This window comes from Streptomyces avidinii, assembly GCF_014650695.1.
Classification (GTDB): Bacteria; Actinomycetota; Actinomycetes; order Streptomycetales; family Streptomycetaceae; genus Streptomyces; species Streptomyces avidinii.
Genome location: NZ_BMVL01000023.1, coordinates 1 through 45,306, shown reverse-complemented (window position 1 = coordinate 45,306; position 45,306 = coordinate 1). Strand labels below are relative to the sequence as shown.

Sequence of the window (45,306 nt, the reverse complement as noted above, 5' to 3'; positions counted from 1 at the left end):
CGCCGCTTTCGTGTCAGGTGCCGCTCCCGCCGGCGCGCACGGTGGGGACGAGGGCGGTGAGTACCTCGACGGCACTGCCTTCGTGGTCGCTGCCGGCGGTCCCGCTGCCGCTCTGCACGTTGGCCGTCCGGTCGATTTCGAGGACCGAGTCGGAGTGCGAGTTGTCGATGACGGTGATCAGGCTCCCGTGGGCGGCGGCGGGTGCGGCGCTGCCGCAGATCAGGGTCATCGCCAGGCAGGCCGCGGCCCGTACCCGGACGCGGGTCATACGCCGGCGCTCTCGCGTGCAGGGGGTACCGGCTGGTGCCGGCCGATGTTCTTCGCCAGGAGCCCGGTGGACTCACCGACGCCGATTTCCCCGTCGCCCTCTGCGGCGGGCAGCCGTCCGTCGGCGAGCCGCAGTTCGGCGAGGGCGGTGTCCATCGCGCGGTGCGCCGCGAAGAGGCAGGGCGTGCTGTAGATGGCCACGTCGACGCCGAGGTCGGTCAGCTCGCTGAGGGAGAGCCGCGGCGACTTGCCGCCGGCGATCTGGTTGAAGAGCAGCGGCTTGGAGCCGACGACGTCACGGATCCGCCGGATCCACTCGACGCTGCGGACACCGTCGACCAGGACGACATCGGCGTCCGTGGCGGCCAGCGCCTCGGCCCGGTGGAGGATGTCGGCCTCCTCGGTGGCGTCCGTGCGGGCGACGACGAGCAGCTCCCTGCGTGTCTCCAGCACCGCGTCCAGCTTCTCCAGGTACTCGGCGAGCGGCAGGACCTGCTTGCCGTCGGCATGCCCGCACCGGCGCGGACGCTTCTGGTCCTCGAGGATGACGCCGGAGGCGCCGATGCGCTCCATGCTCTTCACCACGTGGCAGGCCACCTCCACATCGACGTAACCGTCGTCGATGTCCACCAGCAGGTGGTGCTGCGGGAACGCTCCGCGCAGCCGCTGGACGAAGGCCAGCATGTCGGGCCAGGCGATGAACCCGATGTCGGGCAGTCCGTAGTGGGACGCGGCGAACCCGAAACCGGAGACGAACATCCCGTCGTAGTGCCCGGCCGCGACCGAGGCCGAGTACATGTCGTGCACGCCGATCAGGGGCGTGGTGCCCGGCTCGGCGATCTGGGCCCGCAGTTTGGTCCCGTAACTCATCGTCAGCTCCTTCGAGGGTGCGTGGCGCATGGGGCGGGGAGCGACTGCGACACAAGCAGCGCTTTACCCAAAGCTGATCATTTCCTGGCCATCCACTGATGTGCGACATACCAAGTCTTTACTCACCCCAATGGGGCATCCTGTTCACCACAGAAACGTCACTGGGCGCCGTCCCCCGAGCGGCCCGCCCCGGCCAACCGCCGCTGCGCACACGAGGATGCGCACTCCCCGGCCTCCGCGCACCATGAGCCTGTACCGGTACCGCCGTGAAGGAGATGGCCATGTCCTCGGGTCCCGCGCCCCACGTGACGTCCTCGGCCGCCGACGCGGCGGCCGCATGCCGACTGCTGCTGGTGCGCCACGCGAAGGCCGTGCCGAAGCACGTCGCCGAGGACTACGAACGCGCCCTGAGCGACCGCGGCCGAGCGGACGCGCCGGAGACGGGGCGCTGGCTCGCCGAGTCGGGCTTCGAGCCCCGCCTGGTCCTGTGCTCCCCGGCCCGAAGGACACGGCAGACATGGCAGCTGATCGCCCCGGCCCTCCCGGACGTGCCGCCCGCCGTGTACGACGACAGGCTCTACGACGCGGCCCCGAGCGCGCTGGCCACCGTACTGGCGGAGCGGGGAGCGGGGGTGAGCCACCTGATGCTGGTCGGCCACAACACCGGCATCCACGAGCTGGCCACGGCCCTGTGCGGAACCGGCCCGCCGAATCTGCTGGAGCGGCTGGCGGAAGGGCTCCCCACGTCGGGCGTCGTGGTGGTGGACCTTCCGGGCGGGTGGGAGACCCTCACCCCGGGCGACGGCCACCTGACCGCCTTCTGGGCCCCCGCCCACTGACAGCCGCCGGCCGCCCGCCCGGCAGGGTTCGGCCCCACCGGACCTGCGCGACCCCGCACGCCTGGTGAGGGCTCAAGCCGGGCATGCCTTCTGTGGGAGTCGCGACTCACGAGGGGGCGGGCTGATGACGGCCAATACCGGGCTCGGGCACGGACGTACGGGAAAGGCCGCCGCCGCCGTGCTGCGGTCGGCCTCGGTGGCTGCCGGCGTGGCGGCGGCCGCGCTCCTGGTCGTCGACTTCCGGCTGACCGGCCCGACAGGCCGGCAGGTACTCGTGGTGGCACTGACGGCCGCCTTCGTCAGCGCATGCACAGGGGCGACGTCGAGCCTGACGGCCCTCATGATGCGGCCCTCCCTGCGACGGGCCCAGGGGCTCCTCGCGGAAGAGCCCGACCTCTGGGGCTCGGACCGGGAGTTCTTCGCCCCGATGCGTCGCCTGATGTTCCTCGGCGTGCTGCAGGCCCTGGTCGACCTGCTGGTCCTGCTCACCGTGTATCCGCTCGCACTCTGGGCCGGCGTACGGATCTGCGCCGCCGTGGGACTGCCGGCGCGCCTGACCGGACTGTGGCCGGTCTTCCTCTCGGGGCTGCTGGTGGCGGCCGTCGCCACCACGGCCGCAACCTTCTTCGCCCTGTTCCGCCGCCGCACCGGCCGCGCGGCCGCGCGCTCGCTGGCCGCCGTACTGCTCAATGCCGCGGGCCTCGCGCTCGCCCTGCTCGTGCTGGACGGCGTCCACCTCGACGCCGCGCCGGGGTGGCGGCAGGCGCTCGCCCTGTGCGCTGTGGCGTCCCTCTTCATGCTGCCGCGCATCACGCTGTCGCTGCCCGTACCGGGAATCGCCTCGATCGTCCTCGTCGCCTACCACTGCCTGCTGTTGTGGCTGATCTGCGCGGCCTTCGCGTTCGCGGACCCGGGACTTCACATCGACGGCTTCCGGCAGCTGGCGGGGGCCGCCGCGATCATGTGGGCGGCAGAGTGGCCCGCGCGCCTGGCCGTCCGGCGCGCGCAGGGAGCCGCCGCTCGGCCGGCTCCCCTCCTGCCCGATCCGTTCCCGCCGGACCACGGGTTTCCCACCGGCCCGCTGTACTGAAGCGGCCGCCCCCCGGCTCGCGCGCGTGGGCCCCGTTCACCGGGGCGGCTCGCACCGCGCCCCATGGGCGTGCCCCGGCCGGGGGGTAAGGAGGACCGGGCGCGGGCCTACCGGTGACTCCGGCGGTCCGACCGGCGGCACATGGTCCGGCCCGCACGGGGCACACGGTCGGCACCGACCGAAAGGAGCCCGACCATGCTGGGCATCGCCGCCGCAGTCCTGTTCTTCATCGCGTTCCTCGTCAACGCGGCCGACATCGCCACCAACGAGGTCCTGAGCTCCACCAACTTCATGCTGATCGGTCTCGCGGTACTCGCGCTGCACGTCGCCGGCATCGGCAGCGCGCGGCCTGCCCGCGGATGGGGCCGCAGACGCTGACGGCCACCGGTTGCCCGGCCGTGCGCCGACGGGTCACGTGATCGGCTGCGTGGTCCCGTCGGGCAGCGCGCAGGAGTAGCCGGCGTAGGGGCGCGAGGTGATCTGTCCGCCCGCGGCCGTGCACTCGTCCCTGGTGATGTTCGGAGACGAGGCGGCTGCAGCACCGACAGCGCCGACGGCGCTCGTGCCGGCAACGGTCGCCGCTGCCAGGGCGAGGCCCAGGACTCTCCGCATTCGCATGACTTCCTCTCCTCCCGGGCGCCTCCGTGCGGCCTCCGGGAAGGACAAGTCTCAGGAAACGACGGCGCCCTACTCCTCAGCATGGGCGCTCCGCACGAGGCCCGCGAGGCGGGGTCGGGCGCCGCGAGCGGCGCCCGGTGAAGCCGAACGCGGGGGTGACTTCCCTGCCCCGGAGAGGCATACGACGGCGACCGCCGCCCTCGGCGGTCCCGCTGCCTCACCTGCGTTCCCGGCTTCTCCGCGCCGACGGGGTCACCGGCGGGCGAAGGCACAGGTCGACGGCTGCGTGCTGACCGACCACGAGCCCGATCCCCGACGGGCCGGGCCGCGATCCGGGGCACACCCGCGAAGCCGCCCCGCCGGCAGCGCTCAGCCCGGCAGGCGCACCGTCATCTCCACGGTCACCTCGTCCCCTGCCGCCAGCCCCAGCGGTGTTCGGACGGCGTTCTTGACCGGCAGCAAGTACCCGCCCTCCCTCGGGAAGAGCGACGTCTCGAAGGTGACTTCGCCGATACTCGCCTCCACGGGAACGACCCCCCAGCCGTAGGTGGCGGCCGCTGCCACCTGCCGTACGTCGGCGCACTGCTCTTCCGGCACGGGGACGAAGTGGAACGGCGCGGGCCCACGCCACTCGATCACCTGACTGGCGAAAACCATACGCATGACGGCAGTTCTCCCGGGGACGGCGGCGGAAAGCGTGGCGGTTCGGCCCACCCTACGCGGCAGCCACCCGGCCCGGTCGTGGGAGCGCGCCACACCCCCGGACACCTGCCTGTCGGCCTTCCTCCACCGGGACCCATTCCCGATCGCACACACGTGCGTGGCCTGCGTTAGTCTCTCGGGGCGCAGAGGCGGAACACAGACGTAGACGGGGGAGCAGTGTCCTATTCGGAGCGCTGGCAGGAGCTGTTCGGACCGGCCGACGGCGGGCCCGCGATGAGGCTCGCCTCGGTGGCCCCCGACCCCGGAACCGGTGGCGGCGGGGCCGGCGGCGGTCCCGGAAACCTCAAGCACAGCAACGGCCCCTGGACCAGCGCCTCCGGCACCGCCGGCGACCTGCGCACCAGCACGGAGACGAGCCGCTCGGCGCTCGGCCCCGGCCACGAGGGCATCGAGTCGGGAGCCGCCGGCCTCAGCTCCGTCGCGGCCCTCAAGAGCGTACTGACGTCCTGGGAGGAACGCCTCCAGTCGGTGCGGGACGAGTGCGAGCAGCTCAAGGGGACCCTGCTGACGGTCGCCAAGGAGATGGGCGAGACGGACGCCGCGATCAAGACGTCCTTCAAGGGCGTCGACGGCGCCGGCAAGGCGGACGAGAAGCGATGACCGCAACCCTGACCTGGAAGCTGCTGCGCGACCTCAAGACCTCCGAGTTCACGGAGGCGGGCGACAAGTGGCACGAGGTCTCGGGCCGTTCGGACTCCGACCGCGTACGGGTCGACCGCGCGATGTCCGCGAAGCTCCGCGAGACCCAGGAGAGCGACTCGGCGGAGGCGGCCCTCGGCCGGCTCCAGCGCCTCAGCCGCAACTTCCAGTACCTGCACACCGAGTGCGCCCTCGTCCGTACCGCGCTCAACGGACTCGCCAGCGATCTCGCCGAGCCCCAGAACCAGTTGAAGCAGGCCCTCGCGGACGCCGCCGCCCTGAACCTCACCGTCCACGAGGACGGCTCCGTCAGCTACCCGGCCACCGAGGTCGAGGACCTGACCGGGGCGAAGAAGCAGGCCCCGGGCAGCACGGTCCGGGGCAGCTCCCGCCTCCCGCTCGAACCGCCCGCCCTCGGCTCGCAGGGGCAGTCCCCGCTGTACCCCGGCTACTCGGGCTTCAAGCCGCTGAACCCGAACGCCGCGAAGGCACAGGACGTGGCCGACCGCGTCGCCCGGGCCCTGCGTTCCGCGCAGGAGATAGACGCCCGGTACGCGAAGACCCTCGGCGGACTGAAGGCGGAGAAGGGCCTCGACGTCACCGAGGCCACGCTGAGGGACGTCTTCCAGGACACCTCCGACGTCCGCTCCACCGCCGGCACGTACCTCGCCGAAGGCGTCCCCCAGGACAAGAGCCCCGCCGAGCGCAAGCAGTGGTGGGACGGCCTGACCGACGAACAGCGCCAGGAGTACCTGGAGATCGCACCCGACCTGATCGGCGGCCTGGACGGCATCCCGGCGGTCTCCCGCGACGAGGCGAACCGCAACTACCTGCCCGTCCTCATCGACGACCTGGCGCGCCACGGCGGCGACGACGCGGAGACCAAGCTCAACGCCCTGCGCATGATCCAGGACAAGCTGAACGAGCCGAGCCGCCCGCCCATGTTCCTCCTGGGCATCGGGGACGAGGGCAACGGCCGCGCGATCGTCTCGTACGGCAACCCCGACACCTCCAAGAACGTCTCGGCGTACGTCCCCGGTCTCAGCACCAAGCTCAACGACGAGTTCGTCAAGGACACGATGAAGCGGGCCCAGGACACGGCCAAGGGCGCCCAGCGCGTGGACCCGTCCAGTGCCTCGATCGTCTGGCTGGGCTACGACGCCCCGCAGAACGTGGACGTGATGTCGAAGGGCGACGCGCAGCGGGGCGCCCCGGCCTACAACCAGTTCATGGCGGGCATCTCGGCAACGAACGAGAACCAGGACCCCCACATCACGGCGATCGGGCATTCCTACGGCTCGCTCACCGTCGGCACGGCCGCCAAGCAGTCCGGCGGGATCCCGGGCGTCGACGACGTGATCCTGCTCGGCAGCCCCGGCGTGGACGCGCAGAAGGCGACGGAGCTCGGCGTGGGCAAGGACCACGTGTTCGTCGGCGCCGCCGACAACGACCCGGTCACCCACCTGCCCACGAAGGACGAGTCGGCGCTCGGCTGGATGTTGGGCGGCCCGGTCGGGGTCGTGGTCGGACGCGACCTCTTCGACATCGACAACGACGACGTGTACTTCGGCAAGGACCCGGCGAGCAAGGCCTTCGGGGCACAGCGCTTCCTGGTCGACGACGGGCCGAGGATGATCGTCGACGGCGGAGGGTTCGATGCCCACTCCCAGTACTTCACACCGGAGAAGGACAGGGTGTCGGCCGACAACATCGCCACCATCGTCGCCGGACATCCTGAGAACATCGTGAGGGAGGAGCATCGATGAAGCGCATCACGCGGACCATCCGCCTGGTTCTTGCGATGGCCGTGGCCGGAGCGCTGCTCGCCGGGTGCGGGCTGTCGGGCGGCACCAAGCAGAGAAACGGGGCATTGGCAGGCATGGACATGCAGGGAGCGGCGGAGCGCGCCGACGCGATGTTCTACGCGACGATCGGAGCGATCAAGCCGGACATCGAATGGGCCCACGACACGACGACGACCGGCAGCTGCGACGTGACGCGCTACTGGACCGTCATGACGGTCGTCTCCGAGCAGCGTCGCGGCAACTTCCTCGGTGTGGTCGAGAACTTCTGGAAGGCGAGCGGTTACCGGATCGGCCCGGTGAATCCGAGCAAGGACATGCCCGCCCTCTACGCCACCTCCCGTGACGGCTTCGGCATCAGCCTCCTCTTCGGTCACGCGGGGCAGGCATTCTTCGAAGTCACCAGCCCCTGCGTGGGCGAGTCGAAGGTGGCACCGCCCACGAAGTTGGCGAACGGCCCCACCTACGAGGGCGAGGTCTCCGTCCCCACCCCCAACGTCCGCTCCGACTTCTGGTCCGACCAGAGCCCGGCGCCGGGCCCCACCCCCTCGTCCTGACCGCAGGCGGAACAGGACCGGTGCGCCGACGGCGATGACAAGGACCGCCCGGCGCGACCGGCCGCCCCGGAACCCGCACCCGGCCGCACCCGATCGGCTCCCCGCCGAGCTGCGGCCGCCCCCGGCCGGGCGGCGGCTCAGTCGTAGAGGAGGGAGGCGGACGAGGTGGTCGCCCCTTGGCGACCGGGCGTGGTGTACGCGAAGTTGAGCACGGTACGCCGCAGCCCGGGACGCCCGAGCGGGGTGACGCGGTGGGCGGTGAGGTCGCTGCGCAGGAGGTACCCGTCGGCGGGCCGGTGGTGCACCCGGTGGACGCCGGGTCCGTCGAGGGCGCCGAGGTCGCCGCGGCCGGGGCGGAACTCCAGCAGCCCGCCGTCCGCAGGGTGCGGCGGGGCCTCCAGGAAGAGCACCAGGGCGAGCGGGTAGTCGTCGGTGTGCGCGCCGTGGGTGTCGCCGGGGCGGTGCAGGACGTTCAGGACGTGCCGCTCGACCGGGTCGTGCACGGCGACCGCGGCCTCGCCCAGGAGCGAGGAGAGCAGCCCCATCAGGTCCCGGTCCTCGTAGAGGCGCGCGATCACCGGCGAATCGCGGGCGATCCGGTCCCCGCCGAGCGTGGTCATGTGCCGGGGACTGTCGCCCATGCAGGGCATGCGGAAGTCCCGCCGCACCGCGTCGGCCTCCAGCCTCCGTGCTTCCCTGCCGAGTTCCGCGAGCCCGGTGGGGCTGATGAGCCCGGGCAGGGCGACATAGCCGTCGGCGGTGAACTGCCTGCGCAGGGATTCCCGGCGCGAGGGCACAGGCAACGAGAACACGGCCGATGCATCCCTCGTGCCCGCGCAGGACAAACCCGCGTCGGCCACCTGGACCCGTCCGCCCGCCACGGAAGACGGAGCCGGCCGTCCGGGTCAGGCGGGAAGGGGCAGGAGCAGCAGGGGAGTGGTGGTCGGCCGCAGGGAGCCGCCCGAGGGCTCGAGGGTGAGGCCGACGGCGCGGGCGGTGCCGGGACCGCCTTCCATGAGGGTGGCGCCGTCGCCGGGGAGGAGCCCCGCGGGACGCATGGTGCCCTGATCGTCGAACCACAGCTGGTAGGTCCTGTCCGCCGGTGGGGCGGGCAGGCCGCTGCTGACGAAGGCGGCCTCCTCACGCAGCGCGGAAGTGACCACCGTCGTGGCGGCTCCGGTGGTGGTGCGGCCGTGCACGGCCCGGGCGTCGGAAGCGGCCAGGACGGCGGCCAGGTCCTGGGCCTGCCGGGCGCTGTGCTGCGCCTGGGTACGGGCCTGTTCGGCCTGCTGGTGCTGCCGGACGGCGAGGCCGCCGAAAGTCGCCGCGGCGGCGATGCTCGCGGCGATCACGAAGGGGCCGGCCCTGCGCGTCAGGGCGGTGGTGAGCAGGGCCGGCGCCGGCGGCCGGGTGCGCGGTGGCGCCTGGCGGACGGTGTCGATGCGGGTGAGCACCGCCCGTCTCATCGGCGCCGGCGCAGGCAGGCTGACAGCCGCGGCCAGTCGCGCGGCAGTCGCCTCGAACTCGCCGACCTCCCCCAGACAGGCTTCGCAGCGGCGCAGGTGGGCGGCGAAGGCGCGCTGTTCCTCGCCGGTGAGCGCGTCCAACGCGTACGCGCCGGTGAGGGTGTGCAGGTGCTCGTCGTGTTTCATGTGGTCACCCCCATGCAGTCGCGCAGCCGGATCAGCCCGTCGCGCATCCGGGTCTTGACGGTCGGGAGCGGGGCCCGCAGCACCTCTGCGACCTCCCGGTAGGTCAGGCCCCGGTAGTAGGCGAGGGTCACGGCCTGGCGCTGGAGTTCGGTCAGCCCGCGCATGCAGCGGCGTACCTGCTCGCTCTCCAGGCGGACTTCGACCTGCTCGGCGACCTCGTCGAAGGGCCGCACCCGCTCGCGTACGGCATGGGCGTGCTCGCGGTCGGCGGAGGCCCGGGCGAAACGGACGCGGTCCACCGCCCTGCGGTGCGCGATCGTCGCCACCCAGGTCATGACGGACCCCTGCTCCGGGCGGTAGCGGGCGGCCTGCCGCCACAGGTCGATCATCACCTCCTGAGCCACTTCCTCCGACCGGGACCGGTCCCGGACGACCTTGACCGCGATCCCGAACACCATGGAGGCGACAGCGTCGTACAGGACGGCGAAGGCGTCCTTGTCCCCGTGGCCCACCTTCTCCATCACCCCCTCCAGCCGCGGCCCGCCCGCGTCCGCATTCCCGAACCACAGCCGCCGTGTCACCGGCACCCCGCCCCACGTCGCCGCATGACCTGCCGCGACCCGACGCCGCGCAGAGACAGCCGACCCGTGCGCCCCGATGCCATCAACCGCTCTTTCGCAGAGAGAAGGACCGGCCCCTTCCATGCCCCGGAGCCGGCCGTATGCGTCTTGCCGCTGTTGCACCTACTTCGTAGCGGCCACCTGCGCGGATTGCTCCACGGCAGGCAACACCGCACCCCGGTGGTCATTCGATCGAGCGAACCCGGCCCCTACCACCCAGCCGCTGCGCCCGCGGCACCGAAACCCGTGCTGAGGCCCGAAAGCAGTGCCTCTCCGGAGCCCGAGACGGGCTCCGGGTCCGGATTCCCGACCTTTGGAGGCAGTCATGTCCCGTGTTCTCAAGAGTGCTGCGCTGGCCCTCACCGCCGCGGCCGCCGTCCTCGGTGCCGGATCGGCGGCTTCCGCCGATGCCGGGGCCCAAGGCGTGGCCGCCCACTCGCCCGGCGTCGGTTCGGGCAACCTCATCCAGATCCCGATCCACATTCCGGTCAACGCCTGCGGCAACTCCGTCAGCGTCATCGGGCTGCTGAACCCCGCCTTCGGCAACACCTGCATCAACGCCTGACCCCACCCGCTCCGGCCCGCTGCCTGCAACGGGGAGTCACGGGCCGGGGGAACTGCTGCGGGTGACGCCGGCACCGCCGTGTCCGGCCTGCCGGCGCACCCGCAGCACCCAGCACCCGCAGCACCCAGCACCCGGCACCCGTCCGTTCCGGACGGCAGGAATGCCCTGATCGGGAAAGACCAATCCGCCGGACGGAGCACCGCGCATGGCCCATGTGAGCACCTTCCGTACATCCTTCGCCCGCGGCGCACTCGGCGCCGTGTCCGGCCTGCTGGCCGGGTACACGGCGCTGGCAGTCGCGGAATCGGTGGCCTCGCCGCTGCGGCCGCAGGCCGGACCGGTGACCGTCGTGGGCGGTGCCGCCATCGACCGGACACCGGCCGCGGTGAAGGATTTCGCGATCCGGACCTTCGGAGAGAACGACAAGCTCGTCCTGCAGCTCGGGATCCTCACTGTGCTCGGTCTCCTCGGTGTCGTCCTCGGGATCGTCTCCCTGCGCCACCGGCGTGCCGGAGCAGCGGGCGTGCTCCTCTTCGGTGTCATCGGTGCGGCGGCGGCCCTCACCCGCCCCGACGCGCAAGGGCCCGCGGACGCACTGCCCTCGATTGCGGGCGCGACCGCGGGCGCGGCGATCCTGTACTTCCTGGCCGGAAAACTGTCCACCGGCCCGGCCTTCCCCGAAACGGGGCCGGACGGCTGGTCCCGGCGGGGTTTCCTGGTGGCCGCATCGGTCACGGCAGTCGCCGCGACGGGGGCGGGCGCCGCGGGCCGGGCCCTGACCGGCCGGCGCAGCCGGGGAGCCGCGGCCTCGCGCGCCGCGGTCGAGCTGCCCGCCCCGTCCTCCCCGGCCCGCCCGCTGCCCGAGGGGGTACAGCTGAAGGCGGCGGGCATCAGCGCCTTCACCACCCCCAACAAGGACTTCTACCGCGTGGACACCGCGCTGGCCGTCCCCCAGGTCGACGCGGACACCTGGCGGCTGCGCATCCGCGGCACGGGCGTGACCCGCCCCCGCAGCTACACCTTCCGGGAACTGCTGACCCGGCCGCTGATCGAGCGGGACATCACCTTGACCTGCGTCTCCAACGAGGTCGGCGGCCCCTACATCGGCCACGCCCGCTGGCTCGGCGTACGCCTGGCCGACCTGCTGCGCGAGTGCGGCGTCAAGCCTCCGTCCGACGGCGGCAAGGCCGATCAGCTGGTGGCCCGTTCGGTGGACGGCATGACGCTGGGCTCGCCGGTCGAGGACGTGATGGACGGCCGCGACGCGATCCTGGCCGTCGGGATGAACGGCGAACCGCTGCCCTTCGACCACGGCTTTCCCGTACGGATGCTCGTTCCGGGCCTGTACGGGTACGTGTCGGCCTGCAAGTGGATCGAGGACATCGAGCTCACCACCTTCGACGCCTACGACGCGTACTGGGTCAAACGCACGTGGGCGCGCAGGGCCCCGATCAAGACCCAGGCCCGCATCGACACCCCCAAACCCTTCGCCCGGCCCGCCGCCGGAACCGTCACGATCGCCGGCGTGGCATGGGCCCAGCACCGCGGCATCCAGCGCGTCGAAGTCCGTATCGACGACGGGCCCTGGCAGGACGCCGACCTCGCCCCCCAGGCCACCGCAGACACCTGGCGCCAGTGGTCCCTCCCCTGGAAGACCACCCCGGGCGGCCACAACCTCACCGTCCGCGCCACCGACGGCACCGGCACGGCGCAGACCGAACAGCGCACGCGGACCGTCCCCGACGGCGCCGGCGGCTGGCACAGCGTCTTCGTCACCGTCGGATAGCCCGCGGCCGACCCGTCACGCGCCGGCCTCCAGACCTTTCATCCGCACCGAGCCGCCTTCCACCCGCAGCACGCGGAATTCGGAGCGTCCGCCCACTGACGGGCGTACGGCGGCCCCGTCGGGACACGCGGGTGCGAGCCCTTCAGCGGGGTGTGTCGTCCTGGGCGAGTGCGTTCTCCCGCAGGTTCGGTTCGTCGCGGAGGCTGCGGGCGAACCAGGCGCCGTAGCGGTTGCCCAGGTAGGGGGCGGTGGCCCCGTGGAGGAGGATGCTCAGGCCGACGGTCACGGCGACGACCTCGCTCGTCAAACGGCCTCCGGGCAGGTGTTCTTCGAAGGCGATCAGGCCGAACACCAGGGAAGCCAGTCCGCGCGGACCGAACCAGCCGATGTAGGCCACGGAAGCGGGGCGCAGACCGCTGCCGGCCAGTGCCAGGGCGACCGGCAGCATACGCACGACGGTCAGGCTGATCAGCCCGTAGACCACGGGCCGCCACGTCAGGTGCTGGAGTACCGGCCCCAGGATGACCGCGCCGAAGACGAGGAAGGACAGCGAGGCGAGCAGCAGGCCGAGGCGTTCGGTGAACCTCGTGCTCTCCTCGGGCTCCACGCCCTGGGCACGGGTGTCCCCGTCGGCGGGCGTCCGCCGCAGCTGGATGCCGAAGGCCACGCCTGCGACCCAGGCGCCGATGAAGCCGCTGCCCTCGGCCGAGACACACAGCGCGTACGCGATGATCGGAACGGCGAGTGCCAGGAACTGCTGCCAGTCGGAGCTGCTCCACCCCCGCGAGAGCGACCAGCGCAGCAGGCTCGCCCCGCTCCGGCCGGCCGCGATCCCGATCGCAGCGCTGAGCAGCAGCGCACGCAGGAACGTCTCCGCGATCCCCGGATGGCCGTGACCCTCACCCGCCGCCGCCAGGGCCAGTACGAAGAACGGCAGCGCCAGGCCGTCGTTCAGGCCGGATTCCACGGACAGACCGCCGCGGACCAGCGCCGGCACCCGCTTGTTGGAGACGGCCTGCTGGCCCAGCGCGGCGTCCGTCGGCGCCAGGACGACGGCGACCAGGGCCAGCTCCCACACGCTCAGGCCGGGCAGCAGGGGCCAGGCCGCCAGCCATCCCAGAGCCATCGTGGCCGGCAGACCCACCGCGAGCAGCCGCAGCGGCAGGAACTCCTCCCGGCGCAGGTCCCCGGCCCTGATCCCGGCCGCGTCCGCGAACAGCAGGAGCACCAGCGCACCCTCCAGCAACGCCCGCGTGACCTCGAGGTCCCGCGCCGGGTCCAACAGGTCCAGACCCAGCGGGCCGATCGCCAGCCCGCACAGCACGAACACCAACGGCCCCGAGACCACCGTGGTCGACAAGCGCCGCGACAGGACCCCGTACCCGACGACCACACCCCCGGCGACCACGACGGCCCAGCCGTTCATCCGCACTCCTCACCCCGGGGCATCCGTCGTCACCGGCCGGCGGCGCCGCGGCCGGCGCGGCGGACCCCTCGGCGGCCGCCTCGCTCCGGCAAGGACACCGAGCCCGACCCTAGGGCGCATCCGGCCGTGCCACGGGAACCGTGCCCCGACCGGGCCCCGGCTTGCTCCGGTCGGCCCAGGGCGCGGCGGCCGTCAGGGGATCGGCGCCGGGTACGCGCCCGGGGCCCGGCGGTGGCACCGTCCCCCTCGGGCGGTCGCCGTCCTCCCACGCTCCTGGTGGCTCATTGGCCCTTCCCGGTGACCCTGTCGACCAGGGCGTGCAGGGCCTGCATGGTGTGGTCCGTGGTGTCGTCGGGGCCGATCCCGTGGATCTCGGCACCCTCGAACGTCGCGGCCTCGCTGCTGCGGGGGAACATGGCCTGCTCGTACTCGGTGAGCGCGGCCTCGATGTCGTCGGGGTGGTCGGCGAGGGCCCGGCCGAGTTCGGCCCCGTCGAGCATGGCGAGGTTGGCGCCTTCGCCGTTCGGTACCGCGAGGTGAGCGGCGTCGCCGAGCAGGGTCACCCCCGCCACCCGGTCCCACCGGTGCCCGGTCGGCAGGGTGTAGTGGGGGCGCAGGACGGGCCCGGTGTCGCCGTCGGTGATGAGCGCGGTGAGTTCCGGCGCCCAGCCGTCGAACTCCCGCGCGATCCGGGCGGTGGCCGCGGCGGAATCGGTGAAGTCGATGGCGGCGAACCATTCCTGCGGCCTGGCCAGCGCCACGTAGGTGTGCAGGGTGTCGCCGCTCTCCCGGTGCGCGAAGATCTCCCTGCCCGGTGCGGGCGCGATCAGCATCCCGCCGCCGACCGCCTTCGCGGCGGCAGGGTGGCGGGTGTCGGCGTCGAACAGGTACGTCTCGACGAACGACGTGCCGGCGTACTCGGGTGCGGCGGTGGTGAGCAGCGGCCGGACCCGGGACCACGCGCCGTCCGCGCCGACCAGCAGGCCGGTGACGACGGTGCTGCCGTCGGCGAACGTCACCTCGTGGCGGCCCTCCCCGACGGGGCGGGTGCCGGCGGCCCTGTGCCCCCACCGCACGGTGCCGGCCGGCAGCGAGTCGAGCAGGATCTGCCGCAACTCGCCGCGCTGCACCTCGGGGCGTCCGCCCGTGCCGTCGTCGGCCTTGTCGAGCACTACGGATCCGTCCGGGGCGAGGACCCGCAGCGCCTGGCGGCCCTCCAGGACGATGGCGTGGAACTCCTCCATCAGGCCGGCCGCCTCGAGGGCGAGCTGCCCGTTGTGGTCGTGGATGTCGAGCATCCCGCCCTGCGTGCGCGCCGCCGGGGAGGGCTCGGCCTCGTAGACCGTGACCGCGATGCCGTGGACGTGCAGGACGCGGGCCAGCGTGAGTCCGCCGAGTCCTGCGCCGATGATCGTGACGGGCGTGTGCATGATGGCTCCTTCGGGATCGGGCCGCCCGGTGAAGGGGGCGGTCGCCTCGGCAACAGTGCCGAGCTGCGCCGACGAGCCGCCGACGAGCCGCCGACAGCGGACCGACAGCCACCGACACCGGTTTGACGCCGCGGCTCCGCCGGGTCGGCCCAGGTGCCCGGACCTCCACCGCCGGGTTCCGCCCGGACCCGAGCGGGTCCGGACCCGTGCGGCACCCGGTCCGCCCCGGATCCTTCGAGCCGCACGACGGGTTCGAGCCGCCGCGGGGCCGGATTACGTGCCCTCTGCATGGATCTCGCCAGATTCGAGGATGGCCGACAGCACTGGTTCCCCGCCCGACCCGCCCGCCGATGATTCATACGGAGACCGGTCAGGGGCGACAGCGCGACGGAGGTGGTACGGGTGGCGGGAAACTCGCTGGTCGAACGGGATGACGCACGGGCCGGGGCGGCGGCTGCGGGAGCCTGCGCCCGGGCCGGCCGAGGCCGTTGGCTGCTCTGGGGAGCCCTGCCCGGCATGGGTCGCACGGCACTGCTGGACGAGGCGGTACGGCGCGAGACGGCGGGCGGGTCCATGGAAGCCGTGCACCTGCGGTGCTCGCCCGAGGAATCCCGGTTCCCGTTCGCGGCCGTCCGCCAGCTCCTCCCCGAGGCGGACGCCGTCCCCTTCGCGGAGCAGCCGGCCGCCGACGAACAGCGGACCTTCCACCGCCTGCTGGCCCACCTGGCACGCCGGGCGGCGGACCGGCCCGTCCTGCTGGCCGTCGACGACGTGCACCTGGCCGACGGGGCCTCACGGCGTTGGATCGGCTATCTGACGCGCAGGCTCGGCAACTTACCCGTCCTGCTGCTCCTGACCGAGCGTTCGGGTTCGCGCCCGCTCGCGCTGCACGAGAGCACGGGTACCGCCACGACCCTCGAACCGCTCAGCGCCCCGGCCGTCCTGCGGCTCGCACGGGCCCACGGTCACGCCGCCGACGCCGGAGCCCTCGACCTGTGCGTACGGGCCTCCGCAGGCCACCCGGTACTGCTGCACGCCCTGCTCCGCGACCTCGCCGCCCCGGCCGCCCCCGCCCCGACCGCCGCCGGCCGGGCGGTGCCGCACTACCGCACGGCCATCGGGGACTGGCTCACCTCGCGCGCCGACCCGCTCTCCCGGCAGGCCTGCCTCACGCTCTCCATCACGTCCGGGTCCGCGCCGCAGCAGGCGGACCGCGACGACACCCGCGACGACACCCGCGACGAGACTCGGGACGGGACGGCCTGGGCCGTACGCCTCTTCGCCGAACCACTGGCACGCGAGGCGGCCCTCGCGGTCGCCGACCCCGCCGAACTGCGCTCCCTGCGTACCGGGATCGCCCGTCGGCTCGACGAACACGGCGCCCCCGCACGGCTCGTCGCCGCCCACCTGCTGCACGTGGAGGGCCCCGACGAGGAGTGGATGATCCAATCGCTGGAGGACGCCGCGGAAGACGCCCTGCAGGCAGGACGGACCGCCGACGCCGTCCCCCTCCTGCGGCACGCGCTGACCGGACCGCTCGCCCCCGACCGGCGCGCCGCGCTCACCCTGCGCCTCGGCGCACTGGAACTGCCGCACTCCGCCGATGCGGGCATCCGCCGGCTGCGCGCCGCCCTGGAGCTCGCCGGCGACGAGGAACGGGCCGCCATCGCCCCCGCCCTCGGCGCGGCCCTGGTGGCCCGGGGCCGTCCCACGACCGCCATCGGCGTACTGCACCGGGAGAGCGCCGCCACGGACTGCGGGGAACTGGTGCGGGTCCTGCAGTCGGTGGCCGCCCTGATCGCCTCGCACGACGCCGCCGAATGGCGCGGCGCCGTGGCCGCCATGCGCGACCTCGCCGCCTCCGCGCCCCCCACGCTGGAACCGCTGGCCTGCGGACTGATCACCGAGTACGAAGCAGGAGCGGGACAGCTCTCGGCCGCCGAGGTCCTCGAACGGATACGGCCGCGGCTGTCGGCGCCCGTCCACCCCGCGATCCGTACGGCCTGGCTCGGCAGCGCGGCCACCCTCCTCCAGTGGACCGACCGGCTGGACGAGGCCCGCGCCCTGGCCGACACCTGCCTCCCCGCCGCGCCCGCACTGCCCGACCTGACGGACATCGGCCGCCAGTGCCTGATCAGCATCCGGGCTGAAGCGGCACTCATGGCCGGCGCCTTCCACCGGCTCGTACGGGAGAACACCCCACTCCTCGACGCGTGCACCGGCCACGGCATCCGCATGCCCCACGTGGCGTCCATGGTGGCGCTGGCGCACTGCGAGCTCGGCCGGCCCGGCGCGGCCCGGCAGGTGCTGCACAGCCTGGGAGAGCAGGGCGCGAGCAGCTCGTGGGAATGGAACGAGGTGCGCTACGCCCGGGCCCAACTGCACGCGGCCGAAGGGAACTGGCAGGCCTCCCTGGCCGACCACCTCGCCTGCGGTTCGGGCCAGCACGCCCGGGACTTCGTCAGCCCGGTCGCCACCCCCTGGCGGTCCGGCGCCGCCCTGGCCCTGGCACGGCTGGGCAACCCGGCACGCGCCCGGGAACTCGCCGAGGAGGAACTGGGCCACGCCCGGGTCTGGGGCACCCCGCGCACGGTCGGCCGCGCCCTGCGGGCCTGCGCCGCGGCCTCGGGGTCCCTGGCGGGCCTGGAACTGCTGGAGGAGGCCGTGTCCCTGCTGCGCCCCGCACGGGCGCCCGTCGAACTCGTCGAAGCACTCATCGACCTGGGGCGCGCCCGGATCGCCGGCGGCAACAGCCGCAAGGGCCGCGCCCTGCTGGACGAGGCGCACGCCCTGGCGCTCCGGCTCCTGCAACCCGAGACCCCCGCCACCGCGGACGCCACCACGGACACCGGCACGGACACCGCAGCGGCCGGCACCGGACGCCTCGTGCGCGCGGCCCAGGACGCCCTGCGGGCAGCCTCCGCACGCCGGACCCGGGCGGCGACCGCGGGCGGCGCCGCACTCACCGACGCCGAGCTGCGCATCGTACGGCTCGCGGTCCGGGGCGAGACCAACGAGCAGATCTGTGCGGCGCTCCACCTGGCCCGCCGCACCGTGGAAACCCACCTGACGCACGCCTACCGCAAGCTCGGCGTGACCCGCCGCACCCAGCTCACGTCCCGACTGGCGGGGAACGGGGCCGTGTTCGTGGATTTCCACGATGCCCGGGCCTGAACACCACGGGCAGGGTGGTGCCCGTACCGACCGCCCGCCCCAGGGGGGTCCGTAGGAGAGAGGGACCGCTCATGTCCGCCGCCGCTTCCCGCCGCCGTATCAGAACCCTTGCCCTCGCACTGCTCGGCGCCGTCGTGGTGGCCGGCGCGACCGTGCCCGCCGCCTCCGCCGCCCCGGCCCCCGCCCCGGCCGCCGCCCCTTCCGCGGGAACGGCGCAGGCCGCGCAGTTCTGGCAGTGGGGAGGCGAGTACACGGACCGCGCCGGCGCGGAACTCGCGGGCAACCTGATGGTGTTCAGCGCCTCGGCCGTCACCTACTACGTCGAGTACGTACGCCAGCAGCAGTACGTCCTCTGGTACCGGTGACCCTTCCGCCGGTGAGCCCTGCGGCCTGCCGCCGCTCCTCGACTCCACAGCCCTGTAAGAAAGTTGGCCCTGCCATGTCCTCCTCGCACGACTCCCGCCCCTCCCGCCGCCCCTCCTCCCGCGTCCGGCTGCGCTCGCTGTTCACGGCCGCCGTGATGCTCACCGGTGCGCTGGCCATGGCCCCGGCCGCCGAGGCGGCGGGCTCGCCCGCGGACCCGGAGCAGGCCCCGGTGTCCGTGAACGCCGCACGCAGCACCAACGTGGTCGTACGCAACCAGTCCGGCCAGGGCATGCAGCGGGTGTGGGCCAACCTGGACCACGGGTGCTGGACCAACGGGCAGCTGCCCGTGGACTACATTCCGGCCGGGGTGACCACCAGCTGGGCCAGCGAGTCCTGCGGCGCCCTGACCGGAACCGAGGGGTCCGCCAACTTCTCCGTCCCGGGCGGCCAGGTCCAGATCCACTGGAACAACCCGTACGCGGGCAGCAACTCCTACAGCTGCGACGTCCCGACCGGCTACTACTGCCAGCGCCGGGGCGGTTCGGGGAACAACGCCGGGGTGGAGTTCACCATCAGCGGCGGCCCCAGGGCCCTCACCGCGTCGGAGCCGGCCGCCGGCCCCTCCTCGATCCAGGCGGCCCGCAGCACCCAGGTGACCCTGAACAACAGCACCGGCGGCCTGCTGGCCCGCACGGACGCGGGCCTCTCCCACGGGATCTGGAGCGACAACCAGCTGCCGCCCGTCAACATCATGCCCGGGCAGCGCGGCACGTGGCAGAGCGAGTCCGAGGGATTCCTGACGGGCACCCAGGGTTATGCCACCTACCAGGTCCAGGGCGGCGGCCACGTCACCGTCCAGTGGAACAACCCCTACAGCGGCAGCAACTCCTACAGCTGCACCGCGCCCGCGGGCCGCACCTGCACCCGCACCGGCGGCTCCGGCAACAACGCCGCGGTGGCCTTCACCCTCTCCTGACCCCCCACCACCCCGCGCACCCGCGGCACGGCGGTCGCCCGCAGTGCCGCGGGTGCGCGGGGCCGCAGTCCGGGCGCCGCGCGCAGGCCCCGGCCGCCGCACAGCAGCCGGTGGAGACCCGGCGCAGGCCGCGCGGCCTGCGCCGGGACCGGAGTTCGAGCCGCACGGCCCACGCACGTTGCCCCTGTTCTGCCCTCGCGTACATCCCCGGCCGACCGCACCTCAGGTATCCAGAGGGGGGAGTCGTCTGCTCGCCGAGGAAGAGGTTGCATGCACGCCGAAGAACGGGCCAGGTCTGCCGAGGTACGCAAGGGCAGGGCGCCGGCCCGCCAACCCCGGGACGCGAGCCCGACGCCGCCCCCGGGCCTCCTCGCGCTGCAGGGCACCGTCGGCAATGCGGCAGTCGTCCAGATGCTCCGCGGGCCCGAACAGCCAGGGGACCGGGAACGGCACCGGCACGGCGCCGACTGCAACCACCGGCAGACCGGGCACCCCGTACAGCGCTCCACCGTCGACGACGTCCTGCGCACCCCCGGCAGCAGCCTCGACGGCGCCACCCGCACCGAGATGGAGGCCCGCCTCGGCGCCGACTTCTCCGACGTACGGATCCACACCGGCGAGGCGGCCCGCGCTTCCGCCGCCGAGATCGGCGCCCGCGCCTACACCGCCGGCAACCACGTCGTCATCGGCAGGGGCGGCGCGGACCGGCACACCCTCGCCCACGAGCTGACCCACGTCATCCAGCAGCGGCAGGGCCCGGTGGCCGGCACGGACAACGGGTCGGGGCTGCGCGTCTCGGACCCCTCGGACCGCTTCGAGCGGGAGGCGGAGGCCAACGCCACCAGGGTGCTGAGCGGACCGGTGCCCGGCCGGGCGGCGCAGGGCCCGGCCGTACGGACCGGCGCCGGAGCGGAGTCCGTGCAGCGCTCCGTCCACCCCTACCCGACGTCCGGCCAGGTCCCCAGCGAGGAGGTCGGGAAGGACCTGGTGGGCTTCGCCGAGAAGCTCGACGCGGCCGTCCAGATCGCCTGGCTCCAGGCCACCCAGAACCCGACCGACGCCAACCTCGCACTCACGGACGGATATCTGGGCCGGTGGTCGGAGCAGTGGCAGGAGTACCTCCAGGCCAGCCCGGGGAAGAAGAAGGAGATAGCCGCGCTGGTGCCCGCGATGGCCGGCTACGCCATCGAGTCCCTCGCCACCAAGGTGTTCCTCACCGAGCGGAGGTCCTGGACCGGTCCGGCCTCCGGCCTCACGTTCTCCGTGGCCATGCAGGTCACCCACGGCAACACCCGCCCCGACGTCGTCCTCCAGCTCGACGGGAGCGACGTCGCCTGGTACGACATCACGTCCGCGAAGAGCCTGGGGCACATCTTCGAGAAGGACGGCTCCGGGTGGCAGACCAAGCCGTACGTGGCCGAGGTCGCCTATCCGCAGGTGACGGCACAGACGGTCGAGTCGAACGCGGCCAAGTGGCAGAGCGACGGCAGCCCCGCCATCACGAACGACCCCATGATCTTCGCGAACTACTGGATGGAACGCGGGCGGTTCGAGGTGTCCATGGAATTCATGCGCAAGGACATCCTCCAGACCAGCCCCAGCCTCTTCGACCACGCCAGGAACGCGGCCGACAGCGTCACGGGCAATGTGAACGCGGCACGCCGCCAGGAGTACATGAGGGCCTGCCTGGCGCTCTACAAGGCCGGGGTGCTCGGCGGCGACTCCAGTGCATCCGAGGTGGCCACCGAGATCGAGGGCAAGGCCCAGACGCCCGGCGTCGCGGCACTCGCGCCGCTTCCCAAGGACACCGCCTCGGTCATCCAGTGGCTCACCAACAACCACAAGAAGTACGGCTTCCAGGGCAGCGACGGCAAGAGCAGCTTCAAGAGTCTGAGCGTCCAGCCCGGAATCGTCTGGCTCCAGGAGTGCGGCGCACACAAGCAGCTCACCGTCTCGGACGCCGACATCCTGGCCCACATCGAAAAGAACTATGCGGAGGGCCTCACGGCACTGCGCAACGCGGGCCTGGTCATGTGACCCGGCAGGCCGCCACCCATGGTCGGCGGCCGTGTTCACGCCGCACCGGCCGTCGGAGCACACGGGTGAAGACGGCAGCCCGGTCCCGACGGGCACGTCGGCCGCATGCGTGTCCGGCGGGCCTGGTGGGTGTTCGCCTGCGAGGATCGTCTGGCTGGAGTCGGGGGATCCGCTGCGAAGCGACCGCCCCGGCGGCTCCACCCCGCATGCCCCCGGCCGGCACCCCCCCGCCGGCCGGGGCCGGCCCCGGCCAGCCCACCCCCCCCGGCTGGTCGGGGCTCTTCCCTGCGAAGGGTGTCCGGGGCTCACCCCTCGGCGGTCATCAGCAGGAGCGCCACTTTGCCGATGCCGTGCGCCCGCGTAGTAGAACGTGATGGCTGCCACCGGCCGTCGGCCCCGGCGCCTATGGCCGTGTCTCCCGGCGGGTCGGGCGGAATCCGGCTCGTGCCGGTCGGGCGGCGGAGGTCGGTCCTCCTGAAGTGGGCACCACGCAGACTTGAACGTGTTCAGTTCTTCTGTCAGGCTGCAGGCCGGCGCGGGAGCGGGCGGCGTCGGGGCATTCCCTCCTGCCGTCGGCGCGGCTGGCCGACGTTCGCCCGCGCTTGCTGCCACCGGATCCGCACTGCGCCCACGGGGGTTTCATGTCCATCGAGGTTCCACCGCCCGGCCCGCCGCCGCCACCCCGACCCGTCAATCCGGTCCCCGCACCTCCACCCAAGGACGAACACGGCGTGGCGAAGGCGTTCGCATGCTCCTGCCTCGGCGCTGTCGCCCTCGCGGTGATGGCCTTCCTGGCGGTTTTCGGCGGCTGCCCCCTGTTCTGAGCGCCTCGTTCGGAACATCGCCCCCTCCGCGGTAGCGGCCTGGGCGGCGGTGGGCGCCCCTCGTGGGTCAGTCCACGTAGGTGAAGGCGAGCGGGTTGGTGTGCTGCCCGCACGGGGTCACTGCGACGACGGAGACGGCCTCGGCCGCAGGCCACTGCGGGGCGGTGGCGATCAGCGCGGTGTCGCTGAGGACCACCACGTCGGGGGCCTCCCGCCCGGTGAAACAGCCGTCGGGTCCCAGCGAGCCGAAGAGCACCCGGGTGTAGGGGGTCAGTCCGGTGCCGCTCAGGGTGACCTGGGTGCCGCCGTCGACGGGCCCGGCGTCCGGCCGGAGGGCGACGAGCCGGCCCTCGGGAGCCCCGTCCGGAGCGCCCGGGCCGAGTACGGGGAACGCGCCGGGGGTGCAGTGCGCGGGCCCCGCGGGCCCCGCGGGCCCGGCGGCCTCGGCCCGCGGGGCGGAGTGGACCGGCGGGAGGGTGCTCAGGGCGAGGGCGGCGAGCAGGATCCCGGCCCGGGGGTGGATGCGTCTCAAGGCGGTGCCTTCCGGTGGAGGGGGCGGGGCCGGAGGGGCCCGGACCTGCCGCAAGGGGGCGGTGGCGCGGGCCCACCGGCACGCAGGGACGCGCACCGGCCGCAGGCCCGAACCCCTGCCTCGTTGTGCCGAAGGGCCATCGTGCGTCCGCGCCGGTCCGTCCCGCGGCCCGGCCCGCACCTCGTTCGGCCACTCGGCCCTGCCCCGGGGCCTGCCCCGCGGACGGGAGGACGTACGGCGAGCCCCTCTGGACTTTCTGTCCAGTCTGGACTTACAGTCCAGCCATGGGGAATGTTGAAGACCCGCAAGATGCTCGTGTGCGGCTGTGGGCGCCGGTGGCCCAGGCCGTCGCGCTGCTGCTCGGCCCGTACGCGGAGGTCGTCCTGCATGATCCGGACACCGACCGGGTCCTCGGGATCTGGAATCCGATGACCTCCCGCGGCGTGGGAGACCCCTCGCTGCTGGGAGAGCTGGACGATCTCGAACCCTCGGCACAGGACGTCTTCGGGCCGTACGAGAAGCTGCTCGTCGACGGCCGCCGACTGACATCGGTCAGCGCGGTCCTTCGCGATCCGCAGGGCCGGCCGTCGGCGGTGCTGTGCATCAATCTCGACCGCACGCCGCTGGAACAGGCCGCCGCGGTCCTGTCCGCCTTCGGCGCCCCCACCGTGCAGCGCCCGGAGCCGCTGTTCGAGCAGGACTGGTCCGAGCGGATCCAGCACATCATCGGAAGTTACGTCCGCGAGACGGGGCGCCCCGTCGAACGCATGACCCGTCAGGACCGCCTGGCCGTTCTCGGCCGGCTGGAGGAGGCCCGGGTGTTCGCGGTCCGCCGCGCCGCTCCCGTCGTCGCCGGCGCCCTGCGGGTGTCCCGTTCCACTGTCTACGGCCTGCTCGCCGAACTCAGATCACCGAACGCGAAGGACCGACCATGACCCGGCTGCCCGACTTCCGTCTGGAAACGTACTTCTCCCGCTGGGAGTTCACCGCCCGCCACCACCTGACCGCCTCCGACGTCCAGACCATGACGCTGGGCGAGCTCCTCTCGCTCGCCGACGACAAGGACCGCGAGGCCTTCGAGAACCTGCCCCTGGGATACACCGAGACCTTCGGCGATCCGGCCCTGCGCGAGGTGATCGCCCAGACGTACGAGAACGCCGGCGCGGACGACGTGATCTGCTTCGCCGGAGCCGAGGAAGCCCTCTACCTGGCCATGAACGTCCTGCTCGACGCCGGGGACCACGCCGTGGTGGTGACCCCGAACTACCAGGCCGCCGAGACCGTGCCGATGGCCCTGTGCGAGGTCACCGGCGTGGCCCTCGACCCGGACCGCAACTGGGCGCTGGACCTCGACGAGGTTGCGGCGGCGCTCCGGCCGAACACCCGCGTCGTGTCGGTGAACTTCCCCAACAACCCCACCGGCAAGGTCATCGACGCGGCCGACTTCACCGCGCTCGCCCGCCTGTGCGACGAACGCGGCATCCACCTCTTCAGCGACGAGGTCTACCGCGGCCTGGAGGCCGACGCCGCCCGCATCCTGCCGCAGGCCGCCGACCTGTCCGAGCGAGCCCTGTCCCTGAACGTGACGTCCAAGTCCCTGGGACTGCCCGGGCTGCGCATCGGCTGGATCACCTGCCGCGACCGCGAACTCCTCTCGCGCCTCGAACGCGCGAAGCACTACACCACCATCTGCAACTCCGCCCCCAGCGAGGTCCTGGCCCGCATCGCGCTCAAGGCCCGCGAACCGATCCTGCGGCGCAACCGCGCACTCATCGCAGCCAACCTGCCGGCGTTCGAGTCGTTCTTCTCCGAGTTCGCGGACGACTTCGACTGGCAGGCCCCGGACGGCGGATGCGTCGCCTACCCCCGCTACCTCGGCCCCGACGGGGTGGAGGAATTCTGCACCCGCCTGGTCGAGGAAGCCGGCGTCCTGCTGCTGCCCGCCAGCATCTACCACTCCGAACTCACCCCCACCCCGTCCGACCGGTTCCGCATCGGCATCGGCCGCCACCACCCCGAAGAAGGCCTGGCAGCCTTCGCGCAGTGGATGCGGACAAGCCGATGACGACGACCCTGCCCGTCTTCGACACGGGCGCCATCGAGACGGCCGCCACCTCCCGGATGGTTCTGGACACCGTCCGCGACGCCCTCATCGCCCACGCCGAAGGCCGCACCAGCGTCCCGCCGCCCCTGCACATGGACTTCCCCCGGGCCAACGGGGACTGCCACGTGAAAGCCGGCTGGATCACCGACGCCCCCGACTTCACCGTCAAGATAGCGACCGGCTTCTACGGCCGCCCCGGCCTCGGCATGCCGTCCCACCACCACGGCCTGGTCTGCGTCATCAGCGCCGACACCGGGCAGATACGGGCCGTCCTCAACGACCGCGGCCTGCTCACCGCCTGGCGCACCGCCGCCGCGGGCGCACTGGTCACCCATGCCATGGCCCGGCCCGAAGCCCACACCCTGGGACTCTTCGGCACCGGCGAACAAGCCCTCCTCCAGGCCGTCTGGCTGGCCAAACTCCGCCCCATCAGCCGGATACTCGTCCACGGCCGCAACCTGCACAACGCCTCGGCCCTGTGCGAGGAACTCCACAAGAACGGCCTGCCGGCCCGGCCCGCTTCCGCACAGCAGACCGCCGGCGCCGACATGATCATCACCACCACACCGGCGACGGCACCCGTCCTGAACGCCGACGACGTGCCCGAAGGCACCCACGTGACCGGCATCGGCACGGACATGCCCCACAAGAACGAACTGCCACCGGCGCTCTTCCACCGAGCCCAGCTCATCGCAACCGACGACCACACCCAGTGCCTCCACCACGGCGACTTCGGCCACGCCGTCCGCGCCGGCGCCACCGCGCAGGACAGCGACACCGCCGCCGGCCTGCTCCTCAGAACACCCCCCGACCGCCCCGAAGCGGCCATCACGATCGCCGACCTCACCGGCGTGGGCGCCCTCGACGCAGCACTCGCCTCGGCCGTCCTCCACCAGCTCCTACGGTAACCACCGCAGCCGGACGGGCGAAGCACCGCCGACACTGCTCACACCCCCCACCGCCAGGACCCTGCCATGGACGCCACCACCGACATCGAAACCGCCCCCGCCCCAGCCGCCCCGACACCCCTCCCACCGCAGCCGACCACCGTATGGAAGCTCCCGCACCATCCCGCGTCCCGGCACAGCGCGCCGCATCACCAGCACCGTTCTCGACGGATGGCACATGGACGACGAGACCATCGACCAAGCACTGCTCGTCGTCTCCGAACTCGTCACCAACGCCCTCGAACACGCCCTGCCCCCGGTCGCCCTCCACCTCCGGCGCCCCGGAAACGACGGCGCCCTGCGCATCGAAGTCGGCGACGGCGGCCCCGCCGACCACGAGGGAACCTGGACCACCAGCTGCGCACCGGATGAACACGGTCGCGGCGTGAGCATCATCGCCCTGCTGGCAAGCGCCCACGGCACCCGCATCCGAGCACACGCCGTCACCCACTGGGCCGTCCTCCCGGCCGCCGCCTGAACCCGGACCGATCCCTGCGGCGGCCCGGACAACGACCGGGGACCGCGCGGGGCGAGACTTCTCCCATGAGAGTCAGATGCCTGCGCATCATCCACCCCGCGGCCGACGTCCCCGTCACGGAGTTCGACGGGATCCGGGTGGGCGGCATCTACCCGGTTCTGGAAATGGTCACCCACGACATCGATTGCCAGATCCGCGTCCTCGGCCCCGGCACCCCCGACCCCGGACTGCTCTGGGACCCCGCCGACTTCGAGACGGTCGACCCCCGCATACCACCCGGCTGGACCCTGGTCATCGACAGCGGCCGCACCCGCCTCGCGGACGCCCGCTGGCAGCGCCCCGGATTCTGGACCGACTACGCCCACGCCGACCCCCGGGCATGGGCCGACTACGAACACGTGAAGCGCGAACTCCTCACCACCGAGCCGCCCGAGAACCCGCTCCACCACCGCACCCCGCCGCCGCCGCGGCGCCCGCCCGGCCGGCCGGGCGGGCGGTGAGCGAGCCGCAGTTCCGGCCGGTGCCCCTCGCCGGCGGCTATCGCTTTCCGCGCAGCCTGCGTGCGCTGTCGCGGTCGAGTTTCACCGCCGTGGTGGGCCGGCGGGGCGCCGCCGTGAGGCGCTTGATGTCCCGGCCGAGCTTTTCGACCTGGCTCTTGCTGTGGTCGGCGTACTGCTGGCGCAGGTAGACGGGCAGGTCGGGCGGGGGCGGGGCCTGGCCCGCCGCACCGATGGCCGCGATGACCTCGCCGAGGTGCCAGACCTTCCTCGCCCTGCTCCACAGGCTCATGCGACCACCGCCAGACCCTCGGCGCCCGGACCGCCGTCGCCCTGGACGAGTGCGAGATCGGGCCCGGTCCAGGAACCCGCCTGGGACAGGGCCAGGTCCAGGTCGTCCAGCGACAGCCGTGGCGCCGGGAGCGCACTGCCGTACCCGCAGCGCTGGTGGACGGAGCGGGCGTAGCGGATGGCCTTGTCCTGGACGCTCTCCACGACTCTGCGGTGCGCCTCGGCGCGCAGTCGTGCGCCGTCCCGGGCCAGTTGGGCGAGCAGCCGGACGGCCTGGTGCAGCAGGATCTCCCGCTTGGCGCGCAGGGCCGCCTCGGCCCGGTGGGTACCGTGCAGTTGGGGGGCGAGCACGTCGATCGCCTCGGTGACCGTGGAGCCGTCCGCGAATTCCGACTGGTAGGAGAGGTAGGACACGGCACCGATCACGAGGGCGAACAGCGCGGCCATGACGACGGTCAGGAAACGCTCGTCGGAGGGGCCGTCGAGGACGAGCCGCCAGGCCATGGCGACGCCCAGGGCCGACGCCAGCAGTCCGCACAGGACGAGTTCGGCCACGAGCGTCCGGCGGCCGTCCCCGGCCAGGTCCCAGCCGCCGTGCGCGGCGCGGTGGGCGCGGTGCCGCCGGCCGAACAGCTTCATGGTCAGTGCAACCCCGACCGTGCCCAGGATGGCGAACAGCAGCGCGGTGACGGCGCGCAGGGTGCTGTCGGCCGACACGAAGGCCCTGTGCAGGTCCACGTTGAGGAACTTGGCCATCAGGAAGGTCAGGACGATGACGTCGAGCGCGAGGAGTCCGAGCAGGAGCCGCTTCACCCGGGCCGACACCCGCCGGTGTACTCGCGAGCCCGCCCGCTCCTGCGTCTCGACGAGTGCCGAGCACTCGGAGTGCCGTTCGTGCGCCTCGGCCCTGGTGCAGGACTCGCCGTGCGGGCCGACGTAGCGGGATGCGCCCAGAGCGGTGAGCTGGTGCTCGATGAACCGGACCTCGGCCTGCAGGCCCTTGATCGTTGCGACGGTCGGCTCGATGGTCCTGGCGGCCTCCGTCCTGGCCCAGTCGTCGGCGCGACGCTCGGCGGCCCGGCGCAGGCCGTCCTCCGCGTTGGTCCACTCCCCGGCCGGGCGGTCGCGACCGATCCGCCGGGCCTCGCCGACCAGTTCGCGGCAGCGGACGATCTTTGTGAACGGCATGGGGCCCAGCCCCAGTACGGAGGTGAGGGTCTGGCCGAGCGGGATCCTGAAGCGGTCGCGGTCGCGGTCGCGGTCGCGGTCTCGGTCGTGGGAGCGGTTGTGGTCGTGGTCGGTCCGTGTCGTCGTCATGACGGGTCGGTTCCTTCTTTCGTTTCGACGGGCAGCGTCGCGGTGCCGGTCTTCGTCGCACCGGTCTCCGCCCTGGCAGGGGCAGCGGACACGACCGTGACCTCCACCCGCCGGTTCAGGCGGGCGAGCGGCTCACTGAAGACACCGCCGGGCATGTTCTCGACGAGGGGGCGGCCGGAACCGGCCCCTTCGGCCGGGCCGAGGAGCCCGGGGGCGACACCCAGGCGGATGAGACGGTCGCGAACGGCCCGTGCCCGCCGGACGGACAGGTCGAGGCCGCTCACCGCCGTACCCACCCGGGCGGTGTGTCCGGTGATCCGCACGACGCCGCCCGCGGGGCAGCGCCGCAGGCTGTCCGCGATCGGAACCAGGTAGCGCTCGGCGCCGGCCCCCAGCCGCGCGTCGTCCGCCGCGAAGGTGACGGAAGCCGGGACGACGAAGGTGCCGGCGCAGGACGTGCGGGGCACGGCGACGGCCACCACCGGGACGGGCCGCTCCGACACCGGCGGCAGCCGCGGCACATCGTCGTCGCGCACCGTGCACGAGGCCGCCCCCGAAGCCCCGCACACCGCGTGCCACAGCGCCGTGATCCGCTGCGCAGCCGGCAGCGGCAACTCGGGCTGGGTACCGTACGCGACGCCGAGCCCGATGAACTCCACGTGCCGGCCGTGCGCGTCGGGAACCAGTCCGCGGCCCTTCAGGTGGCCTACGACGGCCCCCGGGTCGAAGTCCCAGCCGAGCGTGCGGACATCCAGCGGATCGACGGTCTGCACACCGGACGACACCACGACGACCGTGCCGCCGGAAGGTGTGGTCCGCAGCGCGCGGCGGTAGGTGCCGAGCAGATCGAGGCCCTCCGCGGCCGGCCGGCTCGCGGCCAGTGCCGAGCGCAGGTGCGCCGCCTCGGCGAGGACCTTCTCCCGGGCGGTGGCCGGGTCCTGCTCGACCTCCCGCGGCCCCCGCAGCGGAGTCAGGTCCACCTCGGTCACCTGCGCATCGGTCGACACGACCACGGAGATCGCCCCGTCGCCCGGCTCGACCGCACGCAGGGCATGCCGCACCGCGAGGTCGTTCAGAGCCGGGGCCCAGGGCGCCGGTTCGGCCATGCTGGCAGTGACGGCGATGGTCAGTGCCGTCGGTGCCGGACCGGTTCCGCAAGCAGTGAGGGCGCCCACGGCGAGGCCGAGGAGGGCGGGAACAGACAACAGCGCACGGAAAACGCGCGACATACGGCGCCCACGGATCATGCCGCCCCTCCCCACCGCGTCAAGGACGTCAGGTGCCAGCCGCCCGAACAGTGCGGGCAGCGGTAGGCACGCACCACCGTCCAACCGGCACGTACCCCGCTGTGCCGGGCCCGGGCCCGGGACGCCCGCGCCTCCGCCAGGAGGAGCTTCGTGTCCTTGCGTTCCCCCAGGCGCCGCTTGCCGGTCGCGGCGCAGACCGGCCAGTCCCGTCGCAGCCTGCGCCGTCGTCGTGTGATGGTCATGGATCCCTCCGTCGCCGATCTCGGCGTGGGAACGGCCGCAGCACGTCCCACCGATGGCGAGAAGGAATAGCGCGCGGCCCGCGGACCGGCTCGCAAAATTCCCGAGCCCCCCAGGTCAGGACGGAACCCGCCACGGAGGCGCAAACGCGGCAGCCACGGGGTCGTGAAAACCACGACCCCGCACGCCGCCGCTGTCCCACAATGTGCCCACAACCCGACCGACATACGGATCACACGGGGGTACGAGGAATGTCACTGTCCCGGCCGGACCGGTTGTCGCTCGTCGACTTCCTGCCCGCTCAGAACCGGCCCACCGGCCCCTGGCGCCAGATCCCTTGGGACCTGCGGGCGCCCGCCCCGATGAGCGTGTGGTCCACCCGCGTGACCGCGGCGCGCATCCACCGCTACGACCGGGTACGGCCCTTCGCAACCCGGGGCTTCCTGCTCGCCCTGCTCGCCGCGCTGCTCGTCCTCGCCGACGCCACCCACCCCCTCGTCTGGGCCCTCCTGTCCGTGGGCGTGCTGCAGACCCTGCTGGAGATCCACCTCGACGGCCAGGCCCACGGCGGCACCCGCGCACGCTCCGCCCCCATCCGAATGCTGCTCACCTGGCAGGACAACTGGCAGTGGGAGCGCACCCTGCTGAACGGCACCGGGCTGCTGGGCGGCATCGCCGTACCGGCGAACGTGATCGCCGTCCTGTTCTGCACCGGCCCCGGCGACCCCGGATGGATCAAGGTCGTCGCCCTGGTCGTGGCGCTCGCGTACGCCAACTCCGGGATCTACCACGTGCTCACCGACGGCACCTACTACTCGGCCAACCAGAGCCTCCCCCGGATCCTGGTGACGCTCAGGCCCTACGGCTGGCTGCTCGTCACCTGCGCGCTCGTGGCGGTCGTGGGCCTGTCGGTACGACTGGGCCGGTGGAGCCCGGACATGGTGCCGCTGGCCTGGGCGGCATGCACACTGCCCTACCTGGTGGGCATGAAGGCACGGGACTGCGACCGATGGCTGCGGGCCGGCGCGGAAGAGGCGGCCGTCGCGATGAACGAGGCACGGAGCCGGCTGGCGCAGGACTTCCACGACACGCTCAACGAGGTCCGCTCCCTGAGCAGGGCGCTCGCCGGCGACGACTCCGTCAAGGCCGAGTACAAGATCGACGCTGCCGACCTCGCCCCCAAGCTCACCCTGGTCAAGGAGGCGATCGACGAGTCCGCCTGGGACGCCCAGCACCGGGAGATCACCATGGAAGGCATCGTCGAACAGCTGGGCCGCGACCACAGCCTGGACATCACCGCCGAGCTGAGCCTCGGCGAACTACGGCCGGGCAACCGCGACCTGGTACGACAGCTGATCACCACCATCGTCACCAACGCCGCACAGGCGATGGCGCTGCGCGGCCACCACGACCGGCCGGTCGCGGTGTACGCCCACCTCGCGGACGGCATGATCCACCTCGGGGTCCGGGACCCCCTCCCGCTGATCCCGGACGGAGCATGGTGCCCCGACGGCAGCACTCTGGCGGCCATGCGGGACAGACTGCGCCGGCAGGGCGGCGACCTGACGCAGACAGCGGTGGCGGGTGGGAAGGAGATCCGCAGCGTCTGGCGGGTCCGGCCGCCGAGGCTCACCAGGGAGTCCGCACGATGACGCTGGAATACCTCCTGGTCGACGACCAGGGCAAGCGCAGCCGGGTGTTCGACCGGCAGGTCTCCATTCCGGGCGAACTCGCCTTCACCATGGTCGACGACCCGGAACTCCTGCTCGACCTGAGCCCCGCGGACCTCGCGGAATTCGACGGCGCGATCGTCGACTTCCACCTGAACACCTCGACCGCCCCGGACTACCACCCGCTGACCATCGACGACCCCCGGCTGTTCGGCGGACCCGTCGAAGTCCGCACCGGCATGGGCGTGATGCTCCACCTCAAGCGGCACGTCCCCGACATGACCCTCTACGGCATGACCGAGCTGACCCACGCCCACGCGAAACTGTTCCTGGCCGCAGCCTCCGTATGGCTCGGCGCCGAACCGCTGAACGCCAACGAACCACCGGAAATCCTGCGCAGGGTGCTGCTCACTCCGGACGGCGAGCGGGCCGACCTGCAAGCCTCGCACCGCCAGATGAGCGCCTCCGCCGAGCCGTTCAGGCGGCTGATGGACGCCTGCCTGAACCGTCAGAGCCTGGCCGAGACCTACGACTGGCTGCGCTGCTACCGCCTGTGCAACGGCCCCCGGGCGCACAAACAGGTCGCGGGCGTCGTCCGCCGCCTGATGGGCATCCGGGTCGGCGCCGACCCGGAGAAGACGTTCTTCCCGATGATGACCCGGTGGCAGACCCACCTGGCGGCCTTCGCACAGTCCTGGGGCGAGGACACGACGGACTGGCCGGACCTCTCGGCAGGCGTCTCGGCGAAGACCTGGGCGGACCGCAACCCGGTGCTCGACTACGTCAAACCGGGGGCGTACGACACGTTCTTCAACTCCCCGGACGTACGGGCCGCACTGACCTACCACCGCAGCACCGACCCGGGAGACGACCCGCAGTGACACCCGACCCACCCGTGATGCCGGACCTGGCCGCAGCCCCCGCCTGGGAGCCGGTGCGCGTCACCTCCGCCGACGGTCCGGGCGGCGAAATCCTCCTCGGCGTCGTGGACGGCCGACAGCGCGCCGACGACCCCACGTTCGTGGTCGCACAGGGCTTCCTGGCATTCGTGGAACCCTTCGAGATGCAGCGGTTCCAGGTGATCGCCCCGGCACTGCGGGCCCGACTCGTGGTCGTGGAGACACCCGGTGCCGGGTTCGCGGCATCCCGGCTGCTGCCCGCGGAGCGACGCGCCCTGCTGCGGGGCGACTTCACCGTGCTGGCCCGCCGGATGCTGCGGGCGGCCACCGAGTACACCGCCTCCCTCGACACGGCGGACCCCCCGGGCCCCCTCGGCGTCCTGGGCTATTCACTCGGAGCATCCCTCGCCACCGCCATGGCCGTCGTATCGGCCGGCACCACAGCACACCCGCCGGTCGAATCCGTCGTCCTCGTCGAACCGGTCGCGCTCCGGCGATGGAGCGCCGCAGGCCTCATCGCGGCCGTACGCCACGAGAACCGCCTCGTACAGCCCTACCTGGACCGCACAGCCACGGTGCCCGGCGCCGTACGCCCCCTGCACGCGCGCCCCGAAGAGTCACCGACCACCAGACGCCGGGCCGACCTGCTCCTCCTCGGCAACGCCCTGCGCGCCGCACGCCTCACCGACGACCTCAAGACCGCGGCGCACCGGTGGGAACGGGAGCCGACGCCACGCCCGCACCGCCTGATCGTGGTGCGGGGCGACGGGAGCACGCTGTCACCACGACAGCAGAACCACGACCTGGTGGCCGCCGCCGAACGGCACGGGATCACGGCGCGCCTGGTGGGCGTCCCCGGACCGCACGCCTTCTGGCAGTCGCTGCCCGCGGTCGCCGCCGCGGCCACACAACTGGACCCGCTGTGCCGCGCGCCCGAAAGCCTCCCCGAGTGACCCCGCCCCGCGACGGCGCGACATGGCTCGCGGCACTGGCCGCCACCCTCCTCACCACGGGCGTGATCTGCCAGTTCCTGCAGCACACGGACCCGACGCCCCCACTGCTGTACTTCACCGTCGACTCGGCGGTACTGGCCGCGGCCGTCCAGATCCGGCGGCTCGTGCACGGCCCCGGCAGCGGCCCGTGGGGCGAGCGGCTGCGGGGCTCCGCGGTGGTCGGGGTGGTCCTCTCCTCGCTGGTCCACCTCACGGTGATCGCGCCGAGCAGCCCGTCGGGCGGCTGGTTCGGCCCGCACGACGACCTGTGGGCCCGTACCGCCACGCTCCTCCTGCACGGGGCGGCACCCGTGCCGGTCGTCGCGGAGTTCCTGGTCAGCCCCTGCCGGCTCACCCCGGCCCGGCACGAGCCGGCCCTGCTCGCCTGGTGGCCCGCCGCCTACCTGGCCGTCGTGGGCACCCTGGCATGGTCCGACGCGGCGACGATGCCCTACCTCTTCCTCAGCCCCTCCCGGTTCGGTACCGGACCGGTGATCGCGACGATCGCTGCGCTCTCCGCAACCGTCCTCGCCCTGGCCGCAGCACTCACCGCGGCCCGCCGAAGGCTCGGCCGGCCCCCGGGCGCCCACGCGTGATGCAACCCCGGAACACCCAGGTCCGGGCCGACCCCGCCTACGCCGACCGGCTCGTGAACCGGCAGCCACGACGGCGAGCCCCCTTCAGCCGGAGCGCAGGACGATGTCGTCGCCGTCGACCCAGTACCCGGTGCCGCCCGAGGCATCGGTGGTCTCGTAGAACGTCTTGCGCGTCTGCCCGGCGGACCACTTCTGCCGCGCGCCCCACTTCCGGAGGGTGTATTTGCCGCGTGCGGCCTGACCGGTGAGCTTGAGGCCGTGGCCCTGGACGAAGTGGCCGTCGAGGTCGCTGCCGAACGGCCGGCCGCGCTGCTTCGGTCCGGCGCCGGTGGCGGTGGCAGTACGCGACCCGGCGCTGATCGCGAAGCGGATCAGCGCCGGGTCGTCCGGGACGGTGGGGCGCACCGTCCCGGGCAGTGCGAGGGTCTCAGCAGCGGGTCGGTCACCCACCGGGAGCCGGTGCGGGTGCCGGCTTGGGCGCCGGGGCCGGGGCCGGGTTGGGCTTGTGCTCGCAGTAGACCTTGCCCTTGTAGAACTTGCAGCCCGGCATGTTCTTCACGTCCTTGGGCTTGCCCTTGTTCTTGTTCTTCTTGTGCTTGTCACCCTTCTTGTGGTGGTCGCCGTGGCCGCCACGGTCACCCTTGGCGAGGTCGATATGACTCGCGGTCATCGTGGCGACCTCACTGACCGACGAGGGCGCCGACGACGCAAAGGCGCTGCTGGGGACCAGCACACCGGCGCCGACGAACGCGGCCGAGACGGCGACAAGGGCAAAGCGCTGCTTCCTGGACGAACGGGACATGAGAAGTGCTCCTTCGGGAGGGGAATCGGTTGAGCGGAACAACTCCAGTAGGCCCTCCCCGCCGCCGGCATACACGCCCCCACAATTCGTGACTTGACAGACCGGACCCAGGGAAATCGGCACGAGCCGCCGGAAAGCGGGGCGGGGCGGCCCCGGGCGGTGAACGGACTCTCCGGCAGCCGGGAATCAGCCCCGCAAGCCCCACGAAACCCCGCGCCAAACGCTCACCGATCTCGCGGTGCACCATCGGCCCCCACACCGCGCAAGCCCCTGCACCGGCCTTTTGGAGAGCGGCTTCGCGCCCGCGACACGCGGGCCGACGACGGCCGGCAGGTGGACGCCCCGGTTTATACAGGGGCCTGTCAAGTCCCGAAAGGTCGCGGCATGACGAGGCACGGGGGAGGGGGCCTACTCAGGAGACGGACGCACGAGAGGTGGGTGATTCCCGCCGGGGCGTTTGCCAGATGTCCAGAGTTCCAAATTTCCAGGTTCCACCTCCGGATATGGAGGCGTTGACGGTTCGGAAGGAGTGAGCGCATGCGAGTCACCATGGTTTGCCCGCTGCCCTGCGTCGGGGGGCGAGCATCGTGAATTCCCTGCCTCCTTCCTCCGAGTGCCCCACCGGCCCGCCGCCCGGCCCGTTGTCGGGCCGGGGCGCGCATGCAGAGCCACCGCCCCCACCGCCCTCTCTGCCGCCACCGGGTCCTCCGCCTCCCTCGGGGCCCCCGTCGGGGCCCCTTCCGGGCTCTTCCGGCGGGTCTTCACTGCCGGGTGGCGGTGGCCGGGTTCGCAGGTGGCGATCGCGCAGAGCCGTGCTGAGTGTGAGTACGGCGGCGGCCGTGGCGTCGGCTGTGATCCTCAGTTTCACCGTGCTGGGCGGGAACACCGCAGCGGGCGGTGAGGTCTTCCTCCAAGCCGCTCCGGAGGCCGGCCCCGACCCGTTCACTCCTTCGACGGCCACACAGGCCGAGAGCGTCGCCAAGGCCATGCCCATGACCACGGGTATGAACGCGAAGGACGGTACGGGTACCACGGGCACTGCGAGCGGTGCGCGCACGCTCGAGGTCGACGGCGGCTATCCGGGGCTGTACGGCGGAACGCGCAACGTCGCGAGCTGTGACGTCGAGAAGCAGATCCGGTACCTCACGCAGCACCCGGACAAGGGCAGGGCGTTTGCCGTCTCGCTGGGCATCCGGCAACCCGAGATTCCCTCGTACCTGCGGTCACTGACGCCCGTCCGGCTGGGTTGGGACACCAGGGTCACCAACCACGGATACCGCAACGGCGCGCCCACCAGCTACCAGGCGGTCCTGCAGGCCGGCACTCCCGTACTGGTCGACGGCCGGGGCGTGCCCCGGGTCCGCTGCGCCTGCGGCAACCCGTTGGATCAGCCCGTCGCGGTCCGAGGCAGTCAGACGTACAGCGGCGCGAAGTGGTCCTCGTTCCGGCCCTCCGGCCTCGTCGCGGTCAAGCCCGCCGTGAAGCCGGTGAAGACCGTCACGGTCTTCGACCAGGAACGCAGGGGATGGTACGAGCGCCCGAGCGGAGCGGCAGAGGGCAAGCACGACCGCGAGGTCCCGCCCCCGAAGGGCCAGACCCCCGGATCTGCCTACCCGGCCCTGCCGGCGGCCCGATCGGGGTCAGCCCGGCCACCCTCTGGCACGACCCCGCACCAGCCCCCGGAGACCACCTCCGGCCAGGTACCGAACCAGCCCCCGGGCAAGACCCAGGGCCCGGCGCCGGGCCGGAACCCCGGGAACGCTCCTGCCCGGAGCCCGGGCAATGTCTCAGGCAGCACCCCGGGCAAGACCCCGGACGATGTCCGGGACCATGCCCCTGGGAAGGCACCGGCACCGGTCCCGACCTCCCCGGGCCAGAAGCCGGGCGAGAACCCGGATGAGGGCTCGGAGAAGGCACCGGGCCAGGAGTCCGGCACGGACCCGGGCAAGGCCCCCGAGAAGGTGCCGGGCGAGAACCCGGGCCAGGAGCCGCGCCAGGAGCCCGGCCAGGCGCCCGGACCGGACGCAGGCAAGGAGCCCGGCCAGGCTCCCGGGAAGACGCCGGACAAGGAGTCCGGCGAGCACCAGGGGAAGACGCCCGACAAGGAGTCGGGCGATAACCCGGACAAGGACACGGACAAGGACCCGGGCAAGGAAGCAGGCAAGGAGCCCAGTCAGGACCCGGAGAAGACGCCGGGGCAGGAGTCGGGCCAGACGCCCGGCAAGGAGTCGGGCGATAACCCGGACAAGGTCCCCGGGAAGGACTCAGGGAAGGTTCCCGGTCGGGAGTCGAGCCAGGATCCGGCGAAGGTGCCGGGTCAGGAGCCGGACAAGGGCCCCGGGAAAGCGCCCGGCCAGGACCCTGGCAGGGGGTCGGGCCAGGCCCCGGACACGGCTCCCGGGAAGGCGCCGGAGCCCGGCCACGAGCCCGGGCCGGCCCCTGGTCACGACACAGGCAAGGGCAAGGGCAAGGACACCGGTCCGGAGTCCGGGACCCTGCCCGGTCATGAATCGGGCCAGGTCCCCGGGAAGGCCCCGGACTCCGGCCAGGAGCCGGGCAAGGCGCCGAACAAGGGCGCCGGCAACGTTCCCGGAACGGCGCCCGGGAACGGGCCGGGCAAGGACCAGGGGCAGGATCCCGGGAAGGCACCGGGCCGGGGTTCGGGCCAGGGTTCGGGCGCTGGCCAGGGCAGCGGCCCCGGCAACGGCCAGGGGAAGGCGCCGGGCGGGAGCGCGGTCCCGAACCCGAACCCGGGTAACGGGTCGGGGCGGCAGCAAGGCGGGGATCCCGGCGGCGGGCAGGAGGAGGAGCAGTCCCAGTAATCCGGTGGTTCGAATGCCCGGGCCTTGACGCTCCGCCTGAGCCACCGCTGGCTGACGCCCGCGGTGGCTCTCGTCGGTGCGTGGCCGACAGCCGGCGTCACCGGCCCTGCGGCCCGCCTCACGGATCAGGAAGCGGGGCTGCGGCGGGCACGGAGCCGGCGGACACCCTTCACTACGTAGACGGCGGTCATGAGCGCGAAGCCGGTGGCAGCGAGCCAGAACCAGGATTCCGCCACCGTGAAACTCAGCAGCAGGCCGCCGATGAGCAGCAGGGCGGCGACGGTATCCAGCAGTTCGAGACGTGCCCCGGAGCGCACGACGGAGTCGGGACCGCGCAACCGGCGGACGATGGGAACGAGGCCAAGGGCTTGCAGGACGGCCAGACCGAGAGCGATCCAGACGTACCAGTCGGGTATGTCCACGGCGCGCACTGTATCGCCCGCCGGGACCGCGACGAAGATCCGAAAGAAGCACCCCCGGGCGCCCGGGCTCGCGTGCGCACCCGCGTGAGCACCTGCGGTTCGCGATGGCGACACCGATTGCCGTGGCGAGGGCGGCGCCGACTCCGCCGACCGCTGATCGGGGCCATCGGTGCGGGGTGGGCCACGCACAGGTAGCCGGTGGCGCCCAGGACCAGCGCGACGACGAGGACCAGGAGGGATGGGCTCACCGATCTCCGGCTTCACGGAGATGGCGACCAGGGCGCGGTCCAGGGCGTGGACTGCGCGCCCGGTCGTGAGGTCTTCGAGCTGTTTGGCGGCGGAGCCCCTGAACGCGATCCCGGCGCCGTGGGGCCGTCAGCCGACAGTCGGGCGCTGCGCGGCGAGGCGGGCGAGATGGGCCTCCCGCAGCTCCTCCCGGGGCGGGCACTCCTCCACCGGGAGCAGGCCGTTGGCGGCGATGCCCTCAAGGACGGCGGCGAGCCGGTCGGCGTTCTCGCGGGCCCTGGCAGCGTAGGCGCGGACCGCGTCGGCAACCACCGTAGCGCCACGTGGTCCGAGGGCCCGATCACCTCCACCGGCGCCCGTCCGGCGAGGCCGTGCAGGCCGCCTCCGACTCCGACCGACTCGCCAAGTGAGACGGCAGTCAAGGAGCAGCCACTCGAAGCCACCCGTCACGGAGTGCACGCCGGACGACCGTGTTCTGCGGGTACCACCGAATGGCAGTGATGACTGACCGATTCTTCGGGTGAAATCTCCCAGCCGGCGACCGGCCGACGGCGTGTGCCCCCGCGGCAGGGCGACCTGCCTCCTAGAACTGACGCGTAATCAAACGGCTGCACCGGCTGCCACCCCCGGCCGGCCCGCGCCCTGCCGCATGACGAAGAAGCGAGGGACGGCACATGGCGACGACGACGCTCTTCTCGGCGTTCATTTTCAACACCACAACGATTCCTGCCGGCCAGGCGCAGGGCTACCAGATCGGCCCGGACGCAAGGTTGGGGAGTGGAACTGTCACGGCCACCGCGCATGGATTGAGCGGTCTCGTGAGTGGGTCACAGATCCTGAATGTCGAAATCCTCAAAACGCGGGCAGGGCAAAACGATCAACTGCGCTTTCTGGACATTACTGTGCGGAACATCGCGCCAAATTCATGTCCCTTTGTAAAACTCTTCGTTCACATCGTCACCCCCTGATGGTCATGACTGTAGAGGAGCGAAACAGTATGCGGGTACTTGCCGTCCACGACTCGGCCGGGCAGATCATCTCACTCGTTGCTTCGCCGGAAGATGCGCCGACTGTGAGTGTCGAACTCCGGGCGGGGGAATACATGCATGCGGTCGACGTCTCTGAATTGTCACTCGACATGGAAGAGTCTCGGATCTACGAGCGACTGGCCGAGGTTGCCGAGAACTTCCGAGTCGATGCACCCGAGGCCGCTGTCTCCGAGGTGCAACTCATCCCCCGGAACAGGTGACAGCCACTCCGCGATCCCGCAAAGCCCATGAAACTGCGTCGCTCACGGCTGATGCCACCACTTCGTGAGGCGATGCCCGGGCCCGGCTCCTCAGTCGTCCAGCCGCTCGGGAAGGCGGCGTTCATTCGATGGCAGGTTGAGTCGTATCGATGTGCGGCCCGGAGAGGACTGCCGGCTCTACGCGAAAGCCTGGTCCCGCTGCAAGGGCAACTCCGGTAAGCAGGAGAGCTTCTGGGTGCAGATGGTCAAAGACCGCTGATCGTGCCTGTCCGCCAAACAGTGCTGCAGCAGGACCCGGGGCCGTGATCGGGCCGGGGTCCTTCACCGTGTGCCCCGGCGGGAATCGAAACTGCGACACCCGATCACCCGTCCCTCGTCCGCGACGGGCGACCGGCGAAGGCCGGCGCGCCACTGCGGCGCGAGGGGGCTGCGCCCAGGCGGGCGATTGCACCCGAGGGTGGGCCGACGCGCCCTCGACGACGGAGCCTTGCAGGCGGCCCCGCAGCTCGGTGGAACGCTTTCGCCCCGGTACCTCTCTTGCCTGATGCGCACCGGTTGGCGGTGCTCTGGACCGGTGCGTCCAGACCGAGACGTCGCAGAGGTTCCGCTGATCCATGGGTCTGACAAGTAGTGAGCTCCTCCTGTGCGCCGTGCTGTGCACGGCACTGGCCTTCGCGGTCACCGTGTGGCTCTGGCCGCGGCTGGCCCGGGGGAGCCGGGCACGGGTGCTGGGGCGCATGGGGCTGATCGTCCTCGTGCAGGTGTTCCTGTTCGCGTCGGTCGCGCTCGCGGCGAACCGCAGCCTGCTGATCTACGGTTCCTGGGCGGACCTGGCCGGACGCGCACGCCAGGAGGCCGTGCGCGGCGGGGTGGCCGTGGAGGTGCTGGGACGGCAGGCTCCCGACGTGCCCGGCGGTGGCAATCCCCTGGTGAGCGGCGTGATCGAGAAGGTGACCGTGCACGGCGAGCGCTCCAGGAGGGCCGCCCAGGCGTACGTGTACCTGCCGCCGGAGTACTTCCAGAAGGGCAACGAGCAGCGGAGGTTCCCCGCGGCGGTGGTCCTGACGGGCTACCCGGGCACGGCGGAGAACCTGCTGAAGGGGCTGCGCTACCCGAAGACGGCCTGGACCCTGGCCAAGGAGAAGAAGGCGCAGCCGATGATCCTGGTGATGATGCGGCCCACCGTCTCGGCCGAGAACACCCAGTGCGTCGATGTCCGCGGCGGCGGCTCGCAGAGCGAGACCTTCTTCGGTACGGACGTCTCCCGGGCCATATCGAGCACGTACCGCACCGGCACCTCGGCGCGGAGCTGGGGCATCATCGGCGATTCGACCGGCGGCTACTGCGCCCTGAAGATGACGGTTCAGCATCCGGAGACCTACGCGGCCGGCGTGGGCCTTTCGGCGGACTACAAGCCGGAGATCGACCAGTACTCCGGCGACCTCTTCCACGGCGACAAGGACGAGGAGAAACGATCCGACCTGCTGTGGCATCTCGCCAACCGGCCGCAGGGCGCGTCCTCGTTCCTCGTGACGACCTCGCTGCAGGGCGAGGAGAACTACAAACCGACCCAGCAGTTCATCAAGGCGGTGAAGGATCCGGCCCGCGTCTCGTCGATCACGCTCGACCGTGGAGGACACAGCTTCAACACCTGGAACCGCGAGATCCCGCCGGCCCTCGAATGGATCGGCGGCCGGCTCGGCGCCGAGTGAGGAGACCCGGCGGACGTCTTGGGCGGGAGTCTTCGGCGGGGCGACGACACGGCCGCACCGCCGGTTCGTCCGGCTGCGGCAACGGCAACGCCCCCAGCCACAGTGCCCAGTAGTTCACGTTCGCGGCTTCCGCGGTGTCATCTCCCGCAGCAGGCGCAGCACGAAGCCCGTCACCACCCCTGCCGATGTCCGTCGCGGCCTGCCCGTACCGACCTGCTCCCCGGTCGCCCTGCGCACCGAAACCCGTACTCGGGGTCAGTCCTACCGCATCCGCGGTTGCCGTACGTTCGCCTTGCGGTCGATGCCCGCCGCCCGTGACCACGCCCACGTCAGCGAGGCCCCGATGAGCAGCACACACCTGGTCCGGCACGACCCCGAGGAACACCTCGAAGGTGAACTGCCGCTGGATCGCGTACCCCACGAGTGTCTGGTCGAGGCTGTACTCGGATGGCGGCCCGCCGCGCATGGCCGAGACCGCCCAGGAGGTGCTGCAGCGCACCGTCCGGACCGCGGCCGCCCTCGCCGATGGCGACACCGACTTCCTGGAGCGGCTGCGCGACGCGGGACTGCGGGTGCGCGAGCGCCACGGCGACGACGGCGTTCTCCCCGGGTACACGGTGGCGCTGCCCGGGGACCGCGCGGACGGCGGCTCCCGCCCGGTCTGGTTCGCCGGATCGACCCTCGCTCACGACCTGCCCTTGCCCCGGGTGCGCGAGCGCTGCACCCCGCACGTCGCCCCTGCGGACCGGGCGCTCGCCGAGACGCGTATCCGGGAAGCCTCCGCACTCCTGGGCCGCCGCGCCGGACAGGCCTCCGGTGCCGGTGATGTCGAGACCGGGTCCGGGCGGCGGCCGACGCCTTCGAGCAGGCCGCCCGCGCTCCCGGCGCCCGCTGTCTGGAGGGCCGCGCCCGCGTCCCGGCTGTGGGTCTCCCTGACGGCGGCCCGCTCCCGCTCCACCACCCCCACCTGGCCCCCGGACGGACGCCACCGCAGCGGCCGCGGCTTCGGCGCGGGCCGCGGGGAGTCAATGCCAGCAGGCCGGCCGGACGCGGAGCAGCTCGGTCCGCAGCACGGGTGTGCCGTCGACCGGTGCCGGGTCCTCCGCGGTCGGCTCGATTCCTCCGGCGGCGGTCCTGTCGAGTGTTGCCAGGCCGTCGGAGCCGACCGTGCCGAACACCGTGTAGTTCGGGCGCAGTGCGGAGTCGCCGTAGACGACGAAGAACTGTGAGCCGTTCGTGTCCGGACCGGCGTTGGCCATCGCCAGCAGGCCGCGCCCGTACAGGCGGCGCGCGCCGGTCGGATCGGTCGGTGCGGGTGGCAGATCCACCGGCAGCTCGTCCTTGTACTTGTACCCGGGCCCTCCCTCACCGGTCCCGGTCGGGTCGCCGCACTGCAGGACCTTCAGCGTCGGATACGCCGTCAGACGGTGGCACACCGTCCGGTCGTAGAACCCATGCCGTGCCAGGTGCAGGAAACTCTGGACCGTGCACGGCGCCTTGGCCTGGTCCAAACGCAGCGGGAGCGGACCCTGGCTGGTCGGAACAGCCATGTCAACCGTGCCACGGCCAGGGGTGCGCCGCGGGTCAGGCGGCAGCGGAACATGACGCGCGGGCGGCTCGTCCGGGGTCTGTGTGTACTGGCAAGGGCCGTGCGTGGTGCGCGGCGGAGCGCCGTCGGAAGCGGTGGCGGCACTTCCCCCGGACACAACTAACGTCACGGCCGCAAATGCGCTGATCAGTGCTCGGTTCATCTTGCGCGCCCTCCTGATGATCGCCAGGTTTTGGAGCGGTCGCAGTCTAGGACGTGGTGTGGTCGGCGGGAATGGTCAACGACAGGAGGCCCGCGAGGAGCGCTGGTCCAGGACCGCGGCGGTCGGACCTGGTGGCGGCCGCCGGGCAGCGCCCCGGCGGTCCGGCCCTCGACGGCGAGCTCGTCGTCTGGGACACCGCGGTCGTCCGGCTGTCGTTCCAGGCGTCGCAGCGCCGCCGCCCGCGCCTGCAGCGCCCCGGCCCCGGCCGCCCGGTGGCCGACCTACTCCCTCTCCTTCGACCTTTTGAAGCTCGACGGCGAGCAGCCTCTACGGCGGCCTTACACCGCGGCCAGGCAGAACTGCCACGTCGACGGACGATGAGAGACCGCCCTGCACACGGGGGCGGCCAGCCCAGCGGCCGGGAGCGGGCCGGGGCACCCCCGCCCCACTAGGAGGCGTGCGTCCCGGCCAGGTCCTCCGCCCGGGCCTGCCCGCGGAAGGCCGCGGGCGGCAGGCCGTAGGCCTCGCGGAACGCCCGGCTGAACGCGGACGCGTGCCGGAAGCCCCGCCGGGCGCCGATGACGTGCACGGGCACCTCCTGGTGCAGCGGGTCCGCCAAGTCCTGGCGTGCCCGCGAGAGCCGCTGGCCCTGAAGGAAGGCCGCGGCCGTCGCCCCGTCCCCCTCCTGCTGGAACACCCGGTGGAGATAGCTGACGGAGATGTGGTGGGCGGCGGCGATCGCGGGGACGTCCAGCAGCGGATCGTCGGCGTTGTCCCGGATGAAGGCCATCACGCGGAGCGCCAGGGCGCGCCGGTGCGTCTCCGGGGTCAAGGACCGGTCCGCTTCGAGGACACCGGCGAAGAGCGAGGCGACGAGATCGGCCAGTACGCCGCTCAGGCGCGGGCCCTCGGCCGGACGGTAGGACCGGCTGTCCTTGGTCACCTGGTCGAGGAAGGTGGCCACCAGGGCCCCCATTCCCTCCCGGGCCGAGATGCGCTTGCCGATGACCCGGCCCGCGGTGTGCGGGGGCAGCGGCAGCAGCGCCTTGGGTACCTCGACCCCGATGATCTCGACGGAATGCGGGCCGGAACTGATCTCGAACGGCCGTGACGTGTCACTGGTGTGGATGTCGAACACACCGTGCACCACGGTGTCCTTGCCCAGCGTTACCGCTCCCGCCCCGCGTTTGATCAGCGAGAGGTGGAACGCCTCGGGGTCCGACCTCGCTATCAGCTTCGGTGTGCGCTGGAAGGTCAGGGGACGACATTCCATCGGATAGACCGTGATCCCGCCGAGCGAGATGACGCGCTGGTTCACCCAGAAGTCGGCGGCGTGCTCACTGCGCATCTCCATGGGCGCATGCGTCTCCGACATCAGGGCCCGCCAGCTCTCGAAACGGTCGGCGGGCGCTAGTTCCGCGCTGCGGAACGTTCTCTCGGGCAGCATGATCACGGGTTTACACCGGCCGTGGCGGCCCGCGCAACAAGAGCCGGGGCCCGGGGCGCGGCCGACGGGGCGACTCTCCGTCAAGACACTGTGCACGCCGGGCCAATGCGCGGTGTTCCGGGGCTTGGCAGAGTGGGCGCCGGAGGGTCGGTCAGGGGACGGGAAACCGGAGCCCCCCGCCGACGACCGGGGGCCTCTCGCGTTCCCGGCACTGAGCTGACGCCGCCCGAGGACGGGGGTTTCGGGCGGCGCCAGCCCAGTGCCGGGACCAGGCAGTCCAGACGCTAGTGGCAGCCCCGCCCCGCCCCAGGCGCGGAGCCCCGGGTGCAGCGCGCGGGATCGGGCCCCCGTTATCGAGGCAGCCGGTTGGAGTTCCACGCCATCGACGTGGCGTCGACTGCGGCCCGCGCGGGAGTGTTCCTCATCCCCCGGGCGAGCGCCCCGTTCGAGTACTCCGGAGCCGGCGACTACCGGGAGCGACACAGTGAGGAGCACGCCCGGCCTGTCGGACGCCAGGTGGCCGCGGTTCTGCATGCTCACCCCTCGGATGACACGGTCGGCGGCCGCTGCGCCGCCGTGACGAAGAACCGGACGTGGAGGCGGCGGGCTGCAGAGTCGGCAATCTCGCGGGCCAGGTTGCCTGGAGATGCACCGCGGTCTGATGCTGGCACGCTCTGGCGACACCGCGGCCGGACGCGGACGTCCGCGCGGCGCTGCACGCCCTCCCGCCGGAGAACGACCAGGGTCAGCAGCCTTTGCTGGTGGCGGTGAGGGCGTGTCGAAA

General features: G+C 72.4%; 46 protein-coding genes. 26 read left to right on the top strand and 20 right to left on the bottom strand.

Annotated features, from left to right (window positions below; genetic code table 11):
* Positions 1 to 13: 13 nt before the first annotated feature.
* Together IE257_RS35915 and IE257_RS35910 are read right to left on the bottom strand one after the other, a co-directional pair.
* Positions 14 to 268 carry a hypothetical protein gene (locus tag IE257_RS35915; RefSeq protein ID WP_229920865.1) on the bottom strand — a complete coding sequence of 85 codons (255 nt, stop codon included), beginning with the start codon at positions 266 to 268 and terminating at the stop codon, positions 14 to 16.
* Positions 265 to 1,137: an isocitrate lyase/PEP mutase family protein gene (locus tag IE257_RS35910; protein WP_189974045.1), complete on the bottom strand. Its 873-nt coding sequence runs from the start codon at positions 1,135 to 1,137 to the stop codon at positions 265 to 267. The genes IE257_RS35915 and IE257_RS35910 overlap by 4 nt, the downstream gene beginning before the upstream one ends.
* Before the next feature lie 281 nt (positions 1,138 to 1,418).
* On the opposite strand from IE257_RS35910, the gene IE257_RS35905 reads away from it, so the two are divergent.
* The 3 genes from IE257_RS35905 (at position 1,419) to IE257_RS35895 (ending at position 3,444) form a co-directional block, all read left to right on the top strand.
* Positions 1,419 to 1,976 (top strand): SixA phosphatase family protein, encoded by a 558-nt coding sequence (locus IE257_RS35905; RefSeq protein WP_189974044.1) that lies wholly within the window; start codon positions 1,419 to 1,421, stop codon positions 1,974 to 1,976.
* 124 nt (positions 1,977 to 2,100) lie between these two features.
* On the top strand, positions 2,101 to 3,066 hold the full coding sequence (locus tag IE257_RS35900; RefSeq protein ID WP_189974043.1) for a hypothetical protein: 966 nt from the start codon (positions 2,101 to 2,103) through the stop codon (positions 3,064 to 3,066).
* Between the two features lie 195 nt (positions 3,067 to 3,261).
* Positions 3,262 to 3,444 carry a hypothetical protein gene (locus IE257_RS35895; protein ID WP_189974042.1) on the top strand — a complete coding sequence of 61 codons (183 nt, stop codon included), beginning with the start codon at positions 3,262 to 3,264 and terminating at the stop codon, positions 3,442 to 3,444.
* A gap of 33 nt (positions 3,445 to 3,477) precedes the next feature.
* On the opposite strand, the gene IE257_RS35890 is transcribed toward IE257_RS35895, so the two are convergent.
* Together IE257_RS35890 and IE257_RS35885 are read right to left on the bottom strand one after the other, a co-directional pair.
* Complete coding sequence (locus tag IE257_RS35890; protein ID WP_189974041.1) at positions 3,478 to 3,684, bottom strand: hypothetical protein; 207 nt, start codon at positions 3,682 to 3,684, stop codon at positions 3,478 to 3,480.
* A gap of 369 nt (positions 3,685 to 4,053) precedes the next feature.
* The gene (locus IE257_RS35885) at positions 4,054 to 4,347 is read right to left on the bottom strand and encodes a DUF1905 domain-containing protein (protein ID WP_189974040.1); all 294 of its coding nucleotides are present in this window, start codon (positions 4,345 to 4,347) and stop codon (positions 4,054 to 4,056) included.
* 216 nt (positions 4,348 to 4,563) lie between these two features.
* Between IE257_RS35885 and IE257_RS35880 the strand changes: the two genes are divergently transcribed.
* The 3 genes from IE257_RS35880 to IE257_RS35870 are packed head-to-tail and all read left to right on the top strand — an operon-like array spanning position 4,564 to position 7,405.
* Positions 4,564 to 5,007, top strand: a complete 444-nt coding sequence (locus IE257_RS35880) for a hypothetical protein (RefSeq protein WP_189974039.1) — start codon at positions 4,564 to 4,566, stop codon at positions 5,005 to 5,007.
* Positions 5,004 to 6,812 (top strand): alpha/beta hydrolase, encoded by a 1,809-nt coding sequence (locus IE257_RS35875; RefSeq protein WP_189974038.1) that lies wholly within the window; start codon positions 5,004 to 5,006, stop codon positions 6,810 to 6,812. Before IE257_RS35880 ends, IE257_RS35875 begins: the two co-directional genes overlap by 4 nt.
* On the top strand, positions 6,809 to 7,405 hold the full coding sequence (locus IE257_RS35870; protein ID WP_189974037.1) for a hypothetical protein: 597 nt from the start codon (positions 6,809 to 6,811) through the stop codon (positions 7,403 to 7,405). The genes IE257_RS35875 and IE257_RS35870 overlap by 4 nt, the downstream gene beginning before the upstream one ends.
* Positions 7,406 to 7,542: 137 nt before the next feature.
* On the opposite strand, the gene IE257_RS35865 is transcribed toward IE257_RS35870, so the two are convergent.
* From IE257_RS35865 to sigK, 3 genes are all read right to left on the bottom strand, one after another.
* Positions 7,543 to 8,217 carry a HalD/BesD family halogenase gene (locus IE257_RS35865; protein ID WP_229920864.1) on the bottom strand — a complete coding sequence of 225 codons (675 nt, stop codon included), beginning with the start codon at positions 8,215 to 8,217 and terminating at the stop codon, positions 7,543 to 7,545.
* A gap of 93 nt (positions 8,218 to 8,310) precedes the next feature.
* Entirely contained in the window at positions 8,311 to 9,057 is a 747-nt protein-coding gene (locus IE257_RS35860) for an anti-sigma factor (protein ID WP_189974036.1), read from the bottom strand.
* A complete protein-coding gene (sigK, locus tag IE257_RS35855; RefSeq protein ID WP_443728818.1) occupies positions 9,054 to 9,638 on the bottom strand; it encodes an ECF RNA polymerase sigma factor SigK in 585 nt (194 codons plus the stop codon). Before sigK ends, IE257_RS35860 begins: the two co-directional genes overlap by 4 nt.
* Before the next feature lie 364 nt (positions 9,639 to 10,002).
* On the opposite strand from sigK, the gene IE257_RS35850 reads away from it, so the two are divergent.
* Together IE257_RS35850 and IE257_RS35845 are read left to right on the top strand one after the other, a co-directional pair.
* Entirely contained in the window at positions 10,003 to 10,242 is a 240-nt protein-coding gene (locus IE257_RS35850) for a chaplin (protein ID WP_189974034.1), read from the top strand.
* 205 nt (positions 10,243 to 10,447) lie between these two features.
* Complete coding sequence (locus IE257_RS35845; protein WP_189974033.1) at positions 10,448 to 12,028, top strand: molybdopterin-dependent oxidoreductase; 1,581 nt, start codon at positions 10,448 to 10,450, stop codon at positions 12,026 to 12,028.
* 142 nt (positions 12,029 to 12,170) lie between these two features.
* On the opposite strand, the gene IE257_RS35840 is transcribed toward IE257_RS35845, so the two are convergent.
* A complete protein-coding gene (locus IE257_RS35840) occupies positions 12,171 to 13,454 on the bottom strand; it encodes a cation:proton antiporter (protein WP_189974032.1) in 1,284 nt (427 codons plus the stop codon).
* Positions 13,455 to 13,735: 281 nt separating this feature from the next.
* Positions 13,736 to 14,884, bottom strand: coding sequence for an FAD-dependent oxidoreductase (locus IE257_RS35835; protein WP_189974031.1), 1,149 nt, complete (start codon positions 14,882 to 14,884; stop codon positions 13,736 to 13,738).
* Between the two features lie 393 nt (positions 14,885 to 15,277).
* Here IE257_RS35835 and IE257_RS35830 point away from each other — a divergent pair, with 393 nt between their 5' ends.
* The 4 genes from IE257_RS35830 to IE257_RS35815 all read left to right on the top strand — a co-directional run bounded on the left by IE257_RS35830 (position 15,278) and on the right by IE257_RS35815 (position 21,437).
* The gene (locus IE257_RS35830; RefSeq protein ID WP_308277703.1) at positions 15,278 to 18,058 is read left to right on the top strand and encodes a LuxR C-terminal-related transcriptional regulator; all 2,781 of its coding nucleotides are present in this window, start codon (positions 15,278 to 15,280) and stop codon (positions 18,056 to 18,058) included.
* Positions 18,059 to 18,129: 71 nt separating this feature from the next.
* Positions 18,130 to 18,423: a hypothetical protein gene (locus IE257_RS35825; RefSeq protein ID WP_189974029.1), complete on the top strand. Its 294-nt coding sequence runs from the start codon at positions 18,130 to 18,132 to the stop codon at positions 18,421 to 18,423.
* Between the two features lie 74 nt (positions 18,424 to 18,497).
* A complete protein-coding gene (locus IE257_RS35820) occupies positions 18,498 to 19,400 on the top strand; it encodes a Crystal protein ET79 (RefSeq protein WP_189974028.1) in 903 nt (300 codons plus the stop codon).
* A 270-nt stretch (positions 19,401 to 19,670) separates the two neighbouring features.
* Positions 19,671 to 21,437 carry an eCIS core domain-containing protein gene (locus IE257_RS35815; protein WP_189974027.1) on the top strand — a complete coding sequence of 589 codons (1,767 nt, stop codon included), beginning with the start codon at positions 19,671 to 19,673 and terminating at the stop codon, positions 21,435 to 21,437.
* Between the two features lie 891 nt (positions 21,438 to 22,328).
* Here the strand turns inward: IE257_RS35815 and IE257_RS35810 are convergent.
* Positions 22,329 to 22,793, bottom strand: coding sequence for an IPT/TIG domain-containing protein (locus IE257_RS35810; RefSeq protein ID WP_189974026.1), 465 nt, complete (start codon positions 22,791 to 22,793; stop codon positions 22,329 to 22,331).
* 284 nt (positions 22,794 to 23,077) lie between these two features.
* Between IE257_RS35810 and IE257_RS35805 the strand changes: the two genes are divergently transcribed.
* The 5 genes from IE257_RS35805 (at position 23,078) to IE257_RS35785 (ending at position 26,822) form a co-directional block, all read left to right on the top strand.
* The gene (locus IE257_RS35805) at positions 23,078 to 23,728 is read left to right on the top strand and encodes a helix-turn-helix transcriptional regulator (RefSeq protein ID WP_189974025.1); all 651 of its coding nucleotides are present in this window, start codon (positions 23,078 to 23,080) and stop codon (positions 23,726 to 23,728) included.
* On the top strand, positions 23,725 to 24,858 hold the full coding sequence (locus IE257_RS35800) for an aminotransferase class I/II-fold pyridoxal phosphate-dependent enzyme (RefSeq protein ID WP_189974024.1): 1,134 nt from the start codon (positions 23,725 to 23,727) through the stop codon (positions 24,856 to 24,858). Before IE257_RS35805 ends, IE257_RS35800 begins: the two co-directional genes overlap by 4 nt.
* Positions 24,837 to 25,805, top strand: coding sequence for an ornithine cyclodeaminase family protein (locus IE257_RS35795; RefSeq protein ID WP_229920863.1), 969 nt, complete (start codon positions 24,837 to 24,839; stop codon positions 25,803 to 25,805). Before IE257_RS35800 ends, IE257_RS35795 begins: the two co-directional genes overlap by 22 nt.
* A 217-nt stretch (positions 25,806 to 26,022) precedes the next feature.
* Positions 26,023 to 26,322, top strand: a complete 300-nt coding sequence (locus IE257_RS35790; protein WP_229920862.1) for an ATP-binding protein — start codon at positions 26,023 to 26,025, stop codon at positions 26,320 to 26,322.
* Positions 26,323 to 26,387: 65 nt separating this feature from the next.
* Entirely contained in the window at positions 26,388 to 26,822 is a 435-nt protein-coding gene (locus IE257_RS35785; protein ID WP_189974023.1) for a hypothetical protein, read from the top strand.
* A gap of 37 nt (positions 26,823 to 26,859) precedes the next feature.
* On the opposite strand, the gene IE257_RS35780 is transcribed toward IE257_RS35785, so the two are convergent.
* From IE257_RS35780 to IE257_RS35765, 4 genes are read right to left on the bottom strand one after another with little or no spacing between them, the layout of a single operon-like run.
* Positions 26,860 to 27,111, bottom strand: coding sequence for a hypothetical protein (locus IE257_RS35780; protein ID WP_189974022.1), 252 nt, complete (start codon positions 27,109 to 27,111; stop codon positions 26,860 to 26,862).
* On the bottom strand, positions 27,108 to 28,427 hold the full coding sequence (locus IE257_RS35775) for a hypothetical protein (protein WP_189974021.1): 1,320 nt from the start codon (positions 28,425 to 28,427) through the stop codon (positions 27,108 to 27,110). The genes IE257_RS35780 and IE257_RS35775 overlap by 4 nt, the downstream gene beginning before the upstream one ends.
* The gene (locus IE257_RS35770; RefSeq protein ID WP_189974020.1) at positions 28,424 to 29,656 is read right to left on the bottom strand and encodes an OmpA family protein; all 1,233 of its coding nucleotides are present in this window, start codon (positions 29,654 to 29,656) and stop codon (positions 28,424 to 28,426) included. The genes IE257_RS35775 and IE257_RS35770 overlap by 4 nt, the downstream gene beginning before the upstream one ends.
* A gap of 14 nt (positions 29,657 to 29,670) precedes the next feature.
* Positions 29,671 to 29,916: a hypothetical protein gene (locus IE257_RS35765; RefSeq protein ID WP_189974019.1), complete on the bottom strand. Its 246-nt coding sequence runs from the start codon at positions 29,914 to 29,916 to the stop codon at positions 29,671 to 29,673.
* A gap of 249 nt (positions 29,917 to 30,165) precedes the next feature.
* Here IE257_RS35765 and IE257_RS35760 point away from each other — a divergent pair, with 249 nt between their 5' ends.
* Genes IE257_RS35760 through IE257_RS35745 form a run of 4 tightly spaced genes read left to right on the top strand, consistent with a single transcriptional unit; the run spans position 30,166 to position 34,071 of the window.
* A complete protein-coding gene (locus tag IE257_RS35760) occupies positions 30,166 to 31,566 on the top strand; it encodes a sensor histidine kinase (RefSeq protein WP_189974018.1) in 1,401 nt (466 codons plus the stop codon).
* The gene (locus IE257_RS35755; protein ID WP_189974017.1) at positions 31,563 to 32,465 is read left to right on the top strand and encodes a hypothetical protein; all 903 of its coding nucleotides are present in this window, start codon (positions 31,563 to 31,565) and stop codon (positions 32,463 to 32,465) included. Before IE257_RS35760 ends, IE257_RS35755 begins: the two co-directional genes overlap by 4 nt.
* Positions 32,462 to 33,436, top strand: coding sequence for a hypothetical protein (locus IE257_RS35750; RefSeq protein ID WP_229920861.1), 975 nt, complete (start codon positions 32,462 to 32,464; stop codon positions 33,434 to 33,436). Before IE257_RS35755 ends, IE257_RS35750 begins: the two co-directional genes overlap by 4 nt.
* Positions 33,433 to 34,071 carry a hypothetical protein gene (locus tag IE257_RS35745; RefSeq protein WP_189974016.1) on the top strand — a complete coding sequence of 213 codons (639 nt, stop codon included), beginning with the start codon at positions 33,433 to 33,435 and terminating at the stop codon, positions 34,069 to 34,071. Before IE257_RS35750 ends, IE257_RS35745 begins: the two co-directional genes overlap by 4 nt.
* Before the next feature lie 84 nt (positions 34,072 to 34,155).
* Here the strand turns inward: IE257_RS35745 and IE257_RS35740 are convergent, their stop codons facing one another.
* Entirely contained in the window at positions 34,156 to 34,521 is a 366-nt protein-coding gene (locus IE257_RS35740) for a hypothetical protein (RefSeq protein WP_189974015.1), read from the bottom strand.
* Positions 34,514 to 34,873 (bottom strand): hypothetical protein, encoded by a 360-nt coding sequence (locus IE257_RS35735; protein WP_189974014.1) that lies wholly within the window; start codon positions 34,871 to 34,873, stop codon positions 34,514 to 34,516. The genes IE257_RS35740 and IE257_RS35735 overlap by 8 nt, the downstream gene beginning before the upstream one ends.
* An 839-nt stretch (positions 34,874 to 35,712) precedes the next feature.
* Here IE257_RS35735 and IE257_RS35730 point away from each other — a divergent pair.
* Entirely contained in the window at positions 35,713 to 37,695 is a 1,983-nt protein-coding gene (locus IE257_RS35730) for a DUF6777 domain-containing protein (protein WP_189974013.1), read from the top strand.
* A 125-nt stretch (positions 37,696 to 37,820) separates the two neighbouring features.
* Here IE257_RS35730 and IE257_RS35725 read toward each other — a convergent pair whose 3' ends face one another.
* Together IE257_RS35725 and IE257_RS35720 are read right to left on the bottom strand one after the other, a co-directional pair.
* Positions 37,821 to 38,117, bottom strand: coding sequence for a hypothetical protein (locus IE257_RS35725; protein WP_189974012.1), 297 nt, complete (start codon positions 38,115 to 38,117; stop codon positions 37,821 to 37,823).
* A gap of 375 nt (positions 38,118 to 38,492) precedes the next feature.
* The gene (locus IE257_RS35720; protein WP_189974011.1) at positions 38,493 to 38,675 is read right to left on the bottom strand and encodes a hypothetical protein; all 183 of its coding nucleotides are present in this window, start codon (positions 38,673 to 38,675) and stop codon (positions 38,493 to 38,495) included.
* Between the two features lie 362 nt (positions 38,676 to 39,037).
* Here IE257_RS35720 and IE257_RS35715 point away from each other — a divergent pair, with 362 nt between their 5' ends.
* The 4 genes from IE257_RS35715 (at position 39,038) to IE257_RS35705 (ending at position 41,324) form a co-directional block, all read left to right on the top strand.
* The gene (locus tag IE257_RS35715; RefSeq protein ID WP_189974010.1) at positions 39,038 to 39,331 is read left to right on the top strand and encodes a hypothetical protein; all 294 of its coding nucleotides are present in this window, start codon (positions 39,038 to 39,040) and stop codon (positions 39,329 to 39,331) included.
* 5 nt (positions 39,332 to 39,336) lie between these two features.
* Positions 39,337 to 39,612, top strand: a complete 276-nt coding sequence (locus IE257_RS35710) for a hypothetical protein (protein WP_189974009.1) — start codon at positions 39,337 to 39,339, stop codon at positions 39,610 to 39,612.
* Between the two features lie 136 nt (positions 39,613 to 39,748).
* Entirely contained in the window at positions 39,749 to 39,871 is a 123-nt protein-coding gene (locus tag IE257_RS39055) for a hypothetical protein (protein ID WP_268251455.1), read from the top strand.
* A 355-nt stretch (positions 39,872 to 40,226) separates the two neighbouring features.
* On the top strand, positions 40,227 to 41,324 hold the full coding sequence (locus IE257_RS35705) for an alpha/beta hydrolase (protein WP_189974008.1): 1,098 nt from the start codon (positions 40,227 to 40,229) through the stop codon (positions 41,322 to 41,324).
* Between the two features lie 1,025 nt (positions 41,325 to 42,349).
* Here IE257_RS35705 and IE257_RS35700 read toward each other — a convergent pair.
* Both IE257_RS35700 and IE257_RS35695 read right to left on the bottom strand, forming a co-directional pair.
* Complete coding sequence (locus tag IE257_RS35700) at positions 42,350 to 42,874, bottom strand: peptidylprolyl isomerase (protein ID WP_229920860.1); 525 nt, start codon at positions 42,872 to 42,874, stop codon at positions 42,350 to 42,352.
* Between the two features lie 649 nt (positions 42,875 to 43,523).
* The gene (locus IE257_RS35695) at positions 43,524 to 44,522 is read right to left on the bottom strand and encodes an AraC family transcriptional regulator (protein WP_189974006.1); all 999 of its coding nucleotides are present in this window, start codon (positions 44,520 to 44,522) and stop codon (positions 43,524 to 43,526) included.
* Positions 44,523 to 45,306: the final 784 nt, after the last annotated feature.

Excerpts from the sequence above, each read along its gene's own strand:
- IE257_RS35765 (WP_189974019.1), bottom strand. The coding sequence starts at position 29,916 with ATGACCATCACACGACGACGGCGCAGGCTGCGACGGGACTGGCCGGTC.
- IE257_RS35860 (WP_189974036.1), bottom strand. The coding sequence starts at position 9,057 with ATGAAACACGACGAGCACCTGCACACCCTCACCGGCGCGTACGCGTTG.
- IE257_RS35700 (WP_229920860.1), bottom strand. The coding sequence starts at position 42,874 with ATGGCTGTTCCGACCAGCCAGGGTCCGCTCCCGCTGCGTTTGGACCAG.
- IE257_RS35915 (WP_229920865.1), bottom strand. The coding sequence starts at position 268 with ATGACCCGCGTCCGGGTACGGGCCGCGGCCTGCCTGGCGATGACCCTG.
- IE257_RS35705 (WP_189974008.1), top strand. The coding sequence starts at position 40,227 with ATGGGTCTGACAAGTAGTGAGCTCCTCCTGTGCGCCGTGCTGTGCACG.
- IE257_RS35785 (WP_189974023.1), top strand. The coding sequence starts at position 26,388 with ATGAGAGTCAGATGCCTGCGCATCATCCACCCCGCGGCCGACGTCCCC.
- IE257_RS35840 (WP_189974032.1), bottom strand. The coding sequence starts at position 13,454 with ATGAACGGCTGGGCCGTCGTGGTCGCCGGGGGTGTGGTCGTCGGGTAC.
- IE257_RS35760 (WP_189974018.1), top strand. The coding sequence starts at position 30,166 with ATGTCACTGTCCCGGCCGGACCGGTTGTCGCTCGTCGACTTCCTGCCC.
- IE257_RS35735 (WP_189974014.1), bottom strand. The coding sequence starts at position 34,873 with ATGTCCCGTTCGTCCAGGAAGCAGCGCTTTGCCCTTGTCGCCGTCTCG.
- IE257_RS35790 (WP_229920862.1), top strand. The coding sequence starts at position 26,023 with ATGGACGACGAGACCATCGACCAAGCACTGCTCGTCGTCTCCGAACTC.
- IE257_RS35755 (WP_189974017.1), top strand. The coding sequence starts at position 31,563 with ATGACGCTGGAATACCTCCTGGTCGACGACCAGGGCAAGCGCAGCCGG.
- IE257_RS35770 (WP_189974020.1), bottom strand. The coding sequence starts at position 29,656 with ATGTCGCGCGTTTTCCGTGCGCTGTTGTCTGTTCCCGCCCTCCTCGGC.
- IE257_RS35890 (WP_189974041.1), bottom strand. The coding sequence starts at position 3,684 with ATGCGAATGCGGAGAGTCCTGGGCCTCGCCCTGGCAGCGGCGACCGTT.
- IE257_RS35820 (WP_189974028.1), top strand. The coding sequence starts at position 18,498 with ATGTCCTCCTCGCACGACTCCCGCCCCTCCCGCCGCCCCTCCTCCCGC.
- IE257_RS35850 (WP_189974034.1), top strand. The coding sequence starts at position 10,003 with ATGTCCCGTGTTCTCAAGAGTGCTGCGCTGGCCCTCACCGCCGCGGCC.
- IE257_RS35715 (WP_189974010.1), top strand. The coding sequence starts at position 39,038 with ATGGCGACGACGACGCTCTTCTCGGCGTTCATTTTCAACACCACAACG.
- IE257_RS35825 (WP_189974029.1), top strand. The coding sequence starts at position 18,130 with ATGTCCGCCGCCGCTTCCCGCCGCCGTATCAGAACCCTTGCCCTCGCA.
- IE257_RS35775 (WP_189974021.1), bottom strand. The coding sequence starts at position 28,427 with ATGACGACGACACGGACCGACCACGACCACAACCGCTCCCACGACCGA.
- IE257_RS35895 (WP_189974042.1), top strand. The coding sequence starts at position 3,262 with ATGCTGGGCATCGCCGCCGCAGTCCTGTTCTTCATCGCGTTCCTCGTC.
- IE257_RS35835 (WP_189974031.1), bottom strand. The coding sequence starts at position 14,884 with ATGCACACGCCCGTCACGATCATCGGCGCAGGACTCGGCGGACTCACG.
- IE257_RS35905 (WP_189974044.1), top strand. The coding sequence starts at position 1,419 with ATGTCCTCGGGTCCCGCGCCCCACGTGACGTCCTCGGCCGCCGACGCG.
- IE257_RS35885 (WP_189974040.1), bottom strand. The coding sequence starts at position 4,347 with ATGCGTATGGTTTTCGCCAGTCAGGTGATCGAGTGGCGTGGGCCCGCG.
- IE257_RS35910 (WP_189974045.1), bottom strand. The coding sequence starts at position 1,137 with ATGAGTTACGGGACCAAACTGCGGGCCCAGATCGCCGAGCCGGGCACC.
- IE257_RS35800 (WP_189974024.1), top strand. The coding sequence starts at position 23,725 with ATGACCCGGCTGCCCGACTTCCGTCTGGAAACGTACTTCTCCCGCTGG.
- IE257_RS35845 (WP_189974033.1), top strand. The coding sequence starts at position 10,448 with ATGGCCCATGTGAGCACCTTCCGTACATCCTTCGCCCGCGGCGCACTC.
- IE257_RS35815 (WP_189974027.1), top strand. The coding sequence starts at position 19,671 with ATGCACGCCGAAGAACGGGCCAGGTCTGCCGAGGTACGCAAGGGCAGG.
- IE257_RS35900 (WP_189974043.1), top strand. The coding sequence starts at position 2,101 with ATGACGGCCAATACCGGGCTCGGGCACGGACGTACGGGAAAGGCCGCC.
- IE257_RS35780 (WP_189974022.1), bottom strand. The coding sequence starts at position 27,111 with ATGAGCCTGTGGAGCAGGGCGAGGAAGGTCTGGCACCTCGGCGAGGTC.
- IE257_RS35805 (WP_189974025.1), top strand. The coding sequence starts at position 23,078 with ATGGGGAATGTTGAAGACCCGCAAGATGCTCGTGTGCGGCTGTGGGCG.
- IE257_RS35870 (WP_189974037.1), top strand. The coding sequence starts at position 6,809 with ATGAAGCGCATCACGCGGACCATCCGCCTGGTTCTTGCGATGGCCGTG.
- IE257_RS35875 (WP_189974038.1), top strand. The coding sequence starts at position 5,004 with ATGACCGCAACCCTGACCTGGAAGCTGCTGCGCGACCTCAAGACCTCC.
- IE257_RS35695 (WP_189974006.1), bottom strand. The coding sequence starts at position 44,522 with ATGCTGCCCGAGAGAACGTTCCGCAGCGCGGAACTAGCGCCCGCCGAC.
- IE257_RS35710 (WP_189974009.1), top strand. The coding sequence starts at position 39,337 with ATGACTGTAGAGGAGCGAAACAGTATGCGGGTACTTGCCGTCCACGAC.